The sequence below is a fragment of the Ruegeria sp. CF4 genome, assembly GCF_056537345.1.
The window spans coordinates 56058-113728 of record NZ_JBQFRJ010000011.1; the positions used below are offsets into that span (position 1 = coordinate 56058).

55 protein-coding genes (2 of these 55 cut by a window edge) are annotated in these 57671 nt (G+C 56.7%); 25 read left to right on the plus strand and 30 right to left on the minus strand.

Annotation, left to right across the window (positions count from 1 at the left end):
- On the minus strand, positions 1-636 hold the 5' portion of the coding sequence (locus tag ACR0NF_RS18105; RefSeq protein WP_480778727.1) for an LLM class flavin-dependent oxidoreductase. Its footprint begins 519 nt before the window's first position; the window shows 636 of its 1155 coding nt (coding positions 1-636); its start codon is at positions 634-636; its stop codon lies beyond the left edge, outside the window.
- Between the two features lie 106 nt (positions 637-742).
- Here ACR0NF_RS18105 and ACR0NF_RS18110 point away from each other — a divergent pair, with 106 nt between their 5' ends.
- Both ACR0NF_RS18110 and ACR0NF_RS18115 read left to right on the plus strand, forming a co-directional pair.
- Positions 743-1453: a GntR family transcriptional regulator gene (locus ACR0NF_RS18110; RefSeq protein ID WP_480656944.1), complete on the plus strand. Its 711-nt coding sequence runs from the start codon at positions 743-745 to the stop codon at positions 1451-1453.
- 12 nt (positions 1454-1465) lie between these two features.
- Positions 1466-2566, plus strand: coding sequence for a Gfo/Idh/MocA family protein (locus tag ACR0NF_RS18115; protein WP_480468942.1), 1101 nt, complete (start codon positions 1466-1468; stop codon positions 2564-2566).
- A gap of 7 nt (positions 2567-2573) precedes the next feature.
- On the opposite strand, the gene ACR0NF_RS18120 is transcribed toward ACR0NF_RS18115, so the two are convergent.
- The 8 genes from ACR0NF_RS18120 to xylB form a co-directional block, all read right to left on the minus strand.
- Positions 2574-3500 (minus strand): 3-hydroxyacyl-CoA dehydrogenase NAD-binding domain-containing protein, encoded by a 927-nt coding sequence (locus ACR0NF_RS18120; RefSeq protein ID WP_480778728.1) that lies wholly within the window; start codon positions 3498-3500, stop codon positions 2574-2576.
- Complete coding sequence (locus tag ACR0NF_RS18125; protein ID WP_480666490.1) at positions 3500-4213, minus strand: SDR family NAD(P)-dependent oxidoreductase; 714 nt, start codon at positions 4211-4213, stop codon at positions 3500-3502. Before ACR0NF_RS18125 ends, ACR0NF_RS18120 begins: the two co-directional genes overlap by 1 nt.
- A 26-nt stretch (positions 4214-4239) precedes the next feature.
- Positions 4240-4617 carry an aldehyde dehydrogenase family protein gene (locus ACR0NF_RS18130; RefSeq protein WP_480778729.1) on the minus strand — a complete coding sequence of 126 codons (378 nt, stop codon included), beginning with the start codon at positions 4615-4617 and terminating at the stop codon, positions 4240-4242.
- Positions 4618-4624: 7 nt separating this feature from the next.
- Entirely contained in the window at positions 4625-5419 is a 795-nt protein-coding gene (locus ACR0NF_RS18135) for an SDR family NAD(P)-dependent oxidoreductase (RefSeq protein WP_480468938.1), read from the minus strand.
- Positions 5416-6951 (minus strand): choline-sulfatase, encoded by a 1536-nt coding sequence (gene betC / locus ACR0NF_RS18140; protein WP_480468937.1) that lies wholly within the window; start codon positions 6949-6951, stop codon positions 5416-5418. Before betC ends, ACR0NF_RS18135 begins: the two co-directional genes overlap by 4 nt.
- Positions 6948-8087, minus strand: a complete 1140-nt coding sequence (locus ACR0NF_RS18145; protein ID WP_480468936.1) for an aromatic ring-hydroxylating oxygenase subunit alpha — start codon at positions 8085-8087, stop codon at positions 6948-6950. The genes betC and ACR0NF_RS18145 overlap by 4 nt, the downstream gene beginning before the upstream one ends.
- Before the next feature lie 135 nt (positions 8088-8222).
- Entirely contained in the window at positions 8223-9236 is a 1014-nt protein-coding gene (locus tag ACR0NF_RS18150) for a GlxA family transcriptional regulator (RefSeq protein WP_480468935.1), read from the minus strand.
- A gap of 347 nt (positions 9237-9583) precedes the next feature.
- On the minus strand, positions 9584-11020 hold the full coding sequence (xylB, locus tag ACR0NF_RS18155; RefSeq protein WP_480778730.1) for a xylulokinase: 1437 nt from the start codon (positions 11018-11020) through the stop codon (positions 9584-9586).
- A gap of 120 nt (positions 11021-11140) precedes the next feature.
- Between xylB and ACR0NF_RS18160 the strand changes: the two genes are divergently transcribed.
- The 7 genes from ACR0NF_RS18160 to ACR0NF_RS18190 all read left to right on the plus strand — a co-directional run bounded on the left by ACR0NF_RS18160 (position 11141) and on the right by ACR0NF_RS18190 (position 18679).
- Positions 11141-12166 carry a LacI family DNA-binding transcriptional regulator gene (locus tag ACR0NF_RS18160; RefSeq protein WP_480778731.1) on the plus strand — a complete coding sequence of 342 codons (1026 nt, stop codon included), beginning with the start codon at positions 11141-11143 and terminating at the stop codon, positions 12164-12166.
- A 95-nt stretch (positions 12167-12261) separates the two neighbouring features.
- Entirely contained in the window at positions 12262-13563 is a 1302-nt protein-coding gene (locus ACR0NF_RS18165) for an ABC transporter substrate-binding protein (RefSeq protein ID WP_480778732.1), read from the plus strand.
- A gap of 108 nt (positions 13564-13671) precedes the next feature.
- Complete coding sequence (locus ACR0NF_RS18170; protein ID WP_480778733.1) at positions 13672-14538, plus strand: carbohydrate ABC transporter permease; 867 nt, start codon at positions 13672-13674, stop codon at positions 14536-14538.
- A gap of 12 nt (positions 14539-14550) precedes the next feature.
- Positions 14551-15381 (plus strand): carbohydrate ABC transporter permease, encoded by an 831-nt coding sequence (locus tag ACR0NF_RS18175; protein WP_480468930.1) that lies wholly within the window; start codon positions 14551-14553, stop codon positions 15379-15381.
- 12 nt (positions 15382-15393) lie between these two features.
- Positions 15394-16398, plus strand: coding sequence for an ABC transporter ATP-binding protein (locus tag ACR0NF_RS18180; protein ID WP_480778734.1), 1005 nt, complete (start codon positions 15394-15396; stop codon positions 16396-16398).
- Complete coding sequence (locus ACR0NF_RS18185; protein ID WP_480778735.1) at positions 16395-17168, plus strand: L-iditol 2-dehydrogenase; 774 nt, start codon at positions 16395-16397, stop codon at positions 17166-17168. Before ACR0NF_RS18180 ends, ACR0NF_RS18185 begins: the two co-directional genes overlap by 4 nt.
- A complete protein-coding gene (locus ACR0NF_RS18190; protein WP_480778736.1) occupies positions 17168-18679 on the plus strand; it encodes a mannitol dehydrogenase family protein in 1512 nt (503 codons plus the stop codon). The genes ACR0NF_RS18185 and ACR0NF_RS18190 overlap by 1 nt, the downstream gene beginning before the upstream one ends.
- A 136-nt stretch (positions 18680-18815) precedes the next feature.
- On the opposite strand, the gene tcuB is transcribed toward ACR0NF_RS18190, so the two are convergent.
- The 3 genes from tcuB to ACR0NF_RS18205 are packed head-to-tail and all read right to left on the minus strand — an operon-like array spanning position 18816 to position 21959.
- A complete protein-coding gene (gene tcuB, locus ACR0NF_RS18195; RefSeq protein ID WP_480778737.1) occupies positions 18816-19883 on the minus strand; it encodes a tricarballylate utilization 4Fe-4S protein TcuB in 1068 nt (355 codons plus the stop codon).
- A complete protein-coding gene (tcuA, locus tag ACR0NF_RS18200; RefSeq protein ID WP_480778738.1) occupies positions 19873-21267 on the minus strand; it encodes an FAD-dependent tricarballylate dehydrogenase TcuA in 1395 nt (464 codons plus the stop codon). Before tcuA ends, tcuB begins: the two co-directional genes overlap by 11 nt.
- An 11-nt stretch (positions 21268-21278) precedes the next feature.
- Positions 21279-21959 carry a GntR family transcriptional regulator gene (locus ACR0NF_RS18205; RefSeq protein ID WP_480666480.1) on the minus strand — a complete coding sequence of 227 codons (681 nt, stop codon included), beginning with the start codon at positions 21957-21959 and terminating at the stop codon, positions 21279-21281.
- Between the two features lie 78 nt (positions 21960-22037).
- Between ACR0NF_RS18205 and ACR0NF_RS18210 the strand changes: the two genes are divergently transcribed.
- On the plus strand, positions 22038-23102 hold the full coding sequence (locus ACR0NF_RS18210; RefSeq protein ID WP_480468923.1) for an AbrB family transcriptional regulator: 1065 nt from the start codon (positions 22038-22040) through the stop codon (positions 23100-23102).
- On the opposite strand, the gene ACR0NF_RS18215 is transcribed toward ACR0NF_RS18210, so the two are convergent.
- From ACR0NF_RS18215 to ACR0NF_RS18240, 6 genes are all read right to left on the minus strand, one after another.
- Complete coding sequence (locus ACR0NF_RS18215; protein WP_480778739.1) at positions 23071-24051, minus strand: D-2-hydroxyacid dehydrogenase family protein; 981 nt, start codon at positions 24049-24051, stop codon at positions 23071-23073. The two genes, ACR0NF_RS18210 and ACR0NF_RS18215, sit on opposite strands and share 32 nt — an antisense overlap.
- Entirely contained in the window at positions 24048-24284 is a 237-nt protein-coding gene (locus tag ACR0NF_RS18220) for a hypothetical protein (RefSeq protein ID WP_480468921.1), read from the minus strand. The genes ACR0NF_RS18215 and ACR0NF_RS18220 overlap by 4 nt, the downstream gene beginning before the upstream one ends.
- A 50-nt stretch (positions 24285-24334) precedes the next feature.
- Positions 24335-25423, minus strand: a complete 1089-nt coding sequence (locus tag ACR0NF_RS18225) for a 4-oxalomesaconate tautomerase (RefSeq protein WP_480778740.1) — start codon at positions 25421-25423, stop codon at positions 24335-24337.
- Positions 25420-26487: an isocitrate/isopropylmalate dehydrogenase family protein gene (locus tag ACR0NF_RS18230; protein ID WP_480666479.1), complete on the minus strand. Its 1068-nt coding sequence runs from the start codon at positions 26485-26487 to the stop codon at positions 25420-25422. The genes ACR0NF_RS18225 and ACR0NF_RS18230 overlap by 4 nt, the downstream gene beginning before the upstream one ends.
- Entirely contained in the window at positions 26484-28514 is a 2031-nt protein-coding gene (locus tag ACR0NF_RS18235; protein WP_480666478.1) for a tripartite tricarboxylate transporter permease, read from the minus strand. The genes ACR0NF_RS18230 and ACR0NF_RS18235 overlap by 4 nt, the downstream gene beginning before the upstream one ends.
- Positions 28515-28593: 79 nt before the next feature.
- Positions 28594-29682, minus strand: coding sequence for a tricarboxylate transporter (locus tag ACR0NF_RS18240; RefSeq protein ID WP_480468917.1), 1089 nt, complete (start codon positions 29680-29682; stop codon positions 28594-28596).
- Positions 29683-29821: 139 nt separating this feature from the next.
- On the opposite strand from ACR0NF_RS18240, the gene ACR0NF_RS18245 reads away from it, so the two are divergent.
- On the plus strand, positions 29822-30490 hold the full coding sequence (locus tag ACR0NF_RS18245; protein WP_480468916.1) for a response regulator transcription factor: 669 nt from the start codon (positions 29822-29824) through the stop codon (positions 30488-30490).
- Complete coding sequence (locus ACR0NF_RS18250; protein WP_480468915.1) at positions 30487-31863, plus strand: sensor histidine kinase; 1377 nt, start codon at positions 30487-30489, stop codon at positions 31861-31863. The genes ACR0NF_RS18245 and ACR0NF_RS18250 overlap by 4 nt, the downstream gene beginning before the upstream one ends.
- Before the next feature lie 368 nt (positions 31864-32231).
- On the opposite strand, the gene ACR0NF_RS18255 is transcribed toward ACR0NF_RS18250, so the two are convergent.
- Positions 32232-32600 (minus strand): winged helix-turn-helix transcriptional regulator, encoded by a 369-nt coding sequence (locus ACR0NF_RS18255; protein ID WP_480666476.1) that lies wholly within the window; start codon positions 32598-32600, stop codon positions 32232-32234.
- 130 nt (positions 32601-32730) lie between these two features.
- On the opposite strand from ACR0NF_RS18255, the gene ACR0NF_RS18260 reads away from it, so the two are divergent.
- The 5 genes from ACR0NF_RS18260 (at position 32731) to ACR0NF_RS18280 (ending at position 37040) form a co-directional block, all read left to right on the plus strand.
- Positions 32731-33339 carry an NAD(P)H-dependent oxidoreductase gene (locus ACR0NF_RS18260; protein ID WP_480468913.1) on the plus strand — a complete coding sequence of 203 codons (609 nt, stop codon included), beginning with the start codon at positions 32731-32733 and terminating at the stop codon, positions 33337-33339.
- The gene (locus ACR0NF_RS18265; RefSeq protein WP_480468912.1) at positions 33326-34045 is read left to right on the plus strand and encodes a glutathione S-transferase family protein; all 720 of its coding nucleotides are present in this window, start codon (positions 33326-33328) and stop codon (positions 34043-34045) included. The genes ACR0NF_RS18260 and ACR0NF_RS18265 overlap by 14 nt, the downstream gene beginning before the upstream one ends.
- Positions 34046-34048: 3 nt before the next feature.
- The gene (locus tag ACR0NF_RS18270; RefSeq protein ID WP_480778741.1) at positions 34049-34684 is read left to right on the plus strand and encodes a DsbA family oxidoreductase; all 636 of its coding nucleotides are present in this window, start codon (positions 34049-34051) and stop codon (positions 34682-34684) included.
- A 195-nt stretch (positions 34685-34879) separates the two neighbouring features.
- Positions 34880-36085 (plus strand): low temperature requirement protein A, encoded by a 1206-nt coding sequence (locus ACR0NF_RS18275; protein WP_480468910.1) that lies wholly within the window; start codon positions 34880-34882, stop codon positions 36083-36085.
- A gap of 34 nt (positions 36086-36119) precedes the next feature.
- Positions 36120-37040 (plus strand): ion transporter, encoded by a 921-nt coding sequence (locus tag ACR0NF_RS18280; protein WP_480468909.1) that lies wholly within the window; start codon positions 36120-36122, stop codon positions 37038-37040.
- Between the two features lie 4 nt (positions 37041-37044).
- Here the strand turns inward: ACR0NF_RS18280 and ACR0NF_RS18285 are convergent, their stop codons facing one another.
- Positions 37045-37656, minus strand: a complete 612-nt coding sequence (locus ACR0NF_RS18285) for a TetR/AcrR family transcriptional regulator (RefSeq protein ID WP_480468908.1) — start codon at positions 37654-37656, stop codon at positions 37045-37047.
- 93 nt (positions 37657-37749) lie between these two features.
- On the opposite strand from ACR0NF_RS18285, the gene ACR0NF_RS18290 reads away from it, so the two are divergent.
- The gene (locus tag ACR0NF_RS18290; protein WP_480666474.1) at positions 37750-38898 is read left to right on the plus strand and encodes an aromatic ring-hydroxylating oxygenase subunit alpha; all 1149 of its coding nucleotides are present in this window, start codon (positions 37750-37752) and stop codon (positions 38896-38898) included.
- Between the two features lie 463 nt (positions 38899-39361).
- Here the strand turns inward: ACR0NF_RS18290 and ACR0NF_RS18295 are convergent, their stop codons facing one another.
- Positions 39362-40273 (minus strand): LysR family transcriptional regulator, encoded by a 912-nt coding sequence (locus ACR0NF_RS18295; protein WP_480468906.1) that lies wholly within the window; start codon positions 40271-40273, stop codon positions 39362-39364.
- A gap of 107 nt (positions 40274-40380) precedes the next feature.
- Between ACR0NF_RS18295 and ACR0NF_RS18300 the strand changes: the two genes are divergently transcribed.
- From ACR0NF_RS18300 to ACR0NF_RS18320, 5 genes are all read left to right on the plus strand, one after another.
- On the plus strand, positions 40381-41157 hold the full coding sequence (locus ACR0NF_RS18300) for a CmcJ/NvfI family oxidoreductase (RefSeq protein ID WP_480778742.1): 777 nt from the start codon (positions 40381-40383) through the stop codon (positions 41155-41157).
- A 14-nt stretch (positions 41158-41171) separates the two neighbouring features.
- Positions 41172-42137, plus strand: coding sequence for an LLM class oxidoreductase (locus ACR0NF_RS18305; RefSeq protein ID WP_480468904.1), 966 nt, complete (start codon positions 41172-41174; stop codon positions 42135-42137).
- 13 nt (positions 42138-42150) lie between these two features.
- Positions 42151-42939 carry an SDR family NAD(P)-dependent oxidoreductase gene (locus ACR0NF_RS18310; protein ID WP_480778743.1) on the plus strand — a complete coding sequence of 263 codons (789 nt, stop codon included), beginning with the start codon at positions 42151-42153 and terminating at the stop codon, positions 42937-42939.
- A 91-nt stretch (positions 42940-43030) separates the two neighbouring features.
- Positions 43031-43876 carry an enoyl-CoA hydratase/isomerase family protein gene (locus ACR0NF_RS18315; protein ID WP_480468902.1) on the plus strand — a complete coding sequence of 282 codons (846 nt, stop codon included), beginning with the start codon at positions 43031-43033 and terminating at the stop codon, positions 43874-43876.
- Positions 43877-43952: 76 nt separating this feature from the next.
- Complete coding sequence (locus ACR0NF_RS18320) at positions 43953-44939, plus strand: zinc-dependent alcohol dehydrogenase family protein (protein WP_480666468.1); 987 nt, start codon at positions 43953-43955, stop codon at positions 44937-44939.
- A gap of 59 nt (positions 44940-44998) precedes the next feature.
- On the opposite strand, the gene ACR0NF_RS18325 is transcribed toward ACR0NF_RS18320, so the two are convergent.
- Positions 44999-45694 carry a TetR/AcrR family transcriptional regulator gene (locus ACR0NF_RS18325; protein WP_480468900.1) on the minus strand — a complete coding sequence of 232 codons (696 nt, stop codon included), beginning with the start codon at positions 45692-45694 and terminating at the stop codon, positions 44999-45001.
- Between the two features lie 79 nt (positions 45695-45773).
- Between ACR0NF_RS18325 and ACR0NF_RS18330 the strand changes: the two genes are divergently transcribed.
- Positions 45774-47168 (plus strand): aminotransferase, encoded by a 1395-nt coding sequence (locus ACR0NF_RS18330; RefSeq protein WP_480468899.1) that lies wholly within the window; start codon positions 45774-45776, stop codon positions 47166-47168.
- Positions 47169-47230: 62 nt separating this feature from the next.
- Here ACR0NF_RS18330 and ACR0NF_RS18335 read toward each other — a convergent pair whose 3' ends face one another.
- The 7 genes from ACR0NF_RS18335 to ACR0NF_RS18365 all read right to left on the minus strand — a co-directional run bounded on the left by ACR0NF_RS18335 (position 47231) and on the right by ACR0NF_RS18365 (position 56032).
- Entirely contained in the window at positions 47231-48799 is a 1569-nt protein-coding gene (locus tag ACR0NF_RS18335; RefSeq protein WP_480468898.1) for a trimethylamine methyltransferase family protein, read from the minus strand.
- Between the two features lie 24 nt (positions 48800-48823).
- Complete coding sequence (locus ACR0NF_RS18340) at positions 48824-50023, minus strand: aromatic ring-hydroxylating oxygenase subunit alpha (RefSeq protein WP_480468897.1); 1200 nt, start codon at positions 50021-50023, stop codon at positions 48824-48826.
- Complete coding sequence (locus ACR0NF_RS18345; protein WP_480468896.1) at positions 50010-52097, minus strand: FAD-dependent oxidoreductase; 2088 nt, start codon at positions 52095-52097, stop codon at positions 50010-50012. The genes ACR0NF_RS18340 and ACR0NF_RS18345 overlap by 14 nt, the downstream gene beginning before the upstream one ends.
- A 92-nt stretch (positions 52098-52189) precedes the next feature.
- Positions 52190-53245: an ABC transporter substrate-binding protein gene (locus ACR0NF_RS18350; RefSeq protein ID WP_480468895.1), complete on the minus strand. Its 1056-nt coding sequence runs from the start codon at positions 53243-53245 to the stop codon at positions 52190-52192.
- The gene (locus ACR0NF_RS18355; RefSeq protein ID WP_480468894.1) at positions 53242-54357 is read right to left on the minus strand and encodes an ABC transporter ATP-binding protein; all 1116 of its coding nucleotides are present in this window, start codon (positions 54355-54357) and stop codon (positions 53242-53244) included. The genes ACR0NF_RS18350 and ACR0NF_RS18355 overlap by 4 nt, the downstream gene beginning before the upstream one ends.
- A gap of 20 nt (positions 54358-54377) precedes the next feature.
- Positions 54378-55172, minus strand: coding sequence for an ABC transporter permease (locus ACR0NF_RS18360; RefSeq protein ID WP_480468893.1), 795 nt, complete (start codon positions 55170-55172; stop codon positions 54378-54380).
- Positions 55169-56032 carry an ABC transporter permease gene (locus ACR0NF_RS18365; protein ID WP_480778744.1) on the minus strand — a complete coding sequence of 288 codons (864 nt, stop codon included), beginning with the start codon at positions 56030-56032 and terminating at the stop codon, positions 55169-55171. Before ACR0NF_RS18365 ends, ACR0NF_RS18360 begins: the two co-directional genes overlap by 4 nt.
- A 190-nt stretch (positions 56033-56222) precedes the next feature.
- Here ACR0NF_RS18365 and ACR0NF_RS18370 point away from each other — a divergent pair, with 190 nt between their 5' ends.
- Positions 56223-56864: a TetR family transcriptional regulator C-terminal domain-containing protein gene (locus ACR0NF_RS18370; RefSeq protein WP_480468891.1), complete on the plus strand. Its 642-nt coding sequence runs from the start codon at positions 56223-56225 to the stop codon at positions 56862-56864.
- A gap of 534 nt (positions 56865-57398) precedes the next feature.
- Here the strand turns inward: ACR0NF_RS18370 and ACR0NF_RS18375 are convergent.
- Positions 57399-57671, minus strand: the 3' portion of a protein-coding gene (locus ACR0NF_RS18375) for a hypothetical protein (protein WP_480468890.1). Its footprint extends 228 nt past the window's final position; only the last 273 of its 501 coding nucleotides appear in the window; its start codon lies off the right edge, out of view; it ends in the stop codon at positions 57399-57401.

Sequence of the window (57671 nt, forward strand, 5' to 3'; positions counted from 1 at the left end):
CAGTTGGTCCTTCGTCTCAGGCCACATCAGGTAGACATCGCAATGCTCGCCGCACAGGTCCAAAGCAGACGGCGAGTAGCCGCCGAAATACAGCAGTGGGCCACCGGTCTGGTAAGGCCGAGCCGGGTCGGTGTTCAGGCCTGAAAAGTTATAGACCTCGCCCGCATGGTTGATTTCGTCCTGCGTCCAGGCCTGTTTCAGGATCTCGACCACTTCGCGCGAGCGCTGATAGCGGAACGCGCTGTCGGCTTTCTCGCCGGGGAAGTCGGAAGAGATGATGTTGACCGTCAGCCGCCCCTTAAGCATGTGGTCCAGCGTCGCGATGGTGCGGGCCAGCATGATGGGCTGCATCTCACCACAGCGTACAGCAGCCAGCAGATTGATCTTTTCGGTGATCGGCGCGCAACCTGCGACGAAACTCAGCGTATCCTGACCGACCTGATAGGACGACGGGCACAGAATGTTGCGAAAGCCTTGCGCCTCGGCTTCTTTCACGATGCCCGAACAATGCTCCCAACTGGATCGCAGATCACCGTCGGGCACACCGAGGAACTGGTAGTCATCCGAACACAGCGCTGCGAACCACGAAACCTCGGCCGCATCCAGATCAGGGGATGTGATGGGGACGATGCTCATTTGATTCACGCTCCGTACATCTTTGACTTTCCTCTTGCGTAGCAAGCGCATTGATGTAGATCAATAGTGTATCAATTTTTCCTGCGACCGAGTGAAGCGCGCGCAAGTGACCACGAACAGCCGTAATCCCAACGCCCTGCCGATCTATGTCCAGATCTCAGAGCTGCTGATCCGCGATATCGCGGCAGGCCGCCTGATGGATGGCGAGCGCCTGCCGCCTGAAAGGGATATGGCCGCCAACCTGAATGTTTCGGTCGGAACCTTGCGAAAATCGCTCGCCGAGCTTGAGAAAAAAGGCATGTTGGAGCGTATTCAGGGCTCGGGCAATTACATCCGCGAGACCGGAACGCAGAACAGCGTCTATGCCATGTTCCGGCTGGAGCTGCCCGAAGGCGGCGGGTTGCCGCGCGCCGATGTCCTGTCGGTCGATCATCTGCAAAAACCCTCAGATTTGCCGGAATTCGGTCAGTCGAAATTCGGATCGCGGGTCCGCCGGATGCGCTATCTGAATGATACAATCATCGCGGTCGAGGAAATCTGGCTGGACGAATCGGCCGGGACAATCGATCAGAGCCTGCTGTCTGACTCGCTTTATCGCTACTACCAGCAGCAGCTTGGCTTCTGGATCACACGGGCCGAGGATCGTGTCTCGGTCGGTGCCCTGCCCGACTGGACGCCCAGTGGTTTCACCAAACCCGCCGGCCAGATCGTGGGGTATATCGAGCGGTTCAGCTGGTCAGAGAAGGCCGAACCTGTCGAGTTTTCAAAAACATGGTTCGATCCGGATCGGGCCACCTATGTCCAACGCCTGAAGTAAAAGGAACTGCGCATGACCCGGACCATCAATTACGGGCTGATCGGATGCGGCATGATGGGGCAGGAGCACCTGCACAATATAGCTCTGCTTGACGGTACGCGCGTCGCCGCAATATTCGAACCTGATCCGGAGATGGCGCAAAAGGCGCAAGCCATCGCGCCGGATGCGCAGATGGCCACGTCGATACAGGACCTGCTGGCGATCAGTGATCTGGATTGCGTTGTCATTGCCAGCCCCAACCACCTGCATGTCGAACAGTTGATCGAAATCGCCCAGACCCGCCCCCTGCCCCTGCTGGTCGAGAAGCCACTATATAACAATCCTGCCGATCTCGACCGGCTTGAGCAGTTGGAACGCGACTACCCGCACCCGATCTGGGTCGCGATGGAGTATCGCTATATGCCGCCCATCGCGGCGCTGATCGATGAAGCCGAAGCCACCAGCGGCGGGATCAGGATGCTGTCGATCCGCGAGCATCGCTTTCCGTTCCTTGAGAAGGTCGGCAACTGGAACCGGTTCAACCGCAACACAGGCGGTACATTTGTCGAAAAATGCTGCCATTTCTTCGACCTCATGCGCCTGATCCTGCAATCGGACCCGGTGCGGGTCTCGGCAAGCGGTGGGCAATCGGTCAATCATCTGGACGAGACCTATGCGGGCGAGACGCCGGACATTCTGGACAATGGCTATGTCATCGTCGATTTCGCTTCGGGCGCACGAGCAATGCTGGAACTGTGCATGTTCGCCGAAGGGTCACGCTATCAGGAAGAGATCTGCGCCATCGGTCCCGCCGCCAAGGTCGAGGCCCTGATCCCCGGACCGGGCCGTTTCTGGCCTGACCATCTGGGTGAGGCTCCGGTACCGCAACTGATCGTCAGCCCGCGCGATCCCAAAGGCCCGGTTGCACGCGATATTCCGGTTGAACCCGAGTTACTGGCCGCCGGGGATCACAACGGGTCAACCTACTACCAACACAAGGGCTTTCTGGAACTGGTGCGTGGAGAGCGCACAGCCCCGGAGGTATCCTTGCGCGATGGCATCTGGGCGGTGCGCGTCGGGCTTGCCGCGCAACAAGCGGCAGAGCGCGGAGAGACTGTAACCCTTTCACGGTAACAGCCGCTCAGCGCAGACCCGCGACCGCTTTCTGCAAAGCCACGATCAACGCATCCCGCTGCTGCGACAGCGCGGCGGGTGCCTCGCCCTTGGCCTCAGCGGTGACGCCCTCGACCAGTGTGCGGATTACGTCTTCGGTCAGACGGACCTCGCCCAGATCATCCCACCACCCGTTGAACGTGTCGGTGAAGTGATCGCAGAACGCCTGCAATCCGCCCTCACCCGCGCCAAGGTTGAACAGCATCGTCGGCCCCATTGCCGCCCATCTCAGGCCGGGACCGGCCCAGACAGCCTTGTCGACATCTTCAACCGAAGCCACGCCAGAGGTGACAAGGTGGATCGCCTCGCGCCAGATCGCGGCCTGCAGGCGATTGGCGACATGGCCGGGCACCTCTTTGTGCAGACGGATCGTGGTCTTGCCGACCGACTGATAGAATGCCTGCGCCTGTTCGACGACACCATCGGCAGTGCGGTCATTGCCCAATACCTCGACCAGCGGGATCAGGTGCGGAGGGTTGAACGGATGCCCCAGCACAAACCGCGCAGGATCATTCCAGCCCGGCTGCATCTGGCCGAGGGTCAGCCCCGAGGCCGAGCTTGCGACAACAGCCTCTGGCGACAAGGCAGGTTCGATGGCGCGGAACGTGGCATGTTTGATCTCCAGCCGTTCCGGGACGTTTTCCTGCACGAATCCGGCCCCTTCGACCGCCTCAGCCGCACCGGGAAAAAAGCGGATCGCATCGGGGGTGCCGTTTTCGGTCAGACCAAGCTCAGTCATCGCGGGCCATGCGGTATCGATGTAACGGCGCACATTGTCCGCAACCTTTGGGTCGGGATCGAACAGCGCCACCGAGCGACCTGATGCCAGAAACAGCGACGCCCAACTGGCCCCGATCACGCCACCGCCCAAGCAGGCGGTATGTTGAATTTCCATCAGAACAATCCCGGATTGAGCGGAGACGCCGCGGTCATGCCGCCATCCACCGTGAATAATTGCCCGGTTGCAAAACCTGCCTCATCCGAGGCCAGCCAGACCGCCATGCTGGCAATATCCTCAGGCTTGCCAAACCGCCGTGTCGCGTGTCGCGCCAAGGCATCGCTTCGGGCCGCCCGAGGGTCAGCGGCCAGATCGAACGCTGCATCGAGCATTCCGGTCTCGATCCAGCCGGGGCAGATTGCGTTGCACCGGATGTGGGGGCCATGATCGATAGCGATTGAGCGTGTCAGCCCATGCACAAAAGCCTTGGACGCGTTATAAAGCGCCATCGACGGGTCTGCGGCCGTTCCTGAGATTGAGCCGATATTGATGATGGAGCCACCTTCGGCCATGCGCGGGATGAAAGCACGGCAGAGGTTGAACACGCCCCGGCAATTGGTGCCAATCACCATCTCCCAATCAGCATCCGAACTGTCCGGCACTGTCTTTTCGACCTGAACCCCAGCGTTGTTGACCAAAATGTCGAGGCCGTCCATTTCTTGCGCCAGGGCATCGACCGCTGCTGCATCGGTGACGTCCAGATTGTACCAGTCGATTGCATCAGGCAGCCCCTCGGGCCTGTCACCGCGCCCGCACGTCGCTACTTTGCCGCCTTCCCGTACGAAAGCTCCGACAATCCCGCGACCGATACCTCGTCGGCCGCCGGTCACCAACGCTGTTTTCCCTGCCAACCGCATCACTGGGCCACCATCACGTGGCGCACGGACATATAGGCGTCCAGCGCATAGACCGACATATCGCAGCCAATGCCCGAGCCTTTCATCGCAGGCCACGGCTTGCCAACGTCGAGGGTACCCAGGTCGGGCAGTTCACCAATATGCGTCTCGACCACATCAGCGATGGCGAGAATGTATCCGGCGCGCTCAGCCGGTGGGGTCAGGTGGTAGCTTTCAAACGCCTCATGCGCCGCCTGCGCCGCGGCTTTGATCTGTTCGGGCGTTGCTTCAGGGATCTCGACAATCGCTTCATCGGCGGACGGGTCGAGAACCGGTAAAGGCTCTCCCAGCCCGACAACGCGCTCACCATTGATCAGCATATCTGTTTGCATATCCATCCCTCACCTAAAGTCGCATCTGCTGCACTTGCGCTGACAAGCCGCCGTCCAGCACCCAAAGCTGACCGCTGGCATAGCGCGCCTCATCCGAGGCCAGCCAGTTGACCAGATTGGCGATATCCTGAGGCGTTCCATATGTCCGCATCGGATGCACATCGCGCACTGCCTGCTGTAACTGGTCGATGGTTTTGCCGCCACCACCCGAGCCATCGCCGGTAAAAAAGCTCTGCAACATCGGTGTATCCACGTAACCCGGGCAGATCGCATTGACCCGAATGCCATCGGGGCCATGGTCGCAGGCCATCGCCTTGGTCAGTGCGTGTACCGCACCTTTGGTGGCGCAATAGGCGGCCAGCCCGGGATCGGCGATGAAGCCATCATAGCTGCCGAAATTGATGATCGAAGCGGAAGGACCTGATGAGGCCGCCTTGCGCATCAGCGGCAACGCATGTTTCGAGGTCAGAAACGTCCCCGTGACATTAACCGCAAAGGAAAGGTTCCATTCCTCAAGCGAGGTGTCTTCGATGGTCTTTTCGATCTCGATCCCCGCGGCGTTGACCAGAATATCCAACTGACCTGCTTCGCGGTCGACCTGCGCCATTGCGGCAACTGCGTCCGCTTCCTGCGTGACATCCAGCTTGACGAAATGGCTGCCATCATCGTCATGGGCGTCCAACGATCCCTCAGGCGTCAAATCAGCCGCGTAGACGCGCGCGCCTTCGCGCAGAAATCGGGCAACGATAGCTCGCCCGATCCCGCCTCGCCCGCCGGTGACCAGCGCGGTTTTGCCGTCCAGCATCATGATTTGGTCTCCTTCAAAGGCGGATAGCGATAGCGGGTGGCTGCCACGGTCCAGTCCATGTGATTGCGCACATATTGCTGGCTGGCATCCGAAGGCGGATTGTAATCCCAAGGCTCGCCCGCCCCGGCCTCCATCGCTGCGTGCAACGCGCGACGGGACTTCTGGGTGGCGATCACGTCAGCGCGCAACTTCTCGCTGTTCCAGCGTTTGGCGACTTCATCAGCGAAGTGCGACGATTGCGCCGCATAGGTCGGATTTTCGGCCAGATTCACCTTCTCCAACGGGTCGCACGACAGATCGTAAAGCTGCGGGGGATCGGGATCGCAATGGATGTATTTCAATGTACCGCGACGGATCATGAAAACCGGATAAGGCGTCATCTCGGCGCAGTATTCACCAATCGCTTCATCAATCGCATCGGCGTCTCCCCGTGCCAATAGCATCAGCGAGCGGCCATCCACCGGCTCGCCGAACATATCGTTCGAACCCCCGGCGATATCGACGAAGGTGGGCAGCATATCGACCAGCGAACACGCATTGGCGGCAGAGCCCTGCGCAACGCCCGGCCCGGCCATCACAAGAGGTACGCGGGCCGAGTGTTCGAAGAAGTTCATCTTGTACCACAACCCCCGTTCACCCAGCATATCGCCGTGATCGGCGGTGACGATGATGATGGTGTTGTCCAGCTCCCCAATCTCTTCCAGCGCGTTCACCATAGCGCCGAGTTTGCTGTCGAAATAGCTGACATTCGCCAGATAGGCCCGCCGCGCGCGCAATACCTCTGCCTCGCTGAGCGGCACGTAGCTGGCCTCGATCCCGTCCATAACCCGTCGCGAGAACGGGTCTTGTTCGTCAGGTGTCAGGGTGAATTCCGGCAGTGGAACATCGGTGTTAGAGTAGAGGTTCCACCATTCCGGCTTGGCCACATACGGATCATGCGGGTGGATAAAGCTGGCCACGAGGCAGAACGGAGCTTCATCCCCAGCCGCCCGATCTCGCCCCCGGTCGATCAGCCAGCGGCGGGCGGCGAATTCAACCTCATCGTCATAGTCGGTCTGGAACGTGGCAATCGCCTCGCCGCTTTCCTTGACCGTTTGCATGTTGTGATACCACTTGTCGATCCGCTCATCCGGGGCTTCCCAATCCGGGGTCCAGGCGAAATCGGCCGGGTAGATATCGGTGGTTACCCGGTCCTGAAACCCGTGTTTCTGATCGGGGCCCACGAAGTGCATCTTGCCCGACAGGCAGGTGCGATAGCCCAACGCCGTCAGGTAATGCGCAAAGGTGGGAACCGAGGCGCGAAATTCGCTGGCATTGTCGTAGGCGGCAATCCGGCTGATCAACTGGCCAGACATAAAGGCAAAGCGCGATGGCGCACAGAGCGGCGAGTTGCAATAGGCCGCGTCAAACCGCATGCCCCTTGCAGCCAGCGCATCGATATGCGGCGTCTTAACAGTCGGGTGCCCATAAGCGCCGCAGAAATGCGGTGCCAACTGGTCGGCCATCACTACAACGATATTAGGCCGCCTCACGGAGCAGCCTTTGCGTAAGCATCCAGAACCAGCCCGTGGAAGTGATGCACCGCATGTTCCGATTTGCCCGAGCCGCTGGGATCGTGGACGATCCGTCCCTGAGTAAAGACGGGTGTGCTCATCCCGCGCTGCACGCTTTCGACAATATCGATATCTTCGCGCTGCAAAACCTCGTCGAGATAGCGGATCGCTTCCAGTTCCATCTCATCGGGTTCGGGTGTTTCGAGGAAGAAATCATAAGTCTCCAGCGTCCGGTCAGGGCCAATCGGAATGATGTTTAGCACGATCATCGAGGACCGGCCGGGATACCGCATCAGGCAGGTCGTCGGCCACAGCCACCAGACTGCATGGGTCCGCACCGTGGCGTTCGACACGTCATAGGCGGTATTCGCGCCCTTGCCCGCTTCGGCCATGTGGCTGGAATAGATGCCATATGTGGTCACCTTGTAGGTGTCCATATCGACCAGATCGCAGAAATCCTTATGCGCCGTCGGGCAGTGGTAGCATTCGAGGAAATTGTCGACGACATTCTTCCAGTTCGACTTGATGTCATAAGTCAGGCGGTGGCCGAAAGTCAGGTTCTCGATATCCGGTGCCCAGTGGCGGATCTCCGTCTCCAGATCGCCCGACACCTGATGCAGAGGCTCAGCCTCCGGGTCGAGATTGACATAGATGAATCCCGCGAATTCTTCGACCTGAACCTGATCCAGACAGATATCCTTGGTGCTGAAATCGCTCAGATTTTCCGTCTCGGGCGCGCGAACAAGCTGGCCGTCCAGTTTATAGACCCACGCGTGATAAGGGCACATGATCCGCGTCGTCTCGCCTTCACCCGACAGCAGGTGGTGGGCGCGGTGTTTGCAGACATTGTAGAAAGCGCGCAAGACGCCCTCGCGGTCGCGAACAATGGCAATGGGGCGGCCTGCAATCTCGACCGTTACATACGATCCCGGCGCGCGCAGCTTTTCGACGTGGCAGACCCATTGCCAGGTTTTGGCAAGGATCTCATTCAGATCGACCTGATGCCACGCCGGGTCGACATATGCCTCGGCTTTCAATGAACTGGTGTTGAACGGGTCGGAACTGTACCCGTCGGAAATGCGTTGGAACTGTTCTTTGGACGGCAGCTCGCTCATATGCGTCTCCACAATTCGGGGCTTGTCAGAGCACCGGGCTACTGGCTTTCGCCGCATATGATCTTCTGAAATCGAAGTTTCGTCTAAACTTTTTTCGCCATATTCTTAATTTTTTCAGCCATTGGTGTGCATCCCTCAGCCCGGTTTGCGATGCATGGGCCAAGCCCTGTATTCGAACGGCACGCGGCCCTCGACCCGATCCTGACTGGGCGGCAGGCCAAACCGTTCCTTATACGAACGGCTGAAATGTACCTGACTGGCAAAACCGGATGCCATGGCAACCTCGGCGATTGGCATATCGGTCTGGGTGACAAGCCCCCTCGCCCGGTCCAGCCGGATATCGCGATAGTAGAGGGCCGGGGTCTTTCGGATATGAGTGGCAAACAACCGGTCGAGTTGCCGGTGCGAAATATTGGCCTGTTTGCATATCGCAGGGATCGGTAGCGGATCTTCCAGATGCGCCTCCATGATCTGGATCGCCGTTTTCAATGTCGCGGGAATAATCGTGCCCAAGGGCTCATTGCCCTCGGGCTGCTGCAGCGCCGATGGCCCCCGAAACCGGTCGTGAAAGATATAGCGAGCGGCGGCATTCGCCAGCGCAATCCCGTGGATACCTTGCAAAAGATGCAGAGCAAAATCCACCGACGCCCCTCCTCCGCAGCAGGTCGCCCGGTTGCCGTCGAGGACATACAAATTCTCCGTCACTTCGACATCCGGATAAAGCTCCTGAAAGGCATCGATATGTTCGTAATGCACAGTCGCCCGTCGCCCGTTCAACAACCCGGCCTGCGCCAACATGAACGCCCCTGTATCTAGCGCCCCAAGCAGCACCCCTGTGCGCGCCCATTGGTGTAACGCGGTACTGATCTTTGCCGTCAGGTGCCGTTCAGGGGTCCAGCTGGAAGAGACGATCAGTATATCCGCCGGCTGCGCATCAAAGCTGCTCAATGTCGCTGTCTGCGTCCCGGCCCCGTTGCTTGAAACGCAATAGCCGCCAGCCTCAGACACGAAATCCCACGTGAAGTGTGGCTTGCCGTCCAGATAGTTCGCCGCCCGGAACGGATCGATGAACCCCATCGTGGCCGACATGTTGAAGTTTGGGGTCACCAGCAACAATATACGGGTCTGCGAGGCTGCGGATTGTGTCATCACCCGATCACCTCACATAGCGCGGAACGTTGTAGCGTGCGGGATATCCACCTCGACATACATAAGAATTCTCTAATCCCGCTGCTGACAACCGACAAGCCCTTGGGGAATTGTTGACGCAATGTGCGATCTAACCAAGGCGTGTTTTGTTATATCCGCCGGGCCCGGATCTCATTTCCGTCAGATGACGGGCATCGCATTGTGCAACGCCCGAGGCCTTTCATGCTCAGAGAAATCCAACTTAGAAAAGCTTCGCCCATGGCTGAACAGAAGCTGGCTGGTGCGGATCCCGTAAAGCCGATCTACAAAAGACAGAGGCAGAATTGCTGAGGTCAATTAGACCGAGACTAATTTACGTTCTTAACTGCCGCATAAAGCTGACGAAATCGTGCCAATCGCCGTGAAAGTGGCACTAAATCATCGGGCTCAAACCTGTCCATTGCCGTGGGCTGTTCTGCAAGATCGGCTCTGCCCAAGGTACCATCACCAAAAGCTGCCAGACGAGCCGCGCCATAGGATGGACCGGAAGTCGCTCCGTCTGAGCGCACGATAGGTTTCCCGATTACCGTCGCAATGAGACTCAATAACAGATCTGATCGGCTGCCACCTCCGATGGCGGCAAGCTCCGGCAGACTATCTACTGTATCGCCGAAACTCTGCGCGGCATCGGCAAAGCAAAAAGCTATAGCCTCCACCACGGAACGACAGATGTCTGCGCGTGTTGTCGAATCTTCAAGACCAAAGAAACCGGCCCGGATATGCGGATCCCCAAGTGGGCTGCGCTCACCTGTCAGATACGGTAGGAAAATCGGCACGCGTTCACCGCTGACCGTTTCAGCGAGCGCAACAACTTCGGCGGCGGACACCCCCAATTGATCACCAATCCATGAAATTGGCCTCGCCCCGTTCAACATCGCCGCCATTTGATACCAGCGGTCGGGCAGAGTATGCGCATATGCATGCACATAGCGTTCGGGGTTGGGCTTGTATGAGCGATCCGCCACAAATAACTGGCCCGACGTTCCGAGAGAGATGAAGCCACGCCCCGGTTCGGTAGCGCCCAACGATACCGCCCCAGTTGCCGCGTCCCCTCCCCCAGCGACCACAGGAGTCCCGGGCTTTAACCCGGTCTCTGCCGCAGCTCGCGCTGTCACTGTTCCAACAACCGTGTGCCCGTCGTGAACCGGAGGCAACCAATCGAGGGCTACTCCGGTGGCTTCGGCTATTCCGACATGCCACGTGCGCGAAGCCTGATCGAGCCACATGGTTCCGGCGGCATCGGACGTGTCGGTTGCCAGCTCTCCGTGCAGGCATAAGCCGATATAATCCTTGGGCAGCAGGATATGGGCAATTCGGCCATAGCATTCTGGTTCATGTTGTTTCAGCCACGCAATCTTGGGCGCAGTAAAACCCGGTAGGGGTAGAACCCCCGCAATCTGCCCGATCTGCGGCTCGGCAGCTCGCAGTTCATCGCATTCATGCGCGGCCCTGCTGTCATTCCATAAGATTGCTGGGCGGATCGGGCACAGATCGCGATCCAGTAACACGGCGCCATGCATTTGGCCGGACAATCCGATGGCTTTCACCTCAGATAACGCGATTTTCCCGGCAAGCAGATTCAATGCGTCGCGTGTCGCTTGCCACCAAAGATCCGGGTGTTGCTCTGACCAGCCAGGCTGCGGAGATGTTGTCTTGATCCCTACAGAAGACGTCGCCACAATCCGATCAGCATCCGTGCAGACAAGCTTGACTGCTGACGTTCCGATATCGATACCCAGATACATTGAAACCCCTTGCCCGCGTCAAAGCCCGGAACTTGCCTGACTCTTGATTTTTTATCGCGCGCAAAGAATATGTAAAGTTAGGATAAGATCAAGGCGGCGAAGATCCGCAGGCAGACTGGCATGACCAAAATTAAGAACATGGAAGAGTTCGCGGCGCTCAGCGGCATCTCGCGACCCACGGTTTCTAAGTACTTCCACGATCCCGATAGCGTTCGACCAACGACACGGGCGCGCATTGAAGAGGCGCTCGAACGGTTTGACTATCGTCCGAATATCTATGCTGTGAACCAGAACCGGAAGCTGACCAAGAATATCGGCATCGTCGTGCCCTATCTGGCCGATCCGTTCTTTGCCGAAATCGCGCGCTATCTGGAACAAAGCTGTATTGCTGCGGGGTATCGCCCATCCTTGTTCAGTTCACATGGCGAGCAAAAGCTGGAGACCGAAATTCTGGACGGCCTGCAGTCCATTAAACCCGCAGGGGTTCTGTTGGCACCGTTGGGGCGGACTTCGGACCGATCAGCGATCGAAAAATTCTGTTCCAATGTGCCGACTGTTCTGTTCGACAGTAACCTTGACGGTCTGGGGGCCGCGTTTATTGGGTCGGACAATTTCAGTTTTGTGTCGCAGACTGTGGAATACATGACCCGGACGGGTGAGCCCCCATCCTTCTTTGAAATGCGTACACCTGCGAACCCCAACGCCAATAAGCGGCGAAAAGCCTATATTGAGGTGATGGAACGCCTCGGGTTCGAGCCTCATATCATCAAAGTCGACGGCACAGGCTGGGCGTTCGAAGAAATCGGGCACAGGGGGGCGCTGAAAGTTCTGGAAGAGCATGGACTGAAGACGGATTCTGTTTTGTGCAGCAATGATCGGCTTGCCATCGGCTTTCTCGCAGCTTGTTTCGAGCGGGGGATTCGGGTCGGTCGGAAGGAAGATTGCTCGCTGCGCGTCGCCTCAAATGACGATCATCCATTCGCAAAGTTTACGTGCCCGTCTCTGACCACAGCAGCGCATGACTACGACAACGTAGCCGGACGAAGTGTCGAAACTTTGTTCGAACTCATTGAAAGCGGGGGGAAATTCGATACTCGAGCCGAAACGCTTTTCCCCGCGCGGCTTGTATTGAGGGATTCTGCGTAACTCACAATTTTTAACGCGCGTAAAGTTTTTATTGACGTCGCGACAATTTACACTCTACGTTCTCTGCATGACATCCAAGCTCAGGGAGGACAGGGATGTATCTGAAACACGCACTTCGTGCGGCGACTGCGTTGACTTTCGTCGCCACGGCAGCAGCCCACGCGCAATCCATCACGATCGCCACCGTGAACAACGGCGACATGATCCGGATGCAGGGCTACACCGATAAATTCACCGAAGCGACCGGCATCGAGGTTGAGTGGGTGACGCTGGAGGAAAACGTGCTGCGTCAGCGCGTAACCACCGACATCACTACCAAAGGTGGCCAGTTCGATATCATGACCATCGGCATGTACGAGACGCCCATCTGGGGCGCAAATGGCTGGTTGGTTCCGTTGGACGGCCTGTCCGACGAATATGACGTTGGTGACATCCTGCCAGCCATGGCTGGCGGTCTGAGCCATGAGGGTACGCTGTATGCGGCACCTTTCTATGGCGAGAGTTCCATGATCATGTACCGCGCGGACCTGATGGAAAAAGCAGGCCTTGAGATGCCCGAAGCTCCGTCCTGGGAGTTCATCAAGGAAGCAGCGGCGGCAATGACCGATCGCGACGCTGACATCAACGGGATCTGCCTGCGCGGCAAAGCTGGTTGGGGTGAAGGCGGTGCCTTTATCACCGCCATGTCCAACTCGTTCGGCGCACGCTGGTTCGACGAAGACTGGAAGCCTCAGTTCGATCAGCCGGAATGGGCCGACACGCTGAACTTCTATGTTGAAATGATGACGGAATCCGGTCCTGCCGGTTATGCCACCAATGGTTTCAACGAGAATCTGTCCCTGTTCCAACAGGGAAAGTGCGGCATGTGGATCGACGCAACTGTTGCGGCGTCTTTCGTGACCAACCCTAACGATTCCACAGTTGCGGATAAGGTTGGATTTGCGCTCGCGCCTGACACCGGTCTGGGCAAGCGGTCCAACTGGCTCTGGGCCTGGGCGCTCGCCATTCCAGCCGGAACACAGCAGGAAGATGCGGCCAAGCAGTTCATCGAATGGGCTACGTCAAAAGATTACATCGAACTGGTGGCTGAAAGCGAAGGCTGGGCCAATGTTCCGCCAGGCGCGCGCGTTTCTTTGTACGAAAACCCTGAATACCAGAAGGTTCCGTTCGCCAAGATGACACTGGATTCGATCCTGTCGGCTGATCCGAACAACCCGACGGTGAAACCGGTGCCATATGTCGGCATCCAGTTTGCAGCGATCCCGGAATTCGCGGGCATCGCAACACAGGTAAGTCAGGAATTCTCGGCGGTCTATGCCGGGCAGCAAACGGTCGAAGAAGCGCTGGAGAAAGCGCAGGCCTTCACCGCAGAAGAGATGGAAGCCGCAGGCTACTGAGGCTCACTCCCCGGCGGGCGGGCAGAGATCTGCCCCCCGCTCCCTACTTTCACAACTCGCGTTTTTCTCGCAGGCTACGCTAACGCCTGAACAGAGAGGGTTTGCGTTATGGCAACTCAACATTCCCGATCCGTTGCGCGCCTGATGATGGCACCCGCAGTGGTCCTGCTGCTTGGCTGGATGCTCGTGCCTCTGACGATGACGCTGTATTTTTCCTTCAAGAAATACCTGCCGCTGCGTGGAGGTGATATGGGCTGGGTCGGTTTCGACAACTACGTCCGGTTCGTTTCGTCCAGCTCTTTCTGGCCCGCTGTCCAGGCGACGCTGATGATTGTCGGTGGTGTACTGGTGATCACGGTGGTGCTGGGCATCGTTCTGGCGATGCTGCTGGACCAACCCATGTGGGGGCAAGGGGTCGTCCGCATCCTCGTGATCGCACCGTTCTTTGTCATGCCAACCGTATCTGCACTGGTTTGGAAGAACATGTTCATGGACCCGGTGAACGGTCTGCTCGCCCATCTATGGCGCTTTTTCGGAGCCGAACCAGTCTCGTGGCTGTCCGAGGCTTCGATGACTTCGATCATCATGATTGTCTCTTGGCAATGGCTGCCGTTCGCCACTCTGATCCTGCTGACTGCGATCCAGTCGCTGGACAGTGAACAGCTGGAAGCGGCCGAAATGGATGGTGCCCCAGTGCTGAAGCGGTTCTATCACATCGTCCTGCCTCATCTCAGCCGCGCGATCACCATCGTGATCCTGATCCAGACAATCTTTCTTCTGTCGATCTTCGCCGAAATCTTCGTGACCACCGGCGGCGCCTTCGGCACCCGTACCCTCACCTACCTGATCTTCCAGCGCGTGCTGGAAAGCCAGAACGTTGGCCTCGGATCAGCCGGAGGTGTCTACGCAATCATCTTAGCCAACATCGTTGCGATCTTCCTGATGCGCATCGTCGGCAAGAACCTGGACGCGTGAGGAGGTAAGACCATGGCCCGCGCCGTCACAACCCGTCGTAAATCACTGAACACTGCCCTGGCCTGGGCTATTGGATTGTTGATCTTTTTCCCGATCCTCTGGACGATCCTGACCAGCTTCAAGACCGAAGCGCAGGCCATCGCAAGCCCGCCTCTGTTCCTCAACTTTGACTGGACGCTTGAGAATTATGCCGTCGTTCAGGAGCGCTCGGACTACATGCGGTTCCTGTGGAACTCGGTCATCATCGCGGGCGGATCTACCATTCTGGGCGTGATCATCGCCGTGCCGGCCGCATGGGCGATGGCCTTCGTGCCTTCCAAACGCACCAAGGACATTCTGCTGTGGATGCTGTCCACCAAGATGCTGCCTGCGGTTGGTGTGCTTTACCCGATCTACCTGCTGTTCATCCGTCTGGGCCTGCTGGACACGCGTGGCGGGCTGGTCGTGGTGCTAATGCTGATCAACCTGCCGATCATCGTCTGGATGCTGTACACCTATTTCCGCGAAATTCCGGGGGAAATTCTGGAGGCCGCGCGGATGGACGGCGCAACGCTGAAAGAGGAAATCCTCTATGTCCTGACGCCCATGGCCGTGCCCGGTATCGCCTCGACCGTTCTGCTGAACTTCATCCTCGCGTGGAATGAAGCGTTCTGGACCCTCAACCTGACAGCCGTCGACGCGGCCCCACTGACAGCTTTTATCGCCAGCTATTCCAGCCCCGAGGGTCTGTTCTTTGCCAAGCTCAGTGCGGCCTCGACCATGGCGATTGCGCCAATCCTCATCCTTGGCTGGTTCAGCCAGAAACAACTTGTCCGCGGCCTGACCTTCGGCGCTGTGAAATAAGGAGCACTCCTCATGGGACGCATTCAACTCAAGTCCGTGACCAAAAGCTTCGGCGACGTACAGGTCATTCCCCCGCTGGACCTCACTATCGAGGATGGTGAGTTCACAGTCTTCGTCGGTCCGTCCGGCTGCGGTAAATCTACCCTGCTACGCTTGATTGCAGGGCTGGAGGATATCACCTCAGGGTCAATCGACATTGACGGATCCGACGCCACCGACGTGCCGCCCGCCAAGCGGGGTCTGGCGATGGTGTTCCAATCTTATGCGCTCTATCCACATATGACCGTCCGCAAGAACATCGCCTTTCCCTTGCGGATGGCCAAGCTGGATCAGGCCGAGATCGACAAGCGCGTCGAAGGCGCTGCCAGTGTGCTGAACCTGACCGACTATCTGGATCGTCGTCCCGGCCAATTGTCCGGCGGCCAACGCCAGCGCGTCGCCATTGGCCGCGCCATTGTCCGCGAACCGGCAGCGTTTCTGTTTGACGAGCCGCTCTCCAACCTCGACGCTGCCCTGCGTGTCGGCATGCGGCTTGAGATCAGTGAATTGCACGAACGTCTGGCGACCACGATGATCTACGTGACTCACGATCAGGTTGAAGCCATGACCATGGCCGACAAGATCGTGGTGCTTCAAGCCGGTGTCATCGAGCAGGTTGGCAGCCCGCTGGAACTCTACCGGACGCCACGCAACCTGTTTGTCGCGGGTTTCATCGGCTCGCCCAAGATGAACTTCATCGAGGGCGAAGAGGCCGCGAAACACGATGCCCATACCATTGGCATCCGCCCCGAGCACATCGCTGTATCGGAAACCGAGGGCGAATGGTCCGGGGTTGTGAGCGTCTCTGAGCATCTAGGCTCGGACACCTTTTTCCACGTCCATGAAACCGGTCTGGCCGAGACAATCACTGTCCGTGCAGATGGCGAGGTCGGCTTCCGCCATGGAGATCGCATTCACCTGACACCACGGGCAGATGTGATTCACCGCTTTGACGCGAAAGGCTTGCGGATCGAATGACGCGTCTGGCAGGCAAAACCGCCCTGATCACCGGGGCCGCGCGCGGCATCGGGTTGGCCTTTGCCAAGGCCTATGTGGCAGAGGGTGCGCGCGTTGCCATAGCCGACATCGACATCCAGCGCGCTCAGTATGCAGCGACCGAGATCGGCGAGGATGCATTTGCCATCGAGATGGATGTGACCAAACAGCAGAGCATAGATGAGGCTGTGGCAAAAACAGCAGCCCATTTCGGCCCCATCGACATTCTGATCAATAACGCAGCCATCTTCACTGCTGCACCAATTGTTGGGATTGAGCGTGCCGACTTCGACCGTGTTTTCGATATTAACGTCTCAGGAGTTTTGTTCACAATGCAGGCCGTCGCGCGCCACATGATCGAACACGGTACCAAAGGTCGGATCATCAACATGGCGTCGCAAGCCGGGCGACGGGGTGAGCCTCTGGTTGCCGTGTACTGTGCCAGCAAGGCGGCGATCATATCCCTGACTCAATCCGCAGGCCTGAACCTGATCAGCCATGGGATCAACGTGAACGCCATCGCCCCCGGTGTGGTGGATGGCGAGCATTGGGATGGTGTTGACGCGTTCTTCGCCAAACACGAAGGCAAAGCCCCCGGTCAAAAGAAACGCGAAGTTGCGGCGGCTGTTCCCTATGGCCGGATGGGGCGAGCCGAAGACCTGGCCGGAATGGCGGTGTTTTTGGCTTCTGACGAAGCAGAATACATCGTCGCGCAGACCTATAACGTAGACGGCGGAAATTGGATGAGCTGATGGACCCTGTGGCGAATGCAAAACCTCCGGTGTCTCTGCGGCGCGACAACTTTGACGGCTTGCCCACAAACGTCAAGACGCCAGCATATAAGCCTTCGGAGCTGACGCCGGGCATTGTTCATATCGGAGTCGGCAATTTTCACCGCGCGCATCAAGCCTGGTATATTCACCAATTGATGCAGCAGGGTCAGGCCCATGACTGGGCGATCATCGGCGCCGGTGTTCGAAGCTACGATGCCGACATGCGAGAGCGTCTGCTGGAACAGGACTGCCTGACAACGTTGATCGAACTGGACCCGAATGGGATATCTGCCGAAGTGACCGGTCCGATGATCGACTACCTGCCGATTGGGGCAGGCAACGCCGCACTGATCCTGAAGATGGCCGATCCATCCACCCGGATTGTATCGCTGACGGTAACCGAGGGCGGGTATTATCTGGATGCCAATACCGGTGCCTTCAACTCGGATCATGAAGACATTCGCCATGATGCGAAAAACCCCGACCGGCCTTGCACGGTCTTTGGTGCCATTGTTTCGGCGCTCAGGTGGCGGCGGGAGAATGATCTAAAACCCTTCACCGCGTTGAGCTGCGATAACCTTCAGGGCAACGGGAGGATCCTGCGAAACTGCGTTGTTGATCTGGCGCGTATGTCCGACCCTGATCTGGCCAACTGGATCGACCAGAACGGCGCGTTCCCTAATTCGATGGTTGATTGCATCGTGCCCGCGACGACCGACCAAGTAGTAACGCGATGCCGCGCACTTGGTGTCGATGACGGCGCACCGGTGTCGCACGAAAACTTTCGCCAATGGGTGATCGAGGACGAGTTCTGCGCCGGACGGCCGCCGCTCGAACAGGTCGGTGTGACACTGACCCACGATGTTCACAGCTATGAGACGATGAAGCTGCGCATCTTGAACGGAGGCCATCAACTGCTCGCAAATGTCGGGGAAATTCTGAGCATCCCGACGATTTCAGACTGCATGCAGGATCCGGACATCCTGGCGTTTTTTGAGAAAGTTCAGGCTGAAGGTATTTTGCCCCATGTTGAAGCCGTCCCCGAAGCCACAGCAAAAGTGTATCTTGGACTAGTTGAGAGGCGATTTTCCAACACCGCGATTCACGACACGACGCGCCGGGTCGCGTTTGACGGTTCGGCACGTCATCCAGGGTTCCTGCTGCCATCGTTGCGCGATGGCCTCGCATCTGGGTCCCCGACGAACGGGCTCGCGCTGGCCGAAGCTTTCTGGTGCCGGATGTGCGCGGGCACTCGCGAAGATGGCTCCGAAATCGCCCCCAATGATCCCCAATGGGAGAACCTGCAAAAAACCGCCCTGGCGTCAAAAGCTGATCCACAACTGTGGATTGAGCAGCGCCAGTATTATGGTGATTGTGGCCACGACGCGCAGTTTTCAGAAGCCTTTGTCACCTGGCTGACCGCAATCTGGCAACGAGGTAGCCGAGCAGCCATAGCTGAATATGTTGCCCGTGATTCAACGTTGTATTAGCCAAATGCAGCAATGCCAGACCAGTCGCGAAAAACTCATTTCAACCTGAGCACCTTGGCTCGACGAATCCGCAGTCAATTTGCAAAGCGCAGATCTCTAAGGTTGAGCTCAACAACCGCAGGCTCTCAGAAAGCGTTTAATGTCTAGTTTGTCTCTGCGCATCCCGGATAAGAGCCGCAAGCCGGTAAAACCCATGCGCCATCTTGGTAAAGGGTGTCAGCAGGAAAAACGTCAGGACTGATCCAAGGTGGATTGCAAGAAGCGCGGGCATCAGAGCTATTGAGCCTAGGGCATAGAGCACCAACCCGCTGAAGCCCACAAAGCCCAGCAACAGGATGAAGCCGATATCACCCCCCCATGCTGAAGGGTCACCGAGTTCGCGGTCAGACTTTTGCTTGAGCAAAGCCATTGCGCCGCAACCCACGGTCAGCAACACGCCACCGGAAATGCCGAACAGTTTAGGTAAAGACCAGAATCCGTATGGCGCGTGCATTCCGAAGCCATAGTGCATGACAGTCGCTATCGAGGTCGACGCAAAGCACAACAGGAAGCCATACATGATGGCCTGATGAATGTGGCGGCGACCCTGACTGAAGCGGTCTTCGTCCTCGAAATTACAGCCCTCGCCATGCCCTGCGGCCAGGTCCTGCATTTTTGCGGCGCGTTTGAAGGCGGCTGTCACGTCGCGAAACTGAATGGGTTTCCCGCCCACCTCAGTCCAATAGCGCCTTAGGCTGATCGCTATGCTAAACAGAGGCAATAAAAACGCGGGCGCAAAGATCGCGACCATCGCATTGTGGGACAGGACGGCGTAGAAGCCCTCCCCTCCGCTCGATCCAATGGTGCGAATGGCCCAGAATAGCAGGGCAAATCCGATCACAAGCGCTAAGGTTATAGCTCCGCCATGTGTGTGGAACCGACGCGCCAGAGGTTGCGGCCAGGCGAAGTTTTCCCAGCTGTCTCGACGAACCTCGGCCAAAGCTTTCGGCAGGTTCAGGTCGAACTCGTGAGGTGCCGTGTACTGACAGGCATAGTAACAACCCCGGCAGTTGTGGCAGAGGTTGGCCAGTTGCGTGATGTCACCGTCCGAAAACGCGCGTTCGGCATGTAGTGACGGGAAGACCGAGCAATACCCCTCGCAATACCGGCAAGCGTTGCAAATCTCGGCCTGACGGCGGGCTTCTTGTATCAGTTCAGTTTGCATAGGCTGCGGCCTCACGTCCTGCGATGCGTCCAAAAACGGTTCCGATGGTCATGCCAAATCCGGCCAGATACCCTTGTCCTAAGATCGAACCGGCAATCGTTTCTCCGGCCGCCCAAAGATTCTTGATCTTTCCGTTGGCGGTCGAACATTGAGCCGTATCGTCGACCTTTAAGCCCAGATAGGTGAAGGTCACACCGGTTCGCAGCGAGTAACCATAGAACGGCGGCTCGGTGATCGGGCGCGCCCAGTTGGTCTTGGGCGGGGTCAAACCCGAGGTGGTAACACCGTCCAATTCAGTCGGATGAAATCCACTGGTATCACCGCAGGCTGCGTTGAATTCAGTGACGGTAGCCTGCAGCTTGTCGGCGGGCAGACCCATCATTTCAGCCAGTTCTTCCAACGTGTCCGCCTTCAGCGGCGGGAAAACCGACGGCATGAACAGGTTCAGCGATTTGGCATCGATGATAACATAGCCAACCTGATCCGGCTGCGCAGCCACCAGACGGCCCCAGATCGCATAGCGTTTGGGCCAGACGTCTTCGCCCTCGTCATAGAACCGCTCGGCATCTTTGTTCACGACGATAGAGAACGGCACACAGTCCAGACGGGTGACAATGCCACCGTCAAATTTCGGCGCACGCCCATCGATGGCGACGGCGTGGCATTGGGTTGGGTCCCCGACGCTCTCGACGCCTTGGTCCAGAAGGTCGGCCAGCACCACGCCCCGATTATACGGCGTGCCCCGGATCAGGAAGTTCTTTGCAGGCTCACCCCAAGCGCGGGTCAGCCAATCCGTGTCGGCCTGAAACCCGCCCGAGGCCACGATGACCGCCTTGGGCGCAATGCGATGAGATTGACCTTCATAGGTATAGTCAATCCACTCGATCTGCTCGCCATTCAGTTCCAGATGCGTAACCGCAGCCTCATATAGCACATCAACGCCCAGAGCTGCGGCTGTCCGATAATACGCATTCACCAAAGACTTACCGCCTCCCATGAAGAAGGCATTGGTCCGCGCCAGCGATAGCGTCCCTGAAAGCGATGGTTGAAACCGAACCCCGTGCTCTTCCATCCACGGCAGACATTCTTCCGAGGTGCGGATCGCCAGACGCGCCAAATGTTCGTCGGTTTTACCTCCGGTGACTTTCAGCAGGTCCGACAGGTATTCGTCCTCTCTGTATTCCTCAATCAGCGGACCCAGCGGAGATTTGTGCATGCAGCGAAAATTGCGCGTGTGGCGCGAGTTACCGCCACGGTAAGGTTTCGGAGCCGTTTCGAGGATCAAAACGCGGGCCCCTGCCTCAGCGGCAGTCATCGCAGCGCAAAGAGCGGCGTTGCCGCCACCAATCACAGCGATATCGTAAGCTTCCTTTTGGGTGGCCATGTCCTGTCTACCTACTGATTTTCGTCGGTTGTTCGATCGCGTTCCTGTAACGCCCGGATGCGCATCCGTTGTGCGGCCTGAATATGCGCGCGCATCTCTGTTTCGGCCGCCGCACCATCTCGGGCTTTCAGCGCAGCCATGATGCGGCGGTGCTCAGAGACTGCCGTCTCAGCCCGGTCACCATCCAGCAGTTGCGATGGCCCCAGGATCAGCAGCGCCTTTTGCAAGGACAACATGGATTTCGCGAGAAACCGGTTCTTGGCTGCATCCAAAAGTGTTGCGTGGAAAATCCGGTTGATCCGAGCCGCATCCGGGCCTGTGCCCGCCTCGGCCAACCGATCATTCAACACGTCCAACTCATCCAGCTCGACATCTGACGCTGCCCTTGCAGCTAGGCGTGCTGCGGTACCTTCAAGCACAGCACGCATCTCATAAAGCTCCATCACCTCGGCGTAATCCAGGCTGCGAACGGTCGCGCCCTGCCGAGGAACATGGGTGACCAATCCGTCGGCTTCCAGTTGCCGGATCGCTTCACGCACCGGGGTGCGGCTGACGCCCAGCCGTTCCGACAGCTCGATCTCGCGCAGACGTTCACCGGGCAGAAGGGTGCCCTCGCGAATCTCGTCCAGCAGACGCTGATACGCGGAATTGCCTTGCGGGCCGGGCTGTAAAGGGTCGTCTTGGATAGTCATTACGGGCTCACTTGTCTTCTTGCGTCCATTTGTATACATTTGGATACATAGCGAGTCAACATTACCGGAACCCACGCCTTGCCCGCCCAGAACAAAACACCTTCTCTTCTGAAAAAACGGGCCGTTACGCTGGGTCTTGCACTTCTGGGCACCGGAGTTTTCTGGGCGCTCAATCTGCCGCTGCCCTTTCTGTTCGGCCCGATGAGCGCATGTTTGATTGCAGCCTTGGCTCATGCCCCCATGAAAGGATTCGGGCAGGTTTCGGTTGCGGCCCGCACCATACTGGGCGTGGCAGTGGGGGCTTCGATTACCCCGGCCCTGTTCGCAGAACTGCCAAAGATGGCAGCATCGATTGCGCTGATCCCGTTCTTCATTCTGCTGATTGCGCTGGTTGGAGTGCCATTCTTCCGCAAAGTCTGGGGCTTTGACTCCACCACTGCTTTCTACGCGGCCATGCCGGGTGGGTTGCAGGACATGATCATCTTCGGCACTGAGGCTGGCGCCAACCCGCGCACCCTGTCCCTGATCCATGGTACGCGCGTTCTGATCATCGTAACGCTGGCCCCGCTGTTTCTGACGGTGTTTTACGATGCCCAGCTCACCAACCCGATCGGAGAGCCCGCGCGCGACCTGCCGATACATGAATTGGCACTGATGGTTCTGGCTGCCCTTATCGGCTGGAAAGGCGGTGAGCGCATCGGCCTGTTCGGAGCGTCCATCCTCGGCCCGATGATCCTGACGGCTGCCTTATCCTTGGGGGATTTCATCCATACCCGACCGCCGCGCGAGGCCATCCTGGCAGCACAGTTCTTTATCGGATGCGGGATCGGTGTGAAATTCGTCGGCGTTACATGGGTCGAATTGCGCCGGGTCGTGGCAGCAGGCTTCACCTATGTCATTGTCCTTGCCATCCTGGCAGCCGCTTTCACCGCCGTTGTCACCACCTTGGGCTTCGGTCGCCCAGTCGAGGCTTTCCTGGCTTTCGCCCCCGGCGGACAAGCTGAAATGACAGTTCTAGCCATCGTCTCGGGTGCGGATCTGGGCTTTGTCATAACGCACCATCTGACAAGGATCGTGCTGGTGATTATCGGCGCGCCCATAGCGGCCAATCTTATTTTGCGCTGGTCCAGACCTCGGGATTGATCATGTGGATCGGGGCGCCGCCGCCAAAAGCGTCCACCTGATCGAAAATGTCTGAGAACTGTAGGTCGAACTCGTCTTCGGTCACAAAACCAATATGTGGCGTCGCAATCAGGTTTGGATGCGCCAGCAACGGGTCATTCGGGTCAGTCAACGGTTCAGTATCAAACACATCAATCGCTGCTTTTCCGGGGCGACCGGCGTTCAGAGCTTCCAGCAGGGCACCGGGTTGTATAAGCCCGGCACGCGAAGTGTTTACGAACAACGATCCCGGTTGCATCGCGGCGAAATCGGCTGGTGTGATAATTCCTTTGGTATCCGGTTTGAGGCGGACATGCACTGAAACCACATCGCTGTCACCAAAGAATGCGTCTCGACTGGATGCAACATGCGCGCCATCGGCCGTGGCACGCGCGCGGCCATCGCTGGACGACCACCAGGTAACGTGCATTCCAAAGGCTTCTGCGTATCCGGCAACGGCGCGGGCTATGCGCCCATAACCGTAGAGGCCGAGCTGACGACCGCGCAATGTCTTGCCCACTCCGGCTTGCCAATGTCCCGCCTTGGCCGAAGCCATCTGTGCAGGCAGATCCCGCATGCCAGCCATTATCAAGGCCCAGGTAAGCTCAGCCGCGGCATAAGACGGCGTGCCCCCGTGCATGTTCGAGCAAAGCAGCACGCCGTGATCGGAACAGGCTTGCACATCCACATGCGGATATACGCTGCGTTGGCTGATGAGTTTCAGATTGGGCAATTTCTCAAGCAAAGCGCGAGTGACTTTGGTGCGCTCCCGAAACAAGACCAACGCCTCTGCATCCTGTAAGCGAGAGGCCAATTCGCCAGTATCTTCGACATGATCCGTCCACACTGTTACGTCGTGTTCGGCGAGCTTCGCAAAACACGGCAGGCTGCACAGCGTGTCAAACCAGTCATCCAGAATGTGAACTTTCATCGGCTTTCAACACCTTGACCGGTTTCCAGTCGCCTCGGGGTCGGAACAAAGTGCGGGGCCTCAAGCGCGGCCAGTGCGTTCCGAACACGTTCGCGTTGGTCGAGCAAATGATTGAATTGCTCATCACAACCGGCGACCGGCGTCGGATATTCGGCAATGTCGCGGCGCAAAACCATTTGCGCCAGTTTGAGTTCCTGACATGCGATTTCCAGGCATTCGCAATAGTCGTCCATCGCAGCACTCCTTTATGTATACCATAGTATACCAATTGGACAATCCGCAATCAACTCCCCTTCCAGACGCTTTGCGGAACATAGACATGGCCATCCGCCAGCTTACGCGCCGTTCGCACCAAACCCGCCGCCTTCAAGTCGAACCCCTCCTCAGACGAGAAATCTACCAGCACGTCGATTTTCCCTGACGCGTGTTCCAGCACAACATCGGCCGGGCTGGTTTCCGGTCGCTCAAGCAACCCATCAGCAACGGTTCCCGGCGTCAGCGCGCAGGATGCCATGCATTGTGCACCTGTAACTGCCATCGAAGGGTGCGTCTTCCATGGCATGAAATACCGGACGGAAATCGTCCCGCCATCGCGGGCAGGTGACACGATCCCGAACTTCGGCGTCACGGAATGAGAAACATCGCCCATACCCATCAGCTTTCCCGCTTCGATTCGCACGGCCTCCATGCAATCAAAAAACGCGCGGTTGGCATCCAGGTCTTCAGCACTTTCATACCCAGTCAAACCAAAATCCGAAGCACGGGCGATGGCCATCGGCATCGCAACATCCATGCAGGTCAGCTCAATCCCCTGAACCGTGTCACGCAGATTGCCCGTGGGTAGAAAGGCCCCGGTTGACGAGCCGACGACCCCCATGAATTTCAGTTGCACAGGCGCAGCACAACCGGGCACACCGGCAATCTCGGTATCTCCGTCATAGGTCAATCGGCCATCGGGTGTTTGCATCTTGGCGACAACCCGTGCCCCTGTGTTGACGGCCAGAATTCGGATTTCCGTTTCGTCTCCGGCGGGTTCGATCAAACCCATTTCGATTGCGGCAGGTCCGACCCCGGACAGGATGTTCCCGCAGGTCGGCTTAAAATCCACCAGTTTTTCTTCGACCGAGACCTGAGCGAAGAAGTAATCGATATCTGCCCAATCATCTTCGCTGACCGACAGCATAGCGACTTTGGTCGTGACTGCAGCGCCACCCCCGATCCCATCGATGTTCAATGGATGACCAGCTCCGACCGCGGAGATCAGGACGTCAGCCAGAGTATCCAGATCCTCTGGCAGATCACATCGGCGGAAATACGGGCCGCGTGACGTGCCTCCACGCATGAAGACATACGGAATTGCCGTTTGAGTCATCTCAGGCCCTCCTCAACAATGCTTGTCAGAACTTCGGTGAATTCGCGGGTGCCGAGCGCGCCTTGCAGGTCTCGCGTTCGGGTTTCGGGTAACGCGAGTGCCGTGCACACGGACGCGCGGATCAGGTCAGCAGCCTCCGTTTCTCCGAGATGCCGCAGCAGCATTTCGGAGGACAAAATCAGCGAGACCGGATTGGCCATGTCCTTGCCAGCGATATCAGGGGCAGAACCGTGCTGGGCCTGAGCGACAGAGTGACGAACACCAAAATTCAGGGACCCGGCCAACCCCAGCCCCCCTGCCAGTTCAGAGGCTAGGTCACTTAGAATGTCGCCGAACATGTTTGTGGTGATCAAAACGTCGAAGCGCGAGGGATCGCGCACCAGATGCGCCGCCGCTGCATCGACGAGCATTTCGTCATAAGTGACACCCGGAAATTCCTCGGCCACAGCTCTGGTGCAGTCGAGGAACAAGCCGTCCGTCATACGCATAACGTTGGCCTTGTGAATGACTGTCACGTGTTTGGCTGGGCGTGACGCGGCCAGTTCAAATCCAGCCCGTGCGATATCCATGCTGGCCGAACGCGTTACCTTCCGGAACGCCAGCGCGATATCGGGCTCGGGCATGAACTCTCCGCCCCCGGCGAACATGTTGCGATCGGCGTAGAACCCTTCGAGGTTTTCGCGCATCACAACCAGATCGAACGCCTTGCGGGACGGGGCATCCAATCCCGGCCAAGTTCTGGCCGGGCGGTGGTTGGCGAACAGCTCCAGTTCCTTGCGCAGAACTCCTGACGGGTTGCGTCCGCCCTGATCGACAGGCGGATAGCTGTTGTGCGAAACCGGTCCGAGGATGACACCGTCAGCGCGCTTCGCGGCCTCAGTTACCGCGTGCGGGATCGTTGATCCTTCCGCCTTTAACGCGACAAATCCGATATCCTTATGTTCAAACCTGATTTCTCGCCTAAAGGATGGGCTGGCGGCACGAAGAACCGCCAGCGTTGCGGCCATGATCTCTGGCCCGATGCCGTCCCCTTCTAGGCACAGCAACTCTAAATAATCGCTCATTTCAGCGGCCATGGCAGGCTCACCATGTCCTGCAACAGACCCGGCGGGAAATCCCGGTTCAGCGCCCCTGCCATGAAGCACATGAAGCCGATTCCGCAAGCCGTCAGGATTAGCGTCATCTGCCAGCTTGAACCGGCGCGAATGCGGAAGAATGCGATCAGGAACCCGATCAGGGCGAGGATGAAGCCCACAACCCATGTGGCCGCGATAAGAGAGCCGAACCACGCCAGCGTTGACCAGAGGCCGTGGGGGGCGCTGGCATCTTCGCCGGCGATCTCCTTGTCGGCAAAGATCGCATCCCCCTCAGGTCGCCGCATCATCTGGATCAACAAGATCACGCAGCAGAACAAAGAGACGCTGCCGATCACCAACGGGATGATCTTGTCGGTCATGTTGTAGTCGGGGATCATGTTGGCGTTGACCAATGCCACGATCAGATAGGCCATAATCACCAGCAGGAAGACCAACGGTGCGCGCTTGCTGCCGGATTGAACCTCACCCTCGGCCATGATCATCTTGGCCTGACGGATGCCCAGAATGACCGAAGCTACAGTGATCACGATCAGGACGATCACGATCGGGCTGAAGACGTACTCCATGCCTTCGCCAAAGCTTTTGCGGAAGCGGAACGAGGCAATCTGAAATGCCTGATTGGTGAACTTCTCAACCGGGTTGGACAAAACGAACCCGATCAGAAAGGCCGGGCGTGACCAGTCGAAACGGCGCAGGAAGATGCCGATCAGGCCGATGACGAACAGGGCCAGCAGATCTTCGAAGTTCTGACCGGACTGGAATGCCGCGAAGCTGATCAGCATGAACAGAAACGGCGCCAGATAGGTGAAGCGGATCGTCGTCAGCTTGGCGATCCCGCCCGAGGCTGCGATACACAGGATGGTGCCCACCACGTTGGCGAGAGCCAGCAGCCAGACAATCGAATAGGTGATGTCGAGATTATCCTTGAGCATGCTCGGACCGACCTCGATATCGCCGGATCCCAACAGTGCAACAGCGCCGATAAAGATTGCCATGGAACCCGAGCCGGGGATACCAAACAGCAGCGTTGGGACAAGCCCCCCGCCCTCCTTGGCGTTGTTCGAGCTTTCCGGCCCGATGACGCCACGCACTTCGCCTTTGCCGAAGTTGCTTTTGTCTTTGGTCGATTGAACCGAATGGCCATAAGCGATCCAGTCTACCACCGAGCCTCCGAGGCCGGGGATGACACCGACAACCACGCCAATGATAGAACAGCGGACCGACAGCCAGATATTCGCCGCCCAGTCTTTGACGCCATCCAGCCAACCAGCCCCTAGCGAAGCGCCCTTGGCAATGGACCGGTCTTGTCGCAACAGCGAGACGATTTCGGGTACCGCAAAAATGCCCAAACCTACAATGACTAACTTCAGACCATCCGTCAGATAGGGAATGTCATAGGTCGCCATACGTAGCGAACCGCCTGCGTCCGCCTCGCCAATCGTACCGACCATCAGGCCCAACCCTGCGGCGGCAACGCCTTTTAGCGGGATACGCCCGGCGAGAATGGCGACCATCGACAAGCCAAGAATGGTAATCATCAGCATCTCGGGCAGACCGAATGCCAGAACGATGGGCCGCGCGACCAGGATGAACATGGTCAGGAACGTTGCGCCGACCAGACCACCAAACAGTGATGAAGCAAAGGCCGCTGACAATGCCCGCGCGGCCTCACCCTTTTTCGCCATTGGGAAGCCGTCCAACACCGTAGCTTGCGAGGCTGAGCTTCCGGGGATCCCCATAAGAACCGATGCGAAGGTGTCAGAAGTCGGAACAACGGCGACCATCCCGATCATCAGGGCCAGACCAAGGATCGGGTCCATCCCGAACATGAAAGGCAGCAACAAGGACAGACCAGCGATACCGCCAAGCCCCGGGAAAACACCTACGGCCAGCCCCATGACGACACCGAGAACAAGGTACCCCAGAACAATAGGTTGCAGGATCAGACCCCACGCGTCACTGAGCGCAGGAAGAGCTGTGGCGAAAACCTCCATAGCGGCCGCCTTTCATAAATTGTCTTGTGTTTGGAAAAGCGCGCGCCCGACATTGGGGCACGCGCGGTGGTGTTTGGGCTTAGTTCAGCTCGACACCATAGGCTTCTTTGAGCCAGTTCAGGACATAGGCCTTGGCGTTGTCATCGACGTTTGTCGCGGTTTGCAGCGCCGACTTGGAGCCGTCGCCCACAAATACCGGGTACTTACCAACGCGTTTGGACGAAATGTCAGCAAAGTCTCCACGCTCGGTCACAGCCTGGAACGCTGCTGTGTATGCATCGACAACTTCCTGAGGTGTGTCACCGGGCAGGAAGGCCAGCTTCTGAACCGGGAAACCTGCGACAAAGAACGCTTTCCAAGCGTCCCACGCCTCACCACTGGTTTCACAGCCATCTGTTGCTTCGCAAACTTCTTTGAAGGTCGGAATATCAGGAAAGGTCGGGTCACGAACGATGTTCCCATCGGCATCCAGCGCACCCCAGGTCATCATTGGAACAGCCTGACCGGCCTCAACCAACGGAGCCGAACCACCCAGATATCCGGATGAGGTCTGATAATCGATGTTGGCTTCACCGCGTTCGAACATCAGACGGCCATCGCCGCGACCCTTGATGCCAAAAACCGGCTCAACATTCATACCCAGCATCTGCCATGCCAGCAGCGGCACAAGGTCAAGACGCGTCGCGCCTTGCGAGCCATAGATGAAGTTGGTGTCTTTCAGCGCATTTGCGGAGCCATCAAATTTGGCACCGTCCTCGGCGTTCAGATAGGCCACACCACCGGTCCCGGATGCCATGACCGGGATCCAATCGTTGTATTCATAACGCACGCGCGGATCGCTCAGCAGATACGGGAACTGAGTCGAGCCCGAGGTGCCAAACAGCAGCGTGCCATCATCGTGGCTCTGCTCCTGAAACCAGTTCGCGCCCTTGGTCGAACCGGCACCAGGCATGAATTTAACGACCACCGTCGGTTGACCCGGCAGCGCTTCGGACAAAAGCGGGGCAAAGAAGTTGGCCCATTTGGCAGACCCGCCTGTTTCCGAGAACGGGATAACCCACTCGATGGTCTTGCCCGAGAAATCAACTTCGGCTGCGGCAGGTGCTGCGATACCGGCGGCGGCGATCAGCCCCACGACGGCACGACGGGTGAATTTGGAAATGGCCATTGGTTCCTCCCTGTTGACCAGACAACCACGTCGGCGCGCTCTGCGCCATCGTGATCGCAAATAGAACTGTGGGGTTGATTCCCCCTCCCATCTGGCAATCATGGAGCGCCAACCTTGCGTGAAACTTGCAGGAGACCCGATGCGGATCGTCATCGTCGAGGACAATGAAACCCTCGCCAACGCTATTGCCTACCGCCTGCGTGATCGCGGTCATGCCGCAGATGTGCTGACTGATGGCGATGAAGCGGCCCTTTACCTTCAGCAAGAAGGCGCGGACCTCATTGTTCTTGATATTAATCTACCGGGTCAGTCAGGGTTGGATATCTTGAAATCTCTGCGCAATCGCGGCGACGGAGTTCCTGTTATCCTGCTCACAGCGCGTGCCGAGACCAGCGACAGGGTTTCGGGTCTGGATATGGGCGCCGACGACTATCTGGTGAAGCCGTTCGAAATGGACGAGCTGGAAGCACGCATCCGGGCGCTGTCTCGCCGCAAACAGCTCGATTATGGCGCGCGTGAGACCATAGGCGAATTGGAATTCGACCGCGTTGCACGACAGGTCAGCGTAAATGGCGGAGTTCTGGATATTCCGCGCCGGGAAATGTCCGTGCTGGAATGTCTGCTGGAACGACGCGGCAGAATCGTTCCCAAAAGCCAACTGACGGACCATGTCTATGGGGTGGGGGCTGATGTCGATGACTCAGCCGTTGAACCTCATGTATCGAGGCTGCGAAAACGTCTCCAGAATTTTGGTATCAGGATAAAGACAGCGCGCGGCCTTGGGTATCTGCTTGAGGTCGAAAAGTGATTGGACACCGTTCGCTCAGGCAAAGGCTTTTCGTCCTCATTCTGACACCCCTAGTCCTGCTCGCGATCCTGCTTGGATATTGGCGATTTACGGTAGCCCAGCAAACTGCGCAGGAGTTGTTTGACGACAGCCTGCTATCTGCGGGCCTGGCGATTTCGCGCGATGTCACGATTTCTGAAGGCGATGCACTGCTGCCCTCTACGCGGAACATGATCCGAGATGCCTCGGGCGGAGAGGTCTTCTATCATGTGACAGGACCCGGCGGAATTTATGTGACCGGCTATGCTTACCCTCCAACCAGTGCAAGACCTGAAGATCAAAACCCCTATGAGCCCTTCTTTTTTGAAGCGATTTACCGGGGCGAACCTGTCCGCGTCCTCAGGATGACTGAACGGATCACTCTGGACAATCTTGTGGGGGATGCGACGGTTACGGCATGGCAACTCATGGCTGACCGCAACGCCTTCGCCAATGAATTGTCGATCCGCGCCATCATCCTCATGGGCATCCTTCTCGCCACTCTGGCACTTGTTGTCTGGTTCGGCGTCGCACGCGGCCTCAGACCTTTGCTGGACCTGCAGGACGCAATCGACCTTCGTTCGCCGGATGATCTCAGTGAGATCAAACGCCCGGTCCCGGTCGAAGTGCATGGCATCGTCCAAACACTGAACCGACTGTTTGGGCAGGTCGAACACAGCATCAACGCCCATCAAGTGTTTATCTCAGAAGCAGCGCATCAGCTGCGAAATCCGGCAGCTGCGGTCCAATCCATGGCCGAAGCTCTGCGTGACGCGAAAACGGATGGCGATAAAGAAGAGCGCATCGCAGAACTTGTGACCGCAGCGAAAAACTCTGCAACCGTGGCCGAGCAATTGTTGTCGCTCGAACGGCTCAGACACCCGACGCATCTGGGTAAGGCAGATGAGTTTGATTTCCGCTCAGTTGTCGAAGACTCCTGTGCGGAAATGGGTGTTCATATCCTCGCGAAGGGGATCGAATTCGAGGTCACCATGCCTGATGACGTGGTCTTGGTTTCAGGCGATCAGGTGTTTTTGGGCGAAGCGATCAAGAACCTGCTCGACAATTCCCTCAAGCACGGTGGGGAGGCGTTGAGCAGGATTTCAGTATTATTACAGCGTGATGATAGCACGGTGAGGCTGACGGTAGCCGATGACGGCGCCGGGCTTACACCCGACCAAAGCGAAGCGGCTTTCGGTCGATTTTCGCAGCTGGAACACTCACAGGGAAGTGGTCTTGGATTATCAATCGTCTCCGCCGTGGCGCAACGCCACGGAGGGCAGGTTTCGATCGATCCATCTAACAAAGGTGCAAGCCTTACGCTCACATTTCCGCATCAAGCAAGTAACCTTTAACGGCTGGTCAATAGGCAATACTCTCTCGCCTTGATGACGCGTTGATCGGCTCCGGTGTGATCATGTTAACCGCCTGCCTAATTCGGGCACCGAGAACACGGAAAACTCAATGCTCACGTGACAGAAGATTGGGTAGCGACGCATACATATTGATCTCGTTGCACACCAGCGGCTTAAAAATAGAGGGGCGATACATGTTGGTCACCGACACAAGCACCGAACTGCTTTCGTTGGGGCATCGAGCTCACTGATGTCTAACACTGAGTCTTTCAAACCACTTCATACGTTGTACTGGCGAGATTTTACGTTCTCAGAGTGCCCACTGGAAATCCAAACCGTAATACAAGAATAGAAAACAGGGACTATATCTATCGCTTCAAACCGTTAGGTAACCCCTCACTCCACTTTCGTAGCTCGTCGAGAAACCCGAGCGCTGTGCGGCCAAACTCGGTGATGGAATACTGAACGGACACCGGAGCGGTATTCATCACTTGCCGCGTAACCAGGCCCTGCTCCTCAAGCTGACGCAACCGCTCGGTGATCATCTTCTTGCTGGCCCCTCCGATCATGCGGGACAGATCATTGAAACGCACAGGACCATCCCTGAGGTGCCACAGGATCGATCCGGTCCATTTTCCGCCGATGATCCGCATTCCACGCTCGATGGCACATGGCTCCAGGCAGGCCTCCGAGACCTGTCGACGTCCTTTGGCATCCTCGTTAATCCGTGCCAGCATCGTCGTCCTTTCACTCAGGAAACTAGGTTACTAAAAGTATACTGGTTGATTTCTGCAACCTGCATCCTCAAGTTCCCTCTGAACCCAAGACAAGTCAAGGGTTCAGAGATTGTACCTATAGGATATGGACATGAGCAAAATCCTGATCGTGAACGGCACCCAGCCCTACGAATTCGCCCCCGGGCGGTTGAACGCCAGCCTGACGGACCATGCGCGTGAGGCGCTGACAGCCATGGGGCACGAGGTGCGCGTGACCACCGTTGCCGATGGTTACGACGCGAATGCCGAGGTCGAAGCGCACCTTTGGGCCGATACAGTTATCATGCAGTTCCCGGTGAACTGGATGGGCGTCCCGTGGATTTTCAAGAAATACATAGATGAGGTTTACACGGTCGGGATGGATGGTCGTCTGAGTGCAGGGGATGGCCGTACAACGGACGCGCCCAAGGCCAACTACGGTACAGGCGGCACGCTAAGCAGCAAGACATACATGCTGTCGGTCACGTTCAATGCGCCAAGAGAGGCTTTCGACGACGCATCCGAGCCGTTCTTTGCCGGTGGCAGCGTTGATGATCTGCTGCGCCCGATGCACCTGAACGCAAGGTTCTTGGCCATGCAGCCCCTGCCAACTTTTGCAGCGTTCGATGTTATGAAGAACCCGGAGATCGAAGCCGATTTTACCCGCTTTGATGCGCACCTGAAGGCCGCATTTGCCGAGGTCGAACATGTCCCGGCCTGATATCCACCTTTATACCGCCGGCACGATGAACGGCTACAAGCCGGTCATCTTTCTGGAAGAGGTAGGTGTGCCCTACGACCTGACTCACATCAACTTTTCCAAACAGGAACAGAAAGCGCCGGACTATCTGGCGCTGAACCCTAACGGTAAGATCCCGACTATCGAAGATCGTGCAGAAGGACGCGCTATCTTCGAATCCGGCGCGATCCTTTGGCATCTGGCCGAAAAATATGGAAAATTCCTGCCGCCGGACCCGGTCAAACGATCCGAGGTGATGCAGTGGATGTTCTTCCAAGTGGGCCACGTCGGCCCGATGATGGGGCAGGCGATGTACTTCCAACACATCGCCGCACCCAATGGCCATGAAGAGCCCTTTTCAATCCGTCGCTACGTGGACGAAAGCCGCCGCTTGATGGAGGTGATGAACACGCGTCTGGACGGGCGCGAGTGGATCGCCGCAGACGAATATACCATCGCTGACATGATGCTGTACCCGTGGGCGCGTGCTTATGTCTGGGCACGGGTAGATGTGTCAGACCTGCCGCATCTGAATGCATGGTTCGACCGCGTTGATGCCCGGCCGGCCGTGCAGCGAGCGCTGACCATCCCCAAAGCAAACCCTCAATTCTGGGATGCAGACGCAGATGCCAGCGCCTTTGCCAAGGAGAACGCCGCGCGTTTTTCCGGCGATGTGAAAGGAACCTGAACCGTGCAAGACGCTCTCTCCATCCGTGTCGACATCGTGTCGGACGTTGTCTGCCCGTGGTGCGTGATTGGCTATCACCAACTGGCCAAGGCCGCGCACGATGCCGGGATCGAACTAGATATCCAATGGCACCCGTTCGAGCTGAACCCCCAAATGGCCGAGGGCGGAGAGAACCTGCGCGAGCATCTGGCTGCAAAATACGGGACAACTCTGGAAGGATCGATCAAGGCGCGTGCCCGCTTGACGCAGTTGGGAACCGCGCTTGGGTTTACCTTCAACTATGCGGACGACATGCGGATGTATAACACGTTTCGCGCACACCAACTGATCGACTGGGCCTCTGAACAAGGCAAGGGGCACGACATGAAACAGGCGCTGTTTGCAGCGTTCTTTACGCGCCGCGAGGACGTCTCGGACGTGCAGGTTCTGTCTGATGCAGCTGCCAGTATCGGATTGGACCGTGCTAAAGCTTTGATTATGCTGCAAAGCGGGGAACGGGCTGACAGCGTGCGCCAGAAAGAGCAGTTCTGGATCCGTCAAGGCATTCAGGGCGTCCCTGCAATGGTGTTCAACCAACGTCACCTCGTGACTGGCGCGCAAGGCGAAGAGAACTACACCCGAATCTTGCAGCAACTGTAAAACGATCAGGCCGCGTGACGCCTGCAGAGCCCGTCGCGGTTCGAACACCCCATGACAGATGCTTTTTGCCCGGCATGCCCTTGCCGAACAGCCATCGCAGGGGTTGTATGGTGCCAGTCTGCGCGACAAGCTTGGTGCAATACCAAAATCAGACATAAGGTGGCCGCATGTCGGCCACCTCAATCTATCAACTTCATGAGTTCATTCTTTATGGCCCTGCACGAACACCCCATGTGGCGAAAGCCTCAACATCACCAAGACCTTGACCATGCACATGACCACGTCCACTGGGCCGAGCTGTTCTATGACCTGATCCATGTCGTGACGATCTTCCTGTTGGGCAACTACCTGTCGCACCACCTTGATTTGCACGGATTTCTTGTGTTCGCAGGGGTTTTCATCACGCTGTGGTATGCGTGGGGTGAGCTCAGCATTTTCAATTCGATCTACATCAGCACCGATTTCTGGCACCGTCTCATCATGTCGGTGATGATCTGTACGGTGATGTTCATGGCCGCGGCGATCCCTGCGATTGACGGCAAGGGCTGGGTCTTTTTCGCCTTGGGCTTTGCCGCGAACCGGGCCATGATTGCAGCGCTTTACTATCGGGCTCGACGGGTCAATTCCTCGGGTGAGTCGATGTCGTCCGTGCAGATCCGCAACTTCTCGATCTTTGCGGTTATCTTTGCCATCACTGCATTTCTGCCGACACCTCTTGCCTATTGGGTATTCGCCGCCGCAATGGTGGCCACGCAGGCATTATACATGATCCCCGGTGTCACTGTCCTGCGTTTCGAGCGGTTCGTTCCGCGGCTTGGTCATATGGCTGAACGGTTTGCCCTGCTGACACTTATCGTATTGGGCGAAGGGTTCTTCAAACTCGTTGTCACCCTGTCCGAAAAAGGCATCTACAAAGTCTCGCCCGATGTGCTGGTCAACTTCATCATCGGCGGCGTTTCGATGTTCGTGATGTGTTGGATCTATTTCGATTTTGTCGGCAACGCCAAACCGAAGGACAAAAAGGTGTCGACCCTGGTCATCTGGTGGCTTGCGCACCTGATATTGATGCTTTGCGGCGTCATGGTCGGTGTGGCCCTTGCTGCAGAGGTCAAAGTCGGGTTCTGGGAGCCATACCCAATTGAATATGCCGCCTTTGGCTGTTTCGGCCTAGCCGGTTACATCGCCATGCTTTGGGTGCTTCAGAACGTCATCGAACACCGCCTTGCCTCGGATTTCGGGCGCTGGGATGTGCGGGTGTTCGGGATCATTCTGGCAATTGCCTGTTTCTATATCGTCCCACATGTCCCTTCATTGGTTGGCAATCTGGTCTGGGGTATCGCCCTACTCTCGCAAATCGCGTTTCCGTTGATGCGCGCCTGGTCGAAGTTTCGACATGAGTGAAGCTGTGACAGGTTCAAGCGGGCTGAGAAGACGAGTGTATTGGTGGCTCGAACGCCCGGACCGGGCTGCCAAGGGTCCTTGGTTGCTGGAAATAGCTCTGATCGCCCTGATAACTCTGAACGTGGCCGCTGTCATCCTTGAGACGGTCGACTCTATCTACGACCGCTGGGGTTTCGCGCTTAACCTGTTCGAGGGTCTTTCTCTGTTCGTATTCGTGGTCGAATACGTGGCCAGACTCTGGGTCGCGGCGGAGAACCCCAAGTATGAAACGCGTGCGTCCTGGGCCGTTTCTCCGATCGCCATCATCGACTTGCTGGCGATATTGCCAGCGCTGCTCTACCTGCTCTTCCCGGTTGACCTGCGTCTGCTACGGACCTTCCGTATGTTGCGGCTACTCAAACTCACGCGGTACTCGCCCGCACTCGGCATGTTGCTTGCCGTGTTCGAGGAGGAGGCTGGCGCTTTTTTTGCAGGTTTCTTCATCCTGATGGTGATGCTGATCTTTGCGGCGAGCGGTGCTTGGCTGGCAGAGCATAAGGCGCAACCCGAGGCGTTCGGTTCCATCCCCGCGGCGATGTGGTGGGCGATGGCGACATTGACGACCGTTGGCTATGGCGACGTGACCCCCGTAACGGTCGCGGGCAAGGTTTTCGGCGCTGCGATCACAGTGATCGGCATTGGTATGGCCGCTTTGCCCGCAGGGATCATCGCCAGCGGTCTGAATGATCAGTTGCACCGCCGACGCGCCAGCCTGGAGCACGAGTTCCGAAAGGCGCTGGAAGACGGCGACATCTGTGAGGCGGACGAGGCAGACATCGATGCCGTTCGCAAGCAGTTGGGACTGTCTCGCCGCGCGGCAGACCATATCCGGGATCGTGTGCATGCTGAAACGTTGTCAGAAACCGATCACTGCCCTACCTGCGGTCAACCGACTGAGCAAAAGGTTAAGACCTGAGCGATCATTTGGTTCCAGTATCGGTTGGTTTGTCCGCTCCAAACAGGCTATCCACGGTGCCCGAGATTTGCTGGGAAAAACTGTCTGCCAGCTCTTTGGCGTTGGCTTTTCCGTACATTCCGCTGATCGCGTTCAGGGAAATGGCAAAATACTGTACCGCTCCGATCAGTTGAAAGACTTGAGTGCGCAGTTCGGTTTCACTGGCATCCTGACCAACTGGTGTACTGCGAGAAATTTCCACTAACCTGTCCAGATAGACCTTCATAGGCCAAACCTTTGCGTTCTCATCGGCGTCCAGCAACGCCCGAACGGTCAGGCGTGCGTCATCAGGCCGTGACAAGTTGGACGCCAGAAAACGATTGAAATAGGCTTTGAGGTGCATCATCGGGTCAGGGTGCTTTGCCGCTTCAACTTCGGCAAATTGCCGATCAGCGAGACCAGAAAGAACCTCGGAGTACAGCCGTTGCTTTGTCCCAAAGAAGTGTAGCAGCGCCTGTTTTGAAACACCTGCTTCACCCGCCAATGCAGCAAGGCTTACGCCATGATAGCCGTTCGCAGCAAACTGTTTCGAGGCAATTTCCAGATAGCCCGCCCTCGCATCATTCTGCCTGTTCATCTATCGAACTCCGTTTCTGACGTTAAGTATCAGATGCACTACAACTTACCAAGTGGTAAGTAACTTACCGATTGGTAAGTGGAGGATCAAGCGATGGACAGACAAACCGAAATCGGGCTGATAAAGGAGATCATCGGGCTCGCGGATCAGAAATCGGCTTTTCTTGACGACACGATCGCGCATTCCCCGATTTCACGCTATTCCAGCCCCGAACGATTCGAGCGCGAGCGCGCTATGATCTTTCAGCGACGCCCCGTCATCGTCGCGCAAAGCTCGGAGCTAGAAGGACCCCGCGCTTTCCTCACCAAACGGTTCTTTGACTTACCCGTTCTGCTGACACGTGACGAAGATGGAATGGCCCGCGCCTTTCTCAATGTCTGCCGTCATCGCAGTGCAACGTTGGAGCGAGAGGCCAAAGGCTGCAAGCGCGTCTTCACTTGCCCGTACCATGCCTGGAGTTGGACCAACGAAGGTGAGTTGCGAGCCGTGCCGCAAGAAGCACAGGGATTTCCCGATCTGCCCCGCGCCGAACGCGGCCTACGCCGATTGCCCTGTGTCGAAATGCACGGATTTATTTGGATAGTCGCCAATCCCGATGCCGCAGAGATGCCCAATATGGACAATTGGCTTGCGGGTATTAGCCGCGATCTGGACTGGATTGGTTTAGATCAACACCGCATCGCAGCGATTCAGGAAATTGACATCAAGGCAAATTGGAAGCTGTTGATGGAAGGCGGGATGGAAGCTTATCATTTCCGGGTTGCTCACAAGAATACAATAGGCCCCTATTTCCCTGACAACCTGCTGACATACCAGATGTTCGGCCCTCACATGCGTGCAATTCTGCCTCGCATTTCGATGCCGGATCTGCGCGATACACCCGAAGACAAATGGGAGATCCGGCGGGATGCCAATATGGTGTTTACCCTGATGGCGAACACTCAGCTTCTGGTGCAGCAGGATCATGTTATGTGGTTCCATTTCGAACCCATCGCCCATGACTTGACCCATGTCCGCATGGCAACGTTGGTTCCGAGATCCGCGCCAGATACGGAGGAGATGCAGGCGCATTGGGATAGAAACCAAAAGATCACTGTGATCGCCTTGACGGAGGATTTCGAGTTGGGCGAAGAAATCCAATCCGGCTTTGCCTCGCGCGGCAATCCAAGCCATCTATTCGGGCGTTTCGAGGGGGCACTAAACAGGTTTAATATCTGCATCGAAGAAATGCTTGCGAATTAACGACCTCAGACCTTTGCCTTAGCGGTTTTGGGTTTCGTACTGATGCACTAACCTGCAACGGCGCTTCGGTTGCGGTTAAGGTAAGTTTCAAAATGCAATCGCTGTTCCGGTATTCTATTGGTTGCATTGGGCTCGTCGCAGGCATTCCCTGAAACCAAGATCAATGACTGCTGTCGGGTGGATTGAAGTAGATGGTGCCTTTGGTCGACGGTTGAGCTGACCATTTGACCAAGGGTCGCTTCACATGAAACCTGTTTGGTGTTGTTGCCAGTTTGTTATGGCGCTTATTTGCTTTCAGTGGTTGTTGTGTTCCGATCAAAATCGGGCGCTGGAAAGCCGGTGCCCAATGCCACTTATGTGCGAGAGACCAACCTTTAGCGACTATTCATGACGGGTCCGTTTATCACCTAACTCCTGGTCTTGGCGCTGGGATATCCTACAAGGCGCAGGACATCCTTTTGGGTCATGTTTCCCAAGGTGGCTTTGCGCCAATCTCCGCGATCAGAAAGTCGATGAACACTCGCACTTTCGGGGACAGTACGTTGGACTTGGGATAGATCAGCCACAAGACATTGTCTTCTGTGGCCTCAAAGTTCGGCAACACCTGTGTCAATCGGCCTGACTTCAGTTTGTCATGTACACTCCACAGAGCGTTCAAGGAAATACCGGCCCCCGCGAGTGTGGCACGGACCTGGCTTTGGCCGTCGTCGATAATCAATTGCCCTTTGGCCGATGCAGGGTCGAAGACGGCTTTCTCACCTGCTGGCCCTGTCAGCAGGCGCGGTTGGCGATTTTGAAAAGCGATCAGGTGGTGGGTTGCCAGATCCGCAGGTGTTTTGGGAATGCCGTAGGTATCGAGATAGTGCGGAGCAGCGCAAAGAATGCGGCGGTCATCGGCCAATTTTCGACCTTTCAGACTGGTGTCGACAAGCGGCGCATTCCTGAGGGCAAGGTCGTAGCTCCCTTCGATCAGATCGAACTGCACATCCGACAGGCGTAGATCAAGCGTGAGGTCGGGGTGCTGTTGAAGGAACTTTGGAAGGATCGGTGCGATGTAGAGTTGCGCAAAGGTGCTTGGCGCAGCGAAGCGCAATGTGCCCTGGATCGCTGACGTCTGCTTGCCCAGCGCCGCCAGTGCCGCCTCTTCCTGCGCGATGATCTCGCGCGCGAAAGGCAGGAAATCGGCACCCTCGACCGACAGCGACACTTTGCGCGTCGTACGGTGCAAAAGTTCGGAACCCAAGTTCTGCTCCAACTTGGCGAGCTTTGCGCTGGAGACGGCTGGGGCCATGCCCAACGCGCGCCCCGCAGCGCTGATGTTCAACATTTCAGCAGCACTTACAAACAATCGTAGCGCGTCTGTATCAAGACCCATTATACTCAAAACCCGAATTATCAATCCATAAGTAAGCAGTTTATCTGCAATTTGATCGGCATTAAATCCTTTTCCTAGACGCAACAGAGCTCAGGCAGGAGGTGCAAATGACACGTACGGCCACAGTCAACTACCATGTGCACAAACTCCATCGGCAAGCTTTTGAACTTGATGCAGGTGGGATCGCAGGTAACCTGATTTCCCCCGAGCTGGACCCGAAATCCGTTGTGCTGGCAGACAACCGCGCGACATCCACATCTGTCACATTTGCAGCTGATTCCATTGAATTCACATCGCTCTCAACGCAGGTCCGGGACTTTGCAGGCGACGCCTTGAAACAGACATATGATGCGGAACTGACAGCGATGCCTTTGGACAGGCTGGGCGCGCGGGAGGTTGTGATCTTTGATCATACTGTTCGGGTGGACGACCCTGAGGCAACGCGCAAGCCCGCACGAAACGTCCACAGTGACTACAGCAAGGATGGAGCCGAGCAACGGCTTGTTGACCTGTTGGGTGCCAAGGCTGCCGCGGAATGGGCGCAAGGTCACTACGCTTTTGTCAATGTGTGGCGCCCTGTGGAGCATCCGATCAATTCAGCACCCCTTGGCTTTGTCCTCCCGTCATCGGTTGAGTCATTCGACTGGATACTGCTGGATCTGATCTATCCCGACCGCGAAGGGCAAATCATGGGGCTGGTGGGAAACCCCAAGCATGAATGGATATATCAATCCAAGATGACGCCGGATGAGGTCGCGATTTTCAACATCTATGACAATCAAGGCCTTCCATCGATTGCGCACAGCGCGCTCGATATGGTCGAGGATCCAAACGTCACTACAATTCGCAAAAGCATCGAGAGCCGCACTTTGGTGCGTTATTAAAGGGGGCCTGAGACATGTTGGATGAAATGCAGCCTGCTGATTTTGCCCAAATCAATGTGGCCTATAACCGGGTGTTTCGACCGGGACGGCTGAGCGTTGGCCTTGTGTTGCCACTCGAAGCCTATGCAGTCGGTGCAGAGCCGACGCTTCGTAGTCATCTGGAAGCCGCGCGGAAAGCGGAGGATCTCGGGTTTGCAGCACTTTGGCTGCGCGACGTGCCCTTCAATGTTCCGAGCTTCGGGGATCCCGGGCAGGTTTTCGATCCATTTGTCTATCTGGGCGCGCTTGCCGCGGTGACGGACCGGATTGCGCTTGGAACGGCGAGCGTGATCCTACCATTGCGTCACCCCGCCCATGTGGCCAAGGCAGCGGCGTCAGCGGATATGCTCTCGGGTGGGCGATTGCTGTTGGGCGTTGCTTCCGGTGATCGGCCCGAGGAGTACCCGGCAATGAACCAGAGCTATGACGACCGTGGGACTCGTTTCCGCGACAGCATTGACTACATCCGCGCGGTCGGATCGACCTATCCCAAGTATGAAAGCGCGCGGGGCACGCTGTCTGGCGGCATTGATCTGTTGCCAAAGCCGCATGGCACCCGCCTGCCGATGCTAATCACCGGCGGAAGCCAGCAAACACCCGATTGGGTGGCGCAGAACGGAGACGGTTGGATGACCTATCCGCGCAATGCGGCTGCCCAGGGGCAGGTTATTGCGGACTACCGGAGGCGCGTGAAGGAAGCGGGCCAACCGGACAAACCAGTCATGCAATCGCTCTATGTCGATGTCGTTGCCGATCCCGCTGCACCTCCGCGCCCGATCCACCTTGGGTTTCAGTCTGGGACTGATTTTCTGCGCAGTTATCTGCGCGAGATTGAAGCGCTCGGGGTCAATCACGTCGCACTGAACCTAAGGTTCAATCAAGCCTCCGTCGACACAACCCTCGAACATCTGGCGGACGCTGTACTGCCTGACTTTTCCTAAAGGATCAGACCCGATGACCAAGACTATTCTCATTACAGGTTCAACCGACGGCATTGGCCTGCTCACGGCAAAGAAACTGGCCGCCGACGGACATAAAGTGCTCTTGCATGGACGCAGCGCATCTAAATTGGAGCGCGCCGCTGCCGAAGTCGGAGGTGATGTCGAAACCTATACCGCTGACCTGAGCGATCTGTCCGCCGTTCGAAAGCTGGCCGAAAATGTGCGTGCCAAACATGACAAACTGGATGTGTTGATCAACAACGCGGGCGTGCTGAAGGCCCCGCAAACCGTGCTTGAGAATGGGCAGGACATCCGCTTTGTCGTGAACACGCTTGCGCCTTATCTGCTGACCGAATTGCTACTGCCGATCATTCCCGCCGACGGGCGCGTCGTGAACCTGTCATCGGCCGCACAGGCCCCGGTCAACATCAATGCGCTGCAGGGCAATGTCCCACTGACGGATATGGAAGCCTATGCCCAAAGCAAGCTGGCCATCACCATCTGGACCCGGGAATGGGTCAAAACACTATCCAATGCGCCGGTGATGGTCGCTATAAATCCCGGATCACTTTTGGCCTCAAAGATGGTGAAAGAGGGCTTTGGCGTGGCCGGGAACGACATGAGCATTGGCGCTGCTATCCTGATTGATGCGGCTCTGGGTGCGCGGTTCGCCGACGCTTCAGGTACCTATTTTGACAATGACAGCGGGGATTTCGCGGATCCACATGCCGCAGCGCTCGACAAAGGTCACGCTGCCGATGTCATGAACACCATCAGAGGCTTAATCAACCAGACGAGCTGACCCGAGCGGCGCGCTAGCGCCAAACACATCCATCTTTACCTCTCCCTCTCCCTCACGCGTGCCGCGTCGAGGCCCAAGAAAGGACTGCCTGATGAAGTACGAGAATTTTCAAACTTTTGAAGTAGCCGTCGAAAACGGCATCGCCACAGTGACATTCAACTTTGGCTCCGTGAACGTGCAAGGCCAGGAAATGCTGGCAGACCTCAACAGCCTGGCCATGCGGCTGGAGCGCGACCGCGATACCAAGGTTGTAATCTTTCAATCCGCCAACCCGGAAATCTGGGTTTGCCACTACGATACCGACCTGCTCAAGGACATGTCGACCGAGGCGGTATCCCGCGAGGACGCTCAGCTTCTGGACCTGCAATCGGTTTGCGAACGGATCAGTAAGGTGCCGCAAGCTACCATCGCAAAGCTGGAAGGGTTTGCACGCGGCGGCGGGCATGAGTTGGCACTGGCGCTCGACATGCGCTTTGCTGCGCGGGGAAAGTACAAGTTCATGCAGATGGAGGTCGGTATGGGCATCTTGCCCTGCGGCGGTGGTGCCTCGCGCATGGCGCGCCAAACCGGCCTTGGCAAAGCACTTGAGATCACCTTGAGCGCGCAAGACTATGACGCGGATGATGCAGAGCGTCTGGGCACCATCAACAAGGCTTTGGAGCCGGATGAGATTGGCCCCTATGTGACGGCGCTGGCCGAACGGATCGCAAAATTCCCAGCCGAGGCGATCAATGCCTGCAAGCAGATGGTCTATGAATCCATCGACAAGCCCATTGATGAAGCGCTGAAAGCCGAAGCGTATTGGCTCTATCAGGCCACCAGCAAGACCCCGGCTGTCAAACGCTTCACCATCGCGGATGAACAAGGTTTGGAACACGACATCGAAAACCAGCGCAAATGGAGCGATCTGGTGATGCAGGTGCAGGACATCAGCTAATCCCAACGACTTGATCACGTCAGGGCGTCCGGTTTCGACGCATCTTCTGACGTGGCATCAGAAAAGGAACATCCCAATGAAAGCAATGGTTCTGAAATCCTACGGACCCGACGCGCCGTTCGAGCTTGCCGAGATGCCCGACCCGGTCGCGACATCTGGACATGTGGTCGTCAAAGTGGCTGCGACCAGCGTCAACACTGTCGACACGATGATCCGAAGCATGGGCGCAGAGCTGCCTCTGTCCCCCGGGCTGCCTGCTGTGCTAGGTATGGATTTCTCTGGCACGGTCGTTGCGATTGGCGACGGTGTGACAAGTTTTGCCATAGGCGATGAGGTGTATGGTTGCGCTGGTGGATTGATGGATTTCCCGGGCGCTTTGGCGGAGTACATTAACGCAGATGCGCGCCTGATTGCCCACAAACCCAAGACGCTGAGCATGCGAGAAACCGCGGCTCTGCCTCTCGTCGGCATCACCGCCTACGAAGGGCTGACACGTGCCGGTGTTGGCGAGGGGCAAACCGTGCTGGTTCAGGGCGGCGCTGGTGATGTTGGCCATGTCGCCGTGCAAATCGCCCGCCACCTTGGCGCAACCGTGTCCGCAACAGGTCGCGGTGCTGATCAGTTGGCCCTGATCGGAGGACTGGGTGCGCGTCCCTTGGATTTCACAACGCAAAAGGTCGAAGACTACGTGGCCGCGCACACTGGTGGCGCGGGCTTCGATGTGGTGTTTGACAGCGTCGGTGGGGCAAATATGACGAACTCATTTGAAGCAGCCAAGCTCAATGGCCATGTCGCCTCAACGGTTGCGATGGTCGAGATTGATCTAACGCCTGCGCATTTCAAAGGCCTGTCCCTACATGTCGTCTTCATGTTGATCCCAATGATGCATGATGTCGGGCGGCAAACCCATGGCGACATCCTGCGGACACTGGCGGATCTGGCGGATGCAGGCGGGCTCAAACCCATTGTTGACGAGCGGAAGTTTGGGTGGGCCGATGTCGGCGCCGCTCATGCACATCTGACGAATGGGGATGCGGTCGGGAAAGTTGTTGTAGAGCTGTAATTTGATCCAACTGAGATTGGTGCGCACTCAATGATCGTGTGCGCCAAGACGAGGGCTCTTCAGAGGAGCAGATCAGAACCGGCAAAGTGTTTTGGAAACATCGATTGCAGAATAAACAAGCAGATCCTCAAGGCCTCCTCGGATTTGAAGATATCTGAGTGCAAATGGTAATCGGTCCACAGCCCTTCCAGCAAAGCAATCAACGCGTCTGTTGCAAGTTTGGCGTCTACGTCCTCGTATTCACCATCGTTCTTTATTTGCTCCAACAGCGCCAGAACCACCGCTCGGAAACTTTTGTCTCGTGAGTCGATAAAGGGAAATACGTGTGGGTTCGAGAGCGCTTCAGCCCGAAACGAGAACCAGATCGCAACGTCCCTCGCATTAAGAACCAAGGGGTCGAAATCCGCCTTAATGATGGAAATCAGCTTTTCAGCAGCGTCCAGCTCTGAATCGTCTGCGATTGCCTTCCACTGCCCCACATAGCGCGCCGACAAATCCTCGGCCACAGCGAGAAGCAGCTTCTCTTTGGAGCCAAAGTGCAGATTCACCATTCCCCGCGACAAGCCTGACAATTCCTGAATTCTCGCCGAAGTCGTTCCGCGAATTCCGTACTTATGGATGGAGTCCGCAGCCGCCTGGATCAGCTGCTTTCGGTTCTGCAACCTACTCAGATCGCGAGCATTGGTTGGGGTATCTGGTTCGAGAGTAATCTTGTTTGTCCTTCGCTGGGGCGCTCGCTCTTTGTTTTCTCGCATCTAGTGGAGCAGAAGTTCAAGAATTGACATTGAATGAATATTTGTTCATTTTGTGATATATATTACATCCTGGTGCTACATGATCCCATCGAACTCCGGCTTTCCGTCCATACGTGATTGGGACAACGAACATTTCCTCCACCCGTGGGAGGGGATGTCATATCTGGGTCAAAATGAACGGACCTTCACCGAAAGTGGGCTTGGCGTTCATGTCGTGACAGAGGACGGAAAGCGCCTGATAGATGGGCCTGCCGGGATGTGGTGCGTTCAGCTGGGCTATGGAAACACCGAGATCGCTGATGCAATGGCCAAGCAGGCGAAAGAGATGGCGTATTTTTCGCCATTCAACAACGCAAACTCTGCTCCGGCCCAATTGGCACATGAGATCGCCAAGAGAACACCGGGAGATCTGAACCATGTGTTTTTCACGACCGGCGGCTCAACGGCTGTCGATAGCGCTCTGCGTTTTGTACAGTTTCGCAACAACCTGTTGGGCAAACCAGAAAAGAAAATCGTTATATCGCGGCAGAAGGCCTATCACGGATCGACCTACCTGGCGGCTTCGGTATCCGGGAAAGAGCGCGACAAAGGGTGGCTGGACCAAGCCTCTCACCTGACGCGCTTCCTGCCGAACGTGAACCCGTATACCCGCCGCACCGGTCAGACGATCGCAGACTTTCTGGATGAAAAAATCGCTGATCTGGAAAACATGATCCTGCAGACCGGGGCAGACAAGGTCGCGGCTTTCATCGCAGAACCGATCCTGTGTTCTGGTGGAGTCATTGTTCCTCCGCAAGGGTATCATAAGCGCTGTCTGGAAATCTGTCGGAAATACGATGTCCTGTATATATCGGACGAGGTTGTGACCGGATTCGGGCGGCTGGGATATTGGTTTGCTTCCAAAGATGTCTTTGGGATTCAACCCGACATCATCACCTGCGCCAAGGGCATGACGTCTGGATATGTACCCATGGGGGCCTGCATCATCTCTGACCGACTGATCAAAGACGTGAGCGGTGAGAACGCACAAAACGCGACATTCTCGAACGGCTTCACCTATTCAGGTCATCCGGTGAGTGCGGCAGCGGGTCTGAAGACTATCGAAATCATGGAACGCGACGGCGTTCTGGAGCATGTCCGTGCGATATCACCCTTGTTTGAAGAACGCCTTCGCACTTTGGGAGACTTACCGCTCGTTGGCGACACCCGCGGCATGGGGTTGGTTGGCTGCGTCGAATGTGTTGCCGACGCCAATGCCCACAATCTGCTAGATCTCGATAAGTCGGTGGGCGCGTTGATTGATCGGCATTGTCAGGAGAATGGGCTGATCCTGCGGCCGATCATCAACATGTGTGTGTTTTCTCCACCGCTAATCATTACGGAAGATGAATTGAACCGGATGTTCGACATCCTCGAAAAGGGTATCCGGCTGGCGACGGAAGACCTGACGCACCAGGGTGCTTTTCGAGCTTAGATTACAACAGAGTGGCATCGCAATATTACGATTTGCGATGCCTTCGTCGCCCTCAGCAGCGCTTAGCCCGCTCGCATCGCCTCGGGCGGCAATTTGATCGGGAACTTGGATCGAACCTCTTCATCCACCTTGCTGCCAAAGTAGTTTGGATAGTGATTGGACAGGATATCCTCCACTATCGACCGACTCCGCTCGAACATGTCCTGACGACCGGCTTTCTCCCAGGTATCAGTCAGTTCCCGGTCCATCAGGGTCGGATAGACATACTCGGTTTCCATGTATTGCAAGGTCTGCGCGTTGCCGAGGAAATGACCGGGGTCGATTGCGCATTCATGGATGACATCGATCGAAAGCGTGTCGTCGCTCACTTCAATCCCGCGAAGCGTTCGCGAGATCATGCCCGCAGCCTCGTTATCGATGACCATGGACTCAAAGCTACATCCCATCAGGCTGCCAACCATCCCGCCGAACTCGCAGAGCCGGTTGGCTCCGGCGTGGGCCGCCAAAGCGAATGTCAGCGCCTTTTCCAGACCGTATTGCGCATCGGGGATCTTGGAATCCGTCATGCCACATCCGACACTGGTGGGCAGGTTGTAGAAGTTACCCATCTGGATGGCCGCAGCTGAAATCAGTGCCTGCTCACCGCTGCCGCCTGTAAAGGAGCCGGTGCGCAGATCGGTGATGAAGGGCCAAGCCGCAAAGACCACTGGGGTCCCCGGGTTGATCAGGTTTGCGATGGCGACGCAGGATAGAGTTTCGGCTACAGCCTGCGCCAAGGTGCCCGCCAGCGGCGCAGGCGACGTCGCCCCGGCCTGCGGCGGGACAGCCAAGTCGCAAACCAACCCCATCTTCGCTGTATCGATCAGGATTTCCAGATTTTCCCGCCCGAACCTTAGCGGCGAAACGATGGGGCAGCCTCCAAAAATGACCGAGGGTTTTTCAAGAAACTTGCCCTCGCCACCCGATGCCAGATCGAACAGATGGATCGCGTCCTGAATATGCTCGCGCGTACGGAACGTCAGGCAAGATGGCTTCTCGCTACCCGCCAAGATGGCGTAGAGCATGCTCATATCGTGCTCGTAGTCCTGCGGCACATCCGTTGCCAGAACCGTATCACCGGTCATGTGAATGTTGTCGAGCCGGTCGACCAGGCGAGTGAAATCGTAAATATCCTTGAGCGTTGATGGCCGGTAACTGCGCGTGTCCGCATCGAATGTAGTCACCGCTGTTCCGGAGTTTGCGTAATACACCTTGTCCTTGGTGCAGTGCATGTCGTCCTTGCCCGCCCGCGATCCGCGCGCGTGCACATAGAATTCACTGGCGGCCTTGGCCAAAATGTCTTCCATCAGGGCGCGGGGAAAACACAGCCTGCCATGCGCGTTCACCGTTGCCCCTTTGGGCAACACGAGATCGAGAACCTCTCGTGTGGGGTCCCCTACCCCGGTGCGTTCCAGAATGCTGAGCGCAGCTTCGTGAATACGCGCCATATCGGCGTCCGACAGTGGTTTGTATCGCCCACCTGAAATGCCCGGCCAGATTGCCTGCGAGGCGGCATTGCTGGTCCGCACGGCGGCTCGCGCTTCACGCCCGCCCCCGCGCCGTCTTGATCTGCGCTGCGTTAACTCTGTCATGGTTTTCTCCGAATTCTGAGCGTGTCAGATCATGCTGAAATAGTTGTGATAGAAACCGGGAATGCTCCATTCCATCTCGGACAGCGGTCCCGGCACGAAGCGGTGGGAGTTTACGCCTTCCTGATTGTGACGGATGATCCGTTCGTCATCGAGCGATGTGACATGCCACAGCCATGTCAGGGCATCCTTATCATAATCGCGACCCTCTTCAGCATCGCCGCGCACGTACCAGACAATCTGAATATCAGTTTCCTGCAAGGCACGCGGGACAAACCGATACCCAACCACGTGATCTGCATAGACGAGGAAGTAGTTCAGCGTCCCAATCCCCAGATCGGTGGCTCCGCCATCATGAGTTTTTAACTCACCCAAGGGTGGTGCCAGTGGGGCGCCGTCCTTGCTGCCAGTCAAATAGCCGGGGAATAGCGGGTAGCGCCGCCAATAGACATCTGCACCCGGCGCGACCGCGTTTTCTCCGGTCACGTCCAACTCCTCCAAGGGAATTCCGGCTTCTTCCATCCGCTCATGAAGAGCCCCACTGAACTCCAGAACCTGAGCGGGGTCTTTCAGCGAATGGCTGCGTGAATAGTCCTGATGGGATGGCGCGCAGTGATAACATTCCAAATAATTCTCCAAGGCCAGTTTCCAGTTCGCAGGAACCGGATACGAGGCTTCATGGGCGACTTTCAGATTCTCAAAATCGAACGGATTTGACAGAGGGGCCAACCTCTCCAACGCAGTATCCAGCGACGGGGCGTCTTCTGCTGTGCAGACAAAAATCAGACCTTGGAAGATCTTCACCTGAACCGGAAACAACCCATATTGATCCGGATCAAAATCTGACCCCATTGACCGTCCGTTTCGTAGCTTACCATTCAGGTCAAAAGTCCACGCATGATAGGGGCATATGAAGTTGCGCGCCTTGCCCTTTTGTTCAATGCAAACCCGCGATCCCCGGTGGCGGCAAACGTTCAGATGCGCACGCACCTCGCCCTCGCGATCCCGAACGACAATGATGGACTCGGGCCCATAGTCAAACAGGAAGTAGTCACCGACTTCGGCAATCTGACTGACATGGCCGACCCAGATCCAGTTGCGGTTCCAGAACGTTCGGATATCGTTTTCGTATACTGCCTGAGACGTATAGAAATGACGCGGCAACGCGAACCCTTCCCGCTGTGCGCCCATCAAGTCGCGCATTACTTGCAAGTCATCCTTTGGCATAGCGCACCTCACTCGTTTCAAGGGAAACGACCTCCCGACGGAAAAACTCACGGTCGATATGGTCCGGATCACGTTCGAAGTTTCGGGCTGCCATGTGACCAGAATAAACGGCGTCCGCTATCAATCCGGGGCTCGCGGCATCACCAATCAGTTCCAGCTTTGTCAGCTGGTTGTCGGCCAAGCTTCGCAGCTCATCGTAGAGGGTGGTTTCGCGCGCGCGCTGCGTCACCAACACCACAGAACCGCATTCGATGGATTGTTCTCGCCCTGTATAAGCGCACCGCAATGTCACCTGACCGGGCGCAACGCTGGCCAAGGTTTGTGACAACAGCAGCCGAACGCCTTTTTCCAGTAGGCTGCGCTGTACTTTGGTCTGTTCCAGCGTCAACTCGGTAAACGGCGAAACCATTGAGGCCGGCGTTGCAAAGACGATCTCTCGCCCGGCCTGAGCCAGGTGATCCGCCAGCACTCCGCCGAGATAAGCTTGATCATCATCGTAGACCATAATTGAGCCGTCCGCCGGCATTATCCCGGACATGACGTCGTCCGGCGTGAAAACCTGAGAGCCTGCGCCTATTGAAACGCCCTGAAACGCGGATTTCCCGCGACCATCGCGCCGCCATATTGCCCCGGTTGCCAAAAAGACATTCGGAATGCCCAGTTCAACAACCTCACTTGCTGACAAGCGGCTGTCGGTAAACAGCTGAACATTTCCGCGTTGCTGCAGGTCGTAGATTCTGTGATCCGTCACGCGTTTCCAGGCGGATAGCCCGGTCAGGCCAGACTCCTGCAACACGCGGCCACCAAGCTCTTGTTTCGCTTCGGCCAGGGTGACCTCGTAGCCCCGGCGCGCCAGCTGCATGGCGCATTCAAGACCGGCTGGCCCACCGCCAACAACAAGCGCGGATTCCTCTTTTCCACGGCGCTCTATGATCTCAGGATGCCATTTTCGCCGCCACTCTTCGCCCATCGTCGGGTTTTGCGTACACCGGATAGGAACGCCCAGCGCATCGGATGAAACGCAGATGTTACAGCCGATACACTCGCGAATTTCTTCGACGCGACCCTCTTTGATTTTGTTGGGAAGAAATGGATCGGCAATCGATGGACGTGCTGCGCCGATAAAATCAAGAATGCCCCTCCTGACCAGCGATACCATCAAATCCGGGGAAGAAAGTCGCCCGACACCTACAACGGGCTTGGAGGTCACCTGTTTGACGAATTCGATGTATGAGGTTTGAAAGCCGTCTCGAGGCTCAAAGCGAGTTGTCGCAGAGTCGTTGCTCCAATCCGCAACGTTTACGTCCCACAAATCCGGCAACTCTGCCAGCAACTCGACAACAGCACGACCTTCTTCCCGCGCTTGCATCCCATCGGACCCGAGCATTTCATCAACCGCGAAACGGATGGCGATGGCGCAATCGTCCCCAACCTCTTCTTTGGTCTCTTCCAGAAGTTCTCGTGTTAGCCGCACCCGGTTCTCTAACGAGCCGCCGTATTCATCGGTCCGGTCATTGAACTGCGGCAACAAAAAGTGGTGCGGCAGGGTCATGTGATGCCCGGCATACACATACACAACGTCAAAGCCTGCCTCGCGCGAGCGCCGTGCTGCCGCGCGGTGCCATTTGCGAAACTCGCGAATGTCAGACTTGTCCATCGCCCGTGCCTGCTTTGGGTAGGCGGTTTGTAAGGAGAGTTCTGAAGGCGCCAGTAAGGGCGCCCGGCTCAGGTGGTTTTGCGCATGGTGGCCGTTATGCGCCAACTCAATGGCCGCCAGTGAACCCTTGTCATGCACCGCTTCGGTCATAAGGCGAAGCGCCGGAATATCCCGCTCGTCCCAAAGCCGGTTTTCGGCATAAGGGGACAGATCAGACGTGGGGTGAATTTCCGTCTCCTGATTGGACACAACAGCCCAACCACCTTCGGCCTTCATCGCCCGCATGGCGGCTTCGGCCTGCGGTCTTAAATGCCCCATGCCATTGCAGTGGGGCACTTGGTAGAAACGGTTTCGGGCTGTCACCGGCCCGATCTGAACCGGTTCGAAGAGAACAGAGTATCCGTCAGCGCCTGACATCGCCGCGCTTCCTCCAGAAAAATTGGAAATATTTCTGCCGGAATGGAAGGGCCGCTTGCCCTGCCATTCCCTGCTGTGTCGTTAAGGTGTTTTTAGAAGCCTGCTTTGATGCGTTCGAACTCCTTCAACATCTTGGCTTCAAGCTCGGGGTTTACCGCGTCGAAGAACAGGCTGCCGTCAAAGAAGCTGTCAACGTCCGAGAACCCATAGGTTTCGATCAGCGCTGGATCCGCCTGCGCAAACGCGTCCTCGTTGGAATGGGCATACCCCCAGCTTTCGATGATGTATTTGCCGCTTGCAGCAGAGCTGAGCGCGTTCAGCATGTCATAGACCTGCTCGTCGGATTGTTTGGAGGACTTCAAATGCACATAGCCACACACCCACGTGGCAATGCCCTTATCCACATCGCGCATCATGACCGCGGGCGTCTCATTCCAGATCAGGTTCAGCTCTGATTGGTTCCAACCCCAACCCAGCGTAACCTCTCCGCTGGCGATTGCCTGATCCAACTGACCCGCATCAGACCAATAAAAGCGAATATTGGGGTGTATGGCACGCAGGTAATCCGCCGCTTTCTGGAATTCCTCGTCGCTCATATCGGTATAGCTGGAGGCACCGGTTGCCAGCGCGGCCATGGCAAAGGCGCTGGAGGCGGCGTCCGGAATGGCAACTTTGCCCTGATAGGCAGGGTCCATCAGCAATTGCAGCGATACATCATCCGCCGAAATCATATCGGTGCGATAGATCAGACCCGTGTTGCCCCACTCGAACGGCACCATGTAGGTCTGCCCGTCAATCGTGATGCCGTCGACCTCTTTGATCTTGGGCATCAGCTTGTCCCAGTTTGCCAGCTTGCTGGTGTCGATCGGTTTGAGCATATCTGCCGCAACCCACTTTCTCAGCGCGTCTGTGCAGGGATGGGCCAGATCAGCCTCAAACCCGGATTGAAGCTTGGTAAACGCCTCTTCCACGCTGCCGAAATAGGTATAGCTGGGTGCGCCGCCGTATTTTTCGACATAATCGCCGTAGAAGCCCTGATCCTCATATCCGGACCAGTCAAAGACGGTCAGATCGGCTGCATTGGCCAGCGCTTGGTTGGCGGTAAAGGTGGCAATGACTGCTGCCGTAAGTGATGCTGTTTTATTCATGTGTCTCCTCCCAAAGATTCTCGTTTGCCTAAGTCGATTACCGAGGCGCTTTGAACGCCAAGCCAGACGGTATCGCCTCGGGTGTGATCGACTGTGTGAAAGTAGTTTGGTACTGCGACGGCGATGCTTTCGGGCATTCCGTCAATACGCACGTAATAGTGGACGCTCTCACCATAGAAGGCGACGTCCGACACCTCGCCCTGTACATAAGCGTCATACCCATCCGGCTGTTTCGCGCTGATCTCCAATTGCTCGGGCCGAACGCCGACCAGCAGTTCCTTGTCATGCACCTGAACATTGGGGTTCACCCCGATCGTCATCCGGCCAAAACCCTGAACATCTACTTCCAACGCTTCCGAATTCTCAGCCGTCACCTCAGCATTCAGAAAGTTCATTCCGCCGATGAAAGACGCCACTTCGCGATTACATGGCTGAGAATACAGGACCTCCGGCTTGTCGACCTGCTTGAGCTGTCCGGCGAACATGACACCGATCCGATCAGACATGGTCATCGCCTCGTACTGGTCATGCGTGACCATCACGAAGGTAATTCCAAGCTTTTGCTGAAGGCGGCGCATTTCCAGCTGCATGGCTTCGCGCAGGTTCTTGTCCAACGCGGAAAGGGGCTCATCCAACAGCAGCACCTTCGGCCGCATAACCAGCGCACGAGCGAGCGCCACACGCTGGCGCTGGCCGCCAGACAGCTCATTAGCCTTGCGGTCCTGCAAGCCGCCAAGCTCGACCATCTCAAGCGCTTCGGCGACGCGCTCGTTGATTTCCTTGCGCGAGAGCTTTGTCTTGCGCAAGCCGAACCCGACATTGTCGCCAACATTCAGGTGCGGAAAGATTGCATAACTTTGAAACACCATATTGGTGGGACGTTTGTTAGCAGGCACCTCTCCCATCGTCCGACCATCGATCCGAATCTCGCCCTCTTCGTGATCCTGAAAACCTGCAATGATACGCAAAGCCGTTGTCTTTCCGCAGCCCGAAGGACCAAGCAGCGAAAAGAACTCACCCTCTTTCAACGTGAGGTTCAGATCGGACACAGCCACAAAGGAGCCAAAGCGTTTTTCGACGCCCTGAATTTCGATGATGTTCTGTTCGCTCATCATATTCGTTTCCTTTGGCTTCAATCCGAGGATTGTGTGGAACGGCGGCGGAAATACTCAGCAATCAACAACAGCAGGACTGAGGACATCAAAAGCAGCGACCCCAGTGCCAGTGTGTTGGGCAGTTTTGCCGGGAAGCGGATCTGGCTCCAGATATAAACCGGCAATGTCGGGCTGTTGCCGGACAGGAAAAAGGCCAGCACGAACTCGTCAAAAGACACGGTGAATGTCACCAGCAGGCTGGCAATGATGCCGGGTGCAACAATTGGCAGGGTCACGCGCCGAAATGTTCCCACAACGCTTTCGCCAAGGTCGAAGGCAGCTTCTTCCAGAGACTGGTCAAAATCGTCAAAAGCGGATTTCATGATCGAAACTGCAAAGGGCAGCGCCACAAAAACATGGCCAAGGATCACGGTTGTCAGCGATGGTTTCAACCCGATACTTATGAAGAGAACCAACATCGAACTTGCAACAATGATGCCGGGGATGACCAGCGGGAGCATGACCAGCCCTTCGGACACTTCCCGTCCCGCGAAACGGTATCGAACATAGGCCCGCGCGGCGAACAGCCCCAAAGACGTTGCCATCAGAGCGGTCACACACCCGACGATCAGCGAATTCACCATCGCCTGTAGCAGCGTGTCCTGCTGACCCAACTGCGCGTACCACTTCAGCGTGAACCCTTTGAGCGGGAAGGCCACGATGGTTCCGTCGTTAAACGAAAACAGCGGCAAAAGCAGAACCGGCAGATAGAGAAACACCAGGTAAGCGACTGCATAGACAAGCAGCCAAGGGATACGAAATGCCTTGCTCATCGGATCCTCCGCCCCAGTGCGGTGACGACCACCACGAACAGGATTGCGACGCAGCCGACCGAAAGCATGGCAAGCAGAGATAGCGTTGCACCCAACGGCCAGTTATTGGCGGCACCGAATTGCACCTGAATCAAATTGGCCACCATTTTGCCCTGCGATCCGCCGACCAGAGCCGGGGTGACGTAATCCCCCACCGTAGGGATGAAAATAATCAGACAAGCCGCGATGATCCCCGGCACTGTCAGGGGCAAAGTCACGCGGACAAACCTTTCGAGTTTGCTGCAGCCAAGGTCGGTTGCGGCTTCCAAAAGGCTACGGTCGATCTTTTGCAGCGACACATAAATCGGCAGGATCGCAAATGGCGCCCAGGCGTGGGCGAGCGTCAAGACAACGGCGAATTCGTTATAGAGTAGAAATGTCAGCGGTTCCTGTATCAGCCCCAGAGAAATCAAAGCCGAGTTCATCACACCGTTAAAGCCGAGGATCAGCTTCCAACTGAACACCCGCAGCAGATAGCTGCTCCAAAACGGAATGGTGATCAGCAATAGCCAAAGCGTCTTCTTTTGCGTCCGAAACGCGATGAAATAAGCAATCGGATAGGCCAGACAGACGGTCGCCAGCGTCACCGCACCCGCAATCGCAACCGACCGGATCATCAGGTGCCGAACCAAGGGGTCAGAGAACGCCTCTTGGTAATTCGCCCAGGTCAGTGTCCGGTCAATCTCGACATAGGTCTGGGTCCAAAAGCTGTAGGCGACAAGAATACAAAGAGGCACGGCCACAAGCAGGCCGACATAGAGCGTCGCAGGTGCGCTCAGTGCCAGGCCCTTGCCCGTTTCACTTCTTATGACTCCGGCCATACTTCCCTGCTGAACTTTGTTTTCGGTGGCACAACGACATTCATCACAAAATGGACAATCGTCCATTTAAATCTGGAATTTTCGGACTGGCTGTGTCAACTGATATTTTCACAAGCGGAGCTGGCCAATTTCGCATGAACCGCTAGAAGGCACCGCAAGAGACTGAAAACAAACAGAACCGCCTGACCAAATGACTGGAAGACGCCAAGAAATTCGTGAACGGAACCGCCTATCTCTGATCGAGGCAGTACTCGACTCGGTTGCCGAGAAGGGAATTTCCGAGACCTCAGTCAGTGAAATCATTCAACGTGCCGAGTTATCCCGCGGCATGATTCACCTTCATTTCGGCGGCAAAGACAACCTCGTGGATGCAGCTGCCCGTCACTCGTCCGAACAATACTACAGTGGCATCAACTCTTTGCTGGAAACAACCGGACAAACTGGCCAGGAACATATCGAGATGATTGTTCGGGGTGATTTGAGCGAAACCATCCTCAACAAGAAGAATGTCTCCATTTGGTATGCATTTCGAGGTGAGGCCCGAAACAGAGCCGCAATCGCTGCCTTCTCAGATACGCGCGATGCAAAGCTTCGAAATCTGGTTTTCAACGCTTTCGCTCGCATTGCGAAAGAAGCTGAACTCGAAGACCCCAATCAGGTCGCACGCGACGCAACTCATGGCACACTCGCAATGCTGGAAGGTATGTGGACCGACTACCTGCTCCATCCGGATTCATTTGATCGTAACGAGGCAATGAGAATTGTGTTCCGATTTTTACGAGCGATGTTCCCCAAGCACTTTGACCTGACCGGCGCCTTGATGTTCGAATGAAATCTGCGGCTAGAGGTCATTTGGTGACAATAATGGCCGTGTCGCCTGACGCACCACAGTTCCACAAACTGTGGCGCTCCATCTGACATTACCTATCCGCACATGAAAAACCTTTTTTTATCAACACACTCTTATCACATTGGCGCGGTAGACTGATCAAAAATTTCAGAATGAATTACTTTCATTTAGTGAAGCGATCGAAGGCCTCGCCGCTCCTCCTTGAACAGCAAATCGTCACTCGGTTGCTCTAGGTTTTGCTAGAGTCCGAACCAACAATCTGAATAGAAGCGGCGTATCAATGATCCGGCGAGCCGCCGTTCGCCGTAGCGTTCTTAAAAGTTGGTAGTGCGGACGTTCCGGCTATTCGCTGCGCGTGCACCAACGGCGGCTTTTGGAAATTAGGGCCGCACGCGCAAGGCGGTGCGATCTAGCCAGGATCTTGACCAATCAATAGATCGACTCCCGTATTGAGCGAGGGCAATTCCACTAGGCCTCAGCCGACATCTGGCAAAATTGAGATTGGAGCACTGCCAGTTAAACTGAAATTCGGGGATCATTTGGGTTCTTGGCAAACAATGCCGTTGCATAAAGGATCTTGAAAATTCTGAAAACTTGGAAACCAAACTTCTTGAATATGCCCTGTTCAGCTGAAGAAAATGAGCGCACCAGAACTTGTGATCTAATGTGCCCGAGGCTTGCTAGGCGCGAAATTATTTCATCGGCCTGGCTTCGCTGTTCATCCTTACCATAGTTTCTCAACGCCAGTGCGGAATGAAGGGCATCAGCAAAAAAGGACTCTAGCAGTAG

Coding starts and splice junctions, on each gene's coding strand:
- xylB (WP_480778730.1), bottom strand. CDS start 11,020: ATGTATCTGGGTATCGATATCGGAACGTCAGCAGTCAAGCTTGTCTGC.
- ACR0NF_RS18265 (WP_480468912.1), top strand. CDS start 33,326: ATGTCCCGGCCTGATATCCACCTTTATACCGCCGGCACGATGAACGGC.
- ACR0NF_RS18190 (WP_480778736.1), top strand. CDS start 17,168: ATGGACCCTGTGGCGAATGCAAAACCTCCGGTGTCTCTGCGGCGCGAC.
- ACR0NF_RS18115 (WP_480468942.1), top strand. CDS start 1,466: ATGACCCGGACCATCAATTACGGGCTGATCGGATGCGGCATGATGGGG.
- ACR0NF_RS18335 (WP_480468898.1), bottom strand. CDS start 48,799: ATGACAGAGTTAACGCAGCGCAGATCAAGACGGCGCGGGGGCGGGCGT.
- ACR0NF_RS18120 (WP_480778728.1), bottom strand. CDS start 3,500: ATGGAAATTCAACATACCGCCTGCTTGGGCGGTGGCGTGATCGGGGCC.
- ACR0NF_RS18285 (WP_480468908.1), bottom strand. CDS start 37,656: ATGAACAGGCAGAATGATGCGAGGGCGGGCTATCTGGAAATTGCCTCG.
- ACR0NF_RS18310 (WP_480778743.1), top strand. CDS start 42,151: ATGACCAAGACTATTCTCATTACAGGTTCAACCGACGGCATTGGCCTG.
- ACR0NF_RS18305 (WP_480468904.1), top strand. CDS start 41,172: ATGTTGGATGAAATGCAGCCTGCTGATTTTGCCCAAATCAATGTGGCC.
- ACR0NF_RS18130 (WP_480778729.1), bottom strand. CDS start 4,617: ATGGATATGCAAACAGATATGCTGATCAATGGTGAGCGCGTTGTCGGG.
- ACR0NF_RS18220 (WP_480468921.1), bottom strand. CDS start 24,284: ATGGACGACTATTGCGAATGCCTGGAAATCGCATGTCAGGAACTCAAA.
- ACR0NF_RS18225 (WP_480778740.1), bottom strand. CDS start 25,423: ATGACTCAAACGGCAATTCCGTATGTCTTCATGCGTGGAGGCACGTCA.
- ACR0NF_RS18300 (WP_480778742.1), top strand. CDS start 40,381: ATGACACGTACGGCCACAGTCAACTACCATGTGCACAAACTCCATCGG.
- tcuA (WP_480778738.1), bottom strand. CDS start 21,267: ATGGCCACCCAAAAGGAAGCTTACGATATCGCTGTGATTGGTGGCGGC.
- ACR0NF_RS18165 (WP_480778732.1), top strand. CDS start 12,262: ATGTATCTGAAACACGCACTTCGTGCGGCGACTGCGTTGACTTTCGTC.
- ACR0NF_RS18370 (WP_480468891.1), top strand. CDS start 56,223: ATGACTGGAAGACGCCAAGAAATTCGTGAACGGAACCGCCTATCTCTG.
- ACR0NF_RS18290 (WP_480666474.1), top strand. CDS start 37,750: ATGGACAGACAAACCGAAATCGGGCTGATAAAGGAGATCATCGGGCTC.
- ACR0NF_RS18260 (WP_480468913.1), top strand. CDS start 32,731: ATGAGCAAAATCCTGATCGTGAACGGCACCCAGCCCTACGAATTCGCC.
- ACR0NF_RS18340 (WP_480468897.1), bottom strand. CDS start 50,023: ATGCCAAAGGATGACTTGCAAGTAATGCGCGACTTGATGGGCGCACAG.
- ACR0NF_RS18240 (WP_480468917.1), bottom strand. CDS start 29,682: ATGGCCATTTCCAAATTCACCCGTCGTGCCGTCGTGGGGCTGATCGCC.
- ACR0NF_RS18350 (WP_480468895.1), bottom strand. CDS start 53,245: ATGAATAAAACAGCATCACTTACGGCAGCAGTCATTGCCACCTTTACC.
- ACR0NF_RS18160 (WP_480778731.1), top strand. CDS start 11,141: ATGACCAAAATTAAGAACATGGAAGAGTTCGCGGCGCTCAGCGGCATC.
- ACR0NF_RS18235 (WP_480666478.1), bottom strand. CDS start 28,514: ATGGAGGTTTTCGCCACAGCTCTTCCTGCGCTCAGTGACGCGTGGGGT.
- ACR0NF_RS18330 (WP_480468899.1), top strand. CDS start 45,774: ATGATCCCATCGAACTCCGGCTTTCCGTCCATACGTGATTGGGACAAC.
- ACR0NF_RS18360 (WP_480468893.1), bottom strand. CDS start 55,172: ATGAGCAAGGCATTTCGTATCCCTTGGCTGCTTGTCTATGCAGTCGCT.
- ACR0NF_RS18175 (WP_480468930.1), top strand. CDS start 14,551: ATGGCCCGCGCCGTCACAACCCGTCGTAAATCACTGAACACTGCCCTG.
- ACR0NF_RS18245 (WP_480468916.1), top strand. CDS start 29,822: ATGCGGATCGTCATCGTCGAGGACAATGAAACCCTCGCCAACGCTATT.
- ACR0NF_RS18145 (WP_480468936.1), bottom strand. CDS start 8,087: ATGAGCGAGCTGCCGTCCAAAGAACAGTTCCAACGCATTTCCGACGGG.
- ACR0NF_RS18185 (WP_480778735.1), top strand. CDS start 16,395: ATGACGCGTCTGGCAGGCAAAACCGCCCTGATCACCGGGGCCGCGCGC.
- ACR0NF_RS18345 (WP_480468896.1), bottom strand. CDS start 52,097: ATGTCAGGCGCTGACGGATACTCTGTTCTCTTCGAACCGGTTCAGATC.
- ACR0NF_RS18315 (WP_480468902.1), top strand. CDS start 43,031: ATGAAGTACGAGAATTTTCAAACTTTTGAAGTAGCCGTCGAAAACGGC.
- ACR0NF_RS18275 (WP_480468910.1), top strand. CDS start 34,880: ATGAGTTCATTCTTTATGGCCCTGCACGAACACCCCATGTGGCGAAAG.
- ACR0NF_RS18295 (WP_480468906.1), bottom strand. CDS start 40,273: ATGGGTCTTGATACAGACGCGCTACGATTGTTTGTAAGTGCTGCTGAA.
- ACR0NF_RS18180 (WP_480778734.1), top strand. CDS start 15,394: ATGGGACGCATTCAACTCAAGTCCGTGACCAAAAGCTTCGGCGACGTA.
- ACR0NF_RS18135 (WP_480468938.1), bottom strand. CDS start 5,419: ATGATGCTGGACGGCAAAACCGCGCTGGTCACCGGCGGGCGAGGCGGG.
- ACR0NF_RS18325 (WP_480468900.1), bottom strand. CDS start 45,694: ATGCGAGAAAACAAAGAGCGAGCGCCCCAGCGAAGGACAAACAAGATT.
- ACR0NF_RS18320 (WP_480666468.1), top strand. CDS start 43,953: ATGAAAGCAATGGTTCTGAAATCCTACGGACCCGACGCGCCGTTCGAG.
- tcuB (WP_480778737.1), bottom strand. CDS start 19,883: ATGCAAACTGAACTGATACAAGAAGCCCGCCGTCAGGCCGAGATTTGC.
- ACR0NF_RS18170 (WP_480778733.1), top strand. CDS start 13,672: ATGGCAACTCAACATTCCCGATCCGTTGCGCGCCTGATGATGGCACCC.
- ACR0NF_RS18255 (WP_480666476.1), bottom strand. CDS start 32,600: ATGCTGGCACGGATTAACGAGGATGCCAAAGGACGTCGACAGGTCTCG.
- ACR0NF_RS18355 (WP_480468894.1), bottom strand. CDS start 54,357: ATGAGCGAACAGAACATCATCGAAATTCAGGGCGTCGAAAAACGCTTT.
- ACR0NF_RS18365 (WP_480778744.1), bottom strand. CDS start 56,032: ATGGCCGGAGTCATAAGAAGTGAAACGGGCAAGGGCCTGGCACTGAGC.
- ACR0NF_RS18150 (WP_480468935.1), bottom strand. CDS start 9,236: ATGACACAATCCGCAGCCTCGCAGACCCGTATATTGTTGCTGGTGACC.
- ACR0NF_RS18205 (WP_480666480.1), bottom strand. CDS start 21,959: ATGACTATCCAAGACGACCCTTTACAGCCCGGCCCGCAAGGCAATTCC.
- ACR0NF_RS18215 (WP_480778739.1), bottom strand. CDS start 24,051: ATGAAAGTTCACATTCTGGATGACTGGTTTGACACGCTGTGCAGCCTG.
- ACR0NF_RS18230 (WP_480666479.1), bottom strand. CDS start 26,487: ATGAGCGATTATTTAGAGTTGCTGTGCCTAGAAGGGGACGGCATCGGG.